This is a genomic window from Streptomyces sp. NPDC087901, assembly GCF_044742205.1.
In the GTDB taxonomy this organism is placed as follows: Bacteria; Actinomycetota; Actinomycetes; order Streptomycetales; family Streptomycetaceae; genus Streptomyces.
Genome location: NZ_JBIUUC010000001.1, coordinates 631,032 through 685,961, shown reverse-complemented (window position 1 = coordinate 685,961; position 54,930 = coordinate 631,032). Strand labels below are relative to the sequence as shown.

At 68.6% G+C, this 54,930-nt stretch carries 60 protein-coding genes and 1 tRNA gene (2 of these 61 running past the window's edge); 37 read left to right on the top strand and 24 right to left on the bottom strand.

Annotated features, from left to right (window positions below; all coding sequences use genetic code 11):
• Both ACIOEW_RS03025 and ACIOEW_RS03020 read right to left on the bottom strand, forming a co-directional pair.
• Window positions 1-898: the 5' portion of an RNA-directed DNA polymerase gene (locus ACIOEW_RS03025; protein ID WP_401960802.1), read on the bottom strand. 581 nt of this gene lie to the left of the window's left edge; only the first 898 of its 1,479 coding nucleotides appear in the window; the start codon lies at window positions 896-898; the stop codon falls past the left edge of the window.
• Between the two features lie 865 nt (window positions 899-1,763).
• The gene (locus ACIOEW_RS03020; RefSeq protein WP_401960799.1) at window positions 1,764-2,519 is read right to left on the bottom strand and encodes a GntR family transcriptional regulator; all 756 of its coding nucleotides are present in this window, start codon (window positions 2,517-2,519) and stop codon (window positions 1,764-1,766) included.
• 78 nt (window positions 2,520-2,597) lie between these two features.
• On the opposite strand from ACIOEW_RS03020, the gene ACIOEW_RS03015 reads away from it, so the two are divergent.
• The 4 genes from ACIOEW_RS03015 to ACIOEW_RS03000 all read left to right on the top strand — a co-directional run bounded on the left by ACIOEW_RS03015 (window position 2,598) and on the right by ACIOEW_RS03000 (window position 4,663).
• A complete protein-coding gene (locus ACIOEW_RS03015; protein ID WP_401960798.1) occupies window positions 2,598-2,876 on the top strand; it encodes a hypothetical protein in 279 nt (92 codons plus the stop codon).
• 523 nt (window positions 2,877-3,399) lie between these two features.
• Window positions 3,400-3,624, top strand: a complete 225-nt coding sequence (locus tag ACIOEW_RS03010) for a hypothetical protein (protein ID WP_401960795.1) — start codon at window positions 3,400-3,402, stop codon at window positions 3,622-3,624.
• Window positions 3,621-4,364: a GntR family transcriptional regulator gene (locus ACIOEW_RS03005; protein WP_401960793.1), complete on the top strand. Its 744-nt coding sequence runs from the start codon at window positions 3,621-3,623 to the stop codon at window positions 4,362-4,364. The genes ACIOEW_RS03010 and ACIOEW_RS03005 overlap by 4 nt, the downstream gene beginning before the upstream one ends.
• Entirely contained in the window at window positions 4,361-4,663 is a 303-nt protein-coding gene (locus ACIOEW_RS03000; RefSeq protein ID WP_401960791.1) for a hypothetical protein, read from the top strand. The genes ACIOEW_RS03005 and ACIOEW_RS03000 overlap by 4 nt, the downstream gene beginning before the upstream one ends.
• Window positions 4,664-4,837: 174 nt before the next feature.
• On the opposite strand, the gene ACIOEW_RS02995 is transcribed toward ACIOEW_RS03000, so the two are convergent.
• A complete protein-coding gene (locus tag ACIOEW_RS02995) occupies window positions 4,838-5,602 on the bottom strand; it encodes a hypothetical protein (RefSeq protein WP_401960790.1) in 765 nt (254 codons plus the stop codon).
• A gap of 214 nt (window positions 5,603-5,816) precedes the next feature.
• Here ACIOEW_RS02995 and ACIOEW_RS02990 point away from each other — a divergent pair, with 214 nt between their 5' ends.
• The 3 genes from ACIOEW_RS02990 (at window position 5,817) to ACIOEW_RS02980 (ending at window position 8,228) form a co-directional block, all read left to right on the top strand.
• Window positions 5,817-6,038 carry a hypothetical protein gene (locus ACIOEW_RS02990; RefSeq protein ID WP_401960789.1) on the top strand — a complete coding sequence of 74 codons (222 nt, stop codon included), beginning with the start codon at window positions 5,817-5,819 and terminating at the stop codon, window positions 6,036-6,038.
• A 560-nt stretch (window positions 6,039-6,598) separates the two neighbouring features.
• A complete protein-coding gene (locus ACIOEW_RS02985) occupies window positions 6,599-7,405 on the top strand; it encodes a nucleotidyltransferase domain-containing protein (protein WP_401960787.1) in 807 nt (268 codons plus the stop codon).
• Window positions 7,377-8,228 carry a hypothetical protein gene (locus ACIOEW_RS02980; RefSeq protein ID WP_401960785.1) on the top strand — a complete coding sequence of 284 codons (852 nt, stop codon included), beginning with the start codon at window positions 7,377-7,379 and terminating at the stop codon, window positions 8,226-8,228. Before ACIOEW_RS02985 ends, ACIOEW_RS02980 begins: the two co-directional genes overlap by 29 nt.
• A 196-nt stretch (window positions 8,229-8,424) precedes the next feature.
• Here the strand turns inward: ACIOEW_RS02980 and ACIOEW_RS02975 are convergent, their stop codons facing one another.
• The 3 genes from ACIOEW_RS02975 to ACIOEW_RS02965 all read right to left on the bottom strand — a co-directional run bounded on the left by ACIOEW_RS02975 (window position 8,425) and on the right by ACIOEW_RS02965 (window position 10,289).
• Window positions 8,425-9,228 carry a hypothetical protein gene (locus tag ACIOEW_RS02975; RefSeq protein ID WP_401960782.1) on the bottom strand — a complete coding sequence of 268 codons (804 nt, stop codon included), beginning with the start codon at window positions 9,226-9,228 and terminating at the stop codon, window positions 8,425-8,427.
• 360 nt (window positions 9,229-9,588) lie between these two features.
• Window positions 9,589-9,798: an e9imm peptide gene (locus tag ACIOEW_RS02970; protein ID WP_401960779.1), complete on the bottom strand. Its 210-nt coding sequence runs from the start codon at window positions 9,796-9,798 to the stop codon at window positions 9,589-9,591.
• 23 nt (window positions 9,799-9,821) lie between these two features.
• Window positions 9,822-10,289 (bottom strand): NUDIX hydrolase, encoded by a 468-nt coding sequence (locus ACIOEW_RS02965; protein ID WP_401960777.1) that lies wholly within the window; start codon window positions 10,287-10,289, stop codon window positions 9,822-9,824.
• An 18-nt stretch (window positions 10,290-10,307) separates the two neighbouring features.
• Between ACIOEW_RS02965 and ACIOEW_RS02960 the strand changes: the two genes are divergently transcribed.
• From ACIOEW_RS02960 to ACIOEW_RS02905, 12 genes are all read left to right on the top strand, one after another.
• Window positions 10,308-11,087, top strand: a complete 780-nt coding sequence (locus tag ACIOEW_RS02960; RefSeq protein ID WP_401960775.1) for a GntR family transcriptional regulator — start codon at window positions 10,308-10,310, stop codon at window positions 11,085-11,087.
• Between the two features lie 139 nt (window positions 11,088-11,226).
• A complete protein-coding gene (locus tag ACIOEW_RS02955) occupies window positions 11,227-11,580 on the top strand; it encodes a hypothetical protein (protein ID WP_401960772.1) in 354 nt (117 codons plus the stop codon).
• 2 nt (window positions 11,581-11,582) lie between these two features.
• Window positions 11,583-12,938, top strand: coding sequence for an FtsK/SpoIIIE domain-containing protein (locus ACIOEW_RS02950; protein WP_401960769.1), 1,356 nt, complete (start codon window positions 11,583-11,585; stop codon window positions 12,936-12,938).
• An 84-nt stretch (window positions 12,939-13,022) separates the two neighbouring features.
• The gene (locus tag ACIOEW_RS02945; protein WP_401960766.1) at window positions 13,023-13,226 is read left to right on the top strand and encodes a hypothetical protein; all 204 of its coding nucleotides are present in this window, start codon (window positions 13,023-13,025) and stop codon (window positions 13,224-13,226) included.
• Window positions 13,226-13,888, top strand: a complete 663-nt coding sequence (locus ACIOEW_RS02940) for a DUF2637 domain-containing protein (RefSeq protein ID WP_401960764.1) — start codon at window positions 13,226-13,228, stop codon at window positions 13,886-13,888. Before ACIOEW_RS02945 ends, ACIOEW_RS02940 begins: the two co-directional genes overlap by 1 nt.
• A gap of 21 nt (window positions 13,889-13,909) precedes the next feature.
• Entirely contained in the window at window positions 13,910-14,101 is a 192-nt protein-coding gene (locus ACIOEW_RS02935) for a mobile element transfer protein (protein WP_401960762.1), read from the top strand.
• A 12-nt stretch (window positions 14,102-14,113) separates the two neighbouring features.
• Window positions 14,114-14,269 (top strand): hypothetical protein, encoded by a 156-nt coding sequence (locus ACIOEW_RS02930; RefSeq protein ID WP_123526237.1) that lies wholly within the window; start codon window positions 14,114-14,116, stop codon window positions 14,267-14,269.
• 23 nt (window positions 14,270-14,292) lie between these two features.
• Complete coding sequence (locus ACIOEW_RS02925) at window positions 14,293-14,613, top strand: SpdD-like protein (RefSeq protein WP_401960759.1); 321 nt, start codon at window positions 14,293-14,295, stop codon at window positions 14,611-14,613.
• A gap of 89 nt (window positions 14,614-14,702) precedes the next feature.
• Window positions 14,703-14,897, top strand: coding sequence for a hypothetical protein (locus ACIOEW_RS02920; RefSeq protein WP_365203479.1), 195 nt, complete (start codon window positions 14,703-14,705; stop codon window positions 14,895-14,897).
• Window positions 14,894-16,276 (top strand): replication initiator protein RepSA, encoded by a 1,383-nt coding sequence (repSA, locus tag ACIOEW_RS02915; RefSeq protein WP_401960757.1) that lies wholly within the window; start codon window positions 14,894-14,896, stop codon window positions 16,274-16,276. Before ACIOEW_RS02920 ends, repSA begins: the two co-directional genes overlap by 4 nt.
• Window positions 16,273-16,485 (top strand): excisionase family DNA-binding protein, encoded by a 213-nt coding sequence (locus ACIOEW_RS02910; protein ID WP_359081468.1) that lies wholly within the window; start codon window positions 16,273-16,275, stop codon window positions 16,483-16,485. Before repSA ends, ACIOEW_RS02910 begins: the two co-directional genes overlap by 4 nt.
• Entirely contained in the window at window positions 16,485-17,621 is a 1,137-nt protein-coding gene (locus ACIOEW_RS02905) for a tyrosine-type recombinase/integrase (protein WP_401960754.1), read from the top strand. The genes ACIOEW_RS02910 and ACIOEW_RS02905 overlap by 1 nt, the downstream gene beginning before the upstream one ends.
• A gap of 100 nt (window positions 17,622-17,721) precedes the next feature.
• Here the strand turns inward: ACIOEW_RS02905 and ACIOEW_RS02900 are convergent.
• A tRNA-Val gene (locus ACIOEW_RS02900) sits at window positions 17,722-17,796 on the bottom strand.
• A gap of 194 nt (window positions 17,797-17,990) precedes the next feature.
• Between ACIOEW_RS02900 and ACIOEW_RS02895 the strand changes: the two genes are divergently transcribed.
• The 4 genes from ACIOEW_RS02895 (at window position 17,991) to ACIOEW_RS02880 (ending at window position 21,398) form a co-directional block, all read left to right on the top strand.
• Window positions 17,991-18,779: a DUF4097 family beta strand repeat-containing protein gene (locus ACIOEW_RS02895; RefSeq protein WP_362541159.1), complete on the top strand. Its 789-nt coding sequence runs from the start codon at window positions 17,991-17,993 to the stop codon at window positions 18,777-18,779.
• A 71-nt stretch (window positions 18,780-18,850) separates the two neighbouring features.
• The gene (locus ACIOEW_RS02890; protein ID WP_401960752.1) at window positions 18,851-20,260 is read left to right on the top strand and encodes a hypothetical protein; all 1,410 of its coding nucleotides are present in this window, start codon (window positions 18,851-18,853) and stop codon (window positions 20,258-20,260) included.
• Window positions 20,261-20,502: 242 nt separating this feature from the next.
• Window positions 20,503-21,093: a DUF4383 domain-containing protein gene (locus ACIOEW_RS02885; RefSeq protein WP_401960750.1), complete on the top strand. Its 591-nt coding sequence runs from the start codon at window positions 20,503-20,505 to the stop codon at window positions 21,091-21,093.
• 86 nt (window positions 21,094-21,179) lie between these two features.
• Entirely contained in the window at window positions 21,180-21,398 is a 219-nt protein-coding gene (locus tag ACIOEW_RS02880) for a zinc ribbon domain-containing protein (RefSeq protein WP_401960748.1), read from the top strand.
• 25 nt (window positions 21,399-21,423) lie between these two features.
• On the opposite strand, the gene ACIOEW_RS02875 is transcribed toward ACIOEW_RS02880, so the two are convergent.
• The 4 genes from ACIOEW_RS02875 to ACIOEW_RS02860 all read right to left on the bottom strand — a co-directional run bounded on the left by ACIOEW_RS02875 (window position 21,424) and on the right by ACIOEW_RS02860 (window position 26,937).
• Window positions 21,424-22,083 (bottom strand): O-methyltransferase, encoded by a 660-nt coding sequence (locus ACIOEW_RS02875; protein ID WP_401960746.1) that lies wholly within the window; start codon window positions 22,081-22,083, stop codon window positions 21,424-21,426.
• Between the two features lie 247 nt (window positions 22,084-22,330).
• Complete coding sequence (locus ACIOEW_RS02870; RefSeq protein ID WP_401960744.1) at window positions 22,331-23,164, bottom strand: HAD family hydrolase; 834 nt, start codon at window positions 23,162-23,164, stop codon at window positions 22,331-22,333.
• Window positions 23,161-25,725, bottom strand: coding sequence for a phosphoribosyltransferase (locus ACIOEW_RS02865; RefSeq protein WP_401960741.1), 2,565 nt, complete (start codon window positions 25,723-25,725; stop codon window positions 23,161-23,163). The genes ACIOEW_RS02870 and ACIOEW_RS02865 overlap by 4 nt, the downstream gene beginning before the upstream one ends.
• Window positions 25,726-25,773: 48 nt before the next feature.
• On the bottom strand, window positions 25,774-26,937 hold the full coding sequence (locus ACIOEW_RS02860; RefSeq protein WP_362541143.1) for an HpcH/HpaI aldolase/citrate lyase family protein: 1,164 nt from the start codon (window positions 26,935-26,937) through the stop codon (window positions 25,774-25,776).
• 220 nt (window positions 26,938-27,157) lie between these two features.
• On the opposite strand from ACIOEW_RS02860, the gene ACIOEW_RS02855 reads away from it, so the two are divergent.
• Complete coding sequence (locus ACIOEW_RS02855) at window positions 27,158-27,991, top strand: TerD family protein (protein WP_401960738.1); 834 nt, start codon at window positions 27,158-27,160, stop codon at window positions 27,989-27,991.
• 114 nt (window positions 27,992-28,105) lie between these two features.
• On the opposite strand, the gene ACIOEW_RS02850 is transcribed toward ACIOEW_RS02855, so the two are convergent.
• From ACIOEW_RS02850 to ACIOEW_RS02825, 6 genes are all read right to left on the bottom strand, one after another.
• The gene (locus tag ACIOEW_RS02850) at window positions 28,106-28,840 is read right to left on the bottom strand and encodes a Tellurium resistance (RefSeq protein WP_362541138.1); all 735 of its coding nucleotides are present in this window, start codon (window positions 28,838-28,840) and stop codon (window positions 28,106-28,108) included.
• Between the two features lie 153 nt (window positions 28,841-28,993).
• Entirely contained in the window at window positions 28,994-30,127 is a 1,134-nt protein-coding gene (locus tag ACIOEW_RS02845; protein ID WP_362541136.1) for a DUF475 domain-containing protein, read from the bottom strand.
• A gap of 70 nt (window positions 30,128-30,197) precedes the next feature.
• Complete coding sequence (locus tag ACIOEW_RS02840) at window positions 30,198-30,773, bottom strand: TerD family protein (RefSeq protein ID WP_362541134.1); 576 nt, start codon at window positions 30,771-30,773, stop codon at window positions 30,198-30,200.
• 135 nt (window positions 30,774-30,908) lie between these two features.
• Complete coding sequence (locus ACIOEW_RS02835; RefSeq protein ID WP_219572022.1) at window positions 30,909-31,484, bottom strand: TerD family protein; 576 nt, start codon at window positions 31,482-31,484, stop codon at window positions 30,909-30,911.
• Window positions 31,485-31,634: 150 nt separating this feature from the next.
• Entirely contained in the window at window positions 31,635-32,093 is a 459-nt protein-coding gene (locus tag ACIOEW_RS02830; protein ID WP_350998881.1) for a peroxiredoxin, read from the bottom strand.
• A 183-nt stretch (window positions 32,094-32,276) separates the two neighbouring features.
• A complete protein-coding gene (locus ACIOEW_RS02825) occupies window positions 32,277-32,714 on the bottom strand; it encodes a DUF3052 domain-containing protein (protein WP_148017457.1) in 438 nt (145 codons plus the stop codon).
• Window positions 32,715-33,290: 576 nt separating this feature from the next.
• On the opposite strand from ACIOEW_RS02825, the gene aceE reads away from it, so the two are divergent.
• Window positions 33,291-36,032: a pyruvate dehydrogenase (acetyl-transferring), homodimeric type gene (gene aceE / locus ACIOEW_RS02820; RefSeq protein WP_401960735.1), complete on the top strand. Its 2,742-nt coding sequence runs from the start codon at window positions 33,291-33,293 to the stop codon at window positions 36,030-36,032.
• Window positions 36,033-36,168: 136 nt separating this feature from the next.
• On the opposite strand, the gene ACIOEW_RS02815 is transcribed toward aceE, so the two are convergent.
• Both ACIOEW_RS02815 and ACIOEW_RS02810 read right to left on the bottom strand, forming a co-directional pair.
• Entirely contained in the window at window positions 36,169-36,531 is a 363-nt protein-coding gene (locus ACIOEW_RS02815; protein WP_401960733.1) for a peptidase inhibitor family I36 protein, read from the bottom strand.
• A gap of 177 nt (window positions 36,532-36,708) precedes the next feature.
• Window positions 36,709-38,319, bottom strand: coding sequence for an MFS transporter (locus ACIOEW_RS02810; RefSeq protein ID WP_362541125.1), 1,611 nt, complete (start codon window positions 38,317-38,319; stop codon window positions 36,709-36,711).
• A gap of 117 nt (window positions 38,320-38,436) precedes the next feature.
• On the opposite strand from ACIOEW_RS02810, the gene ACIOEW_RS02805 reads away from it, so the two are divergent.
• From ACIOEW_RS02805 to ACIOEW_RS02795, 3 genes are all read left to right on the top strand, one after another.
• Window positions 38,437-39,117, top strand: coding sequence for a TetR family transcriptional regulator (locus ACIOEW_RS02805; protein ID WP_401960731.1), 681 nt, complete (start codon window positions 38,437-38,439; stop codon window positions 39,115-39,117).
• 216 nt (window positions 39,118-39,333) lie between these two features.
• A complete protein-coding gene (locus ACIOEW_RS02800) occupies window positions 39,334-40,545 on the top strand; it encodes an alpha/beta hydrolase (RefSeq protein ID WP_401960729.1) in 1,212 nt (403 codons plus the stop codon).
• A gap of 116 nt (window positions 40,546-40,661) precedes the next feature.
• Window positions 40,662-41,627 (top strand): DUF4429 domain-containing protein, encoded by a 966-nt coding sequence (locus ACIOEW_RS02795; RefSeq protein WP_401960727.1) that lies wholly within the window; start codon window positions 40,662-40,664, stop codon window positions 41,625-41,627.
• Window positions 41,628-41,642: 15 nt separating this feature from the next.
• On the opposite strand, the gene ACIOEW_RS02790 is transcribed toward ACIOEW_RS02795, so the two are convergent.
• Together ACIOEW_RS02790 and ACIOEW_RS02785 are read right to left on the bottom strand one after the other, a co-directional pair.
• The gene (locus ACIOEW_RS02790) at window positions 41,643-42,524 is read right to left on the bottom strand and encodes an IS5 family transposase (protein ID WP_401960724.1); all 882 of its coding nucleotides are present in this window, start codon (window positions 42,522-42,524) and stop codon (window positions 41,643-41,645) included.
• Window positions 42,525-42,576: 52 nt separating this feature from the next.
• Entirely contained in the window at window positions 42,577-43,068 is a 492-nt protein-coding gene (locus tag ACIOEW_RS02785) for an RICIN domain-containing protein (protein ID WP_401960721.1), read from the bottom strand.
• 341 nt (window positions 43,069-43,409) lie between these two features.
• Here ACIOEW_RS02785 and ACIOEW_RS02780 point away from each other — a divergent pair, with 341 nt between their 5' ends.
• From ACIOEW_RS02780 to ACIOEW_RS02760, 5 genes are all read left to right on the top strand, one after another.
• Window positions 43,410-44,801 carry a sensor histidine kinase gene (locus ACIOEW_RS02780; RefSeq protein WP_401960719.1) on the top strand — a complete coding sequence of 464 codons (1,392 nt, stop codon included), beginning with the start codon at window positions 43,410-43,412 and terminating at the stop codon, window positions 44,799-44,801.
• A complete protein-coding gene (locus ACIOEW_RS02775; protein WP_401960717.1) occupies window positions 44,798-45,481 on the top strand; it encodes a response regulator in 684 nt (227 codons plus the stop codon). Before ACIOEW_RS02780 ends, ACIOEW_RS02775 begins: the two co-directional genes overlap by 4 nt.
• A gap of 167 nt (window positions 45,482-45,648) precedes the next feature.
• The gene (locus ACIOEW_RS02770) at window positions 45,649-46,722 is read left to right on the top strand and encodes an alpha/beta hydrolase (protein ID WP_401960715.1); all 1,074 of its coding nucleotides are present in this window, start codon (window positions 45,649-45,651) and stop codon (window positions 46,720-46,722) included.
• Window positions 46,719-47,927: an acyltransferase gene (locus ACIOEW_RS02765; protein ID WP_401960713.1), complete on the top strand. Its 1,209-nt coding sequence runs from the start codon at window positions 46,719-46,721 to the stop codon at window positions 47,925-47,927. Before ACIOEW_RS02770 ends, ACIOEW_RS02765 begins: the two co-directional genes overlap by 4 nt.
• A 219-nt stretch (window positions 47,928-48,146) precedes the next feature.
• Window positions 48,147-49,355 (top strand): hypothetical protein, encoded by a 1,209-nt coding sequence (locus ACIOEW_RS02760; protein WP_401960711.1) that lies wholly within the window; start codon window positions 48,147-48,149, stop codon window positions 49,353-49,355.
• Window positions 49,356-49,403: 48 nt separating this feature from the next.
• Here ACIOEW_RS02760 and ACIOEW_RS02755 read toward each other — a convergent pair whose 3' ends face one another.
• Together ACIOEW_RS02755 and ACIOEW_RS02750 are read right to left on the bottom strand one after the other, a co-directional pair.
• Window positions 49,404-50,420 (bottom strand): aldo/keto reductase, encoded by a 1,017-nt coding sequence (locus ACIOEW_RS02755; protein ID WP_401960709.1) that lies wholly within the window; start codon window positions 50,418-50,420, stop codon window positions 49,404-49,406.
• A complete protein-coding gene (locus tag ACIOEW_RS02750; protein ID WP_401960707.1) occupies window positions 50,420-50,899 on the bottom strand; it encodes a MerR family transcriptional regulator in 480 nt (159 codons plus the stop codon). The genes ACIOEW_RS02755 and ACIOEW_RS02750 overlap by 1 nt, the downstream gene beginning before the upstream one ends.
• Window positions 50,900-51,004: 105 nt before the next feature.
• Here ACIOEW_RS02750 and ACIOEW_RS02745 point away from each other — a divergent pair, with 105 nt between their 5' ends.
• The 3 genes from ACIOEW_RS02745 (at window position 51,005) to ACIOEW_RS02735 (ending at window position 53,735) form a co-directional block, all read left to right on the top strand.
• Window positions 51,005-51,544: a helix-turn-helix domain-containing protein gene (locus ACIOEW_RS02745; RefSeq protein ID WP_401960704.1), complete on the top strand. Its 540-nt coding sequence runs from the start codon at window positions 51,005-51,007 to the stop codon at window positions 51,542-51,544.
• Between the two features lie 17 nt (window positions 51,545-51,561).
• Window positions 51,562-52,836, top strand: coding sequence for an MFS transporter (locus ACIOEW_RS02740; RefSeq protein ID WP_401961518.1), 1,275 nt, complete (start codon window positions 51,562-51,564; stop codon window positions 52,834-52,836).
• Window positions 52,837-52,919: 83 nt separating this feature from the next.
• Window positions 52,920-53,735: a serine hydrolase domain-containing protein gene (locus tag ACIOEW_RS02735; RefSeq protein ID WP_401960701.1), complete on the top strand. Its 816-nt coding sequence runs from the start codon at window positions 52,920-52,922 to the stop codon at window positions 53,733-53,735.
• Here ACIOEW_RS02735 and ACIOEW_RS02730 read toward each other — a convergent pair.
• Window positions 53,701-54,165 carry an ATP-binding protein gene (locus tag ACIOEW_RS02730; RefSeq protein WP_401960698.1) on the bottom strand — a complete coding sequence of 155 codons (465 nt, stop codon included), beginning with the start codon at window positions 54,163-54,165 and terminating at the stop codon, window positions 53,701-53,703. The two genes, ACIOEW_RS02735 and ACIOEW_RS02730, sit on opposite strands and share 35 nt — an antisense overlap.
• Before the next feature lie 83 nt (window positions 54,166-54,248).
• Between ACIOEW_RS02730 and ACIOEW_RS02725 the strand changes: the two genes are divergently transcribed.
• Window positions 54,249-54,930 carry the 5' portion of a helix-turn-helix domain-containing protein gene (locus tag ACIOEW_RS02725; protein WP_401960696.1) on the top strand. It continues 239 nt past the right edge of the window, so 682 of the gene's 921 nt are visible here — the first part of the coding sequence; the start codon lies at window positions 54,249-54,251; the stop codon falls past the right edge of the window.

Sequence of the window (54,930 nt, the reverse complement as noted above, 5' to 3'; positions counted from 1 at the left end):
AGAATTCGCGCATGTCTCGGGCGGCCTCAGGGTCACCGGCACGAACAGCTTGATCAATTGACGCTTTCTCTGCGCTCAAGAACTCACGAAAGGACTCGAAGAAATCATGGATGCCTGTTTTGTGGGCTGACATAGACAGCCGCTTAGAGCGAAGTATCCTATTGATTTCAATAATCGCATCCCTAAGCGCATTCCAGTCCTCATCGAAGATCATCACATCGTCCGAATACCGGAAGAAAGGAAACCCATGGCGCTGCAGAAATTCATCCACGGGTGCTAGGTACGCGTTGGCCAATATTCCCGACGCATCCGACCCCTGCGGCAAACCCCAGGCATGGTTAATTCTTTGAAATCTCTCAAGGAAATCGGAAATTCGATCGACAGCCGCTTCATTGCTGGATATCATGCCGAGATCGTCAGATAGGATCCCGATATCAATGTGCTCATAGAAAGACGAGACATCCAATGATGCCATTTTATAGCGCCAATTAGACATCAATTTTGCTTGAGCTCGTCGTCTCATCTCAGTCCAGGAGGTACGCCAAAACATTGGACGCCCGGAGGCATGGTGCCACCTATAGCCATAGGAAGAATTATGTCTGAAGTTATCCAGATCGGGGGCGATTTCGAAGACCATGGCATCATAAACAAGTCTATCCGCCGCCGAGAAGCGGGCCAGCGGGCGCACACTTATCTCGTTTTTCGGGTAGTCCACGATTTCAATATGCCTCGGACCAATATTGCCGTCCCGAATGGACTGCTCGCGCTCTTCCCGGTACCCCTTGTTCCACTGACTAGCAATATCGTCATAAGCGGCAATATCTGGAATTTCCGAGAACTCTTGCCCAGAAGTCATCCCGTGCAGAGCGTTAGAAAGCCGATAAGATAGGTCGTCCACGCAAATCCCCCCACTCCCAACCCACATGATAAGGCACGGGTGCGTTCATGCGGAGCCCCGCGCAAACATTTAGCGCCGAGGAATGAGAGGCCTCCAAACTCGCACGTCCATGGGTTAAGAGCTTGAACACTGCGTTTGGGGCCCCTGACGGGCCCCGTGCGGCGTCGAGAGTCGGCTCGCCGCGGCCCCGGGCAGCCTGTCGCCTGAGTGGCGGCTGAAGCTTCCGACTCGTCCCTCTGTGGTTACGCAGGGCGTGCTTCCGTGCGTCGCGCGTACGCCTCCCCCTACATGAGAACTGCGTGGAAGCCTCCTGGGACTGAAGTTTTTGGCTCGGCAGGGGGTATGGAGTGGCATCTCAGTCCAGGTGCGGCGCACGCACCAAAGCTGGTACGACTTGCCGGAACCTCGCAGTAGTCGGCACCTCTCGTTGCGCGAAGCACCAAGGGCCCTGGTCGGCCTACGGAGTCGCACAGCGCAAGGAGAAGGAAGCCAAGGCGAAGAAGCGCAAGATCCGTAAGAAGCGATAGACACTGCCACGGGACTTCTGGTAAGCCGCCGGGACAGTCTCATCCTTAGTCTCGTTCATAGCCGTACGCAGTCGTTCATCTTCCGGGCACGTTCCAAGGGCTGCGGAGGTCTAAAGCCCAGGTCAGGGGGACTTGGCATGCCGGCGCGGTTCTGAAAACCCTCGTGGCATCGATGTCACCGTGGGCTCAAATCCGACACCCACCGCAGATGAACGGCCCCTGACCAGTACGTATGGTCAGGGGCCGTCGCCCTGCCTGTTCCCTGCTTGAGCACCGCTGTTCCCCGGGCACGGAAGGGGGACGGCCGTGCACTGCTTTGGACTGCCGGGGTAGGCCCGCTATCGGCTGATCGGGATCTCGTAGACGATCTCGCAGTGCGCTGCGGGTACCACGATGTCCGCCGTCTCCACTGGGCGGCCCTGATCGCTGTAGTACGTCCGCCGGATGTGCGTTACGAGTGCGGCTTTCTGGATGCCGAGTAGTGATGCCTCCCCGGCGGTCGCTTGCCGTGGCTCCGGCTGCTCCACGACATGGCTGACGATGACTCCGATCGCGGCCATGCGGTTCACGACACCTGCCCCGGCGTGCGGCCCTCCCTCGGGGAGGACGACGAGTGTGCCGGCGGTGAGGTCGTAGGGTTCCCAACTCGTCGACAACTGCACGGGCCTGCCGTCTGCCAGGAATTCGTACGTCGTCCGCACGCACAGCTCGCCTTCGACGATCCCGAGCCGCCCGGCGATCTCCGCCGGGGCCGGCACCTTCGCGTCGGTCCGGCTCTCCCAATCGCCCTGCCTGCCGAGGGCCTTCATGTCCCCGCGGAATGGAGACCCGCCCGGTTGCTCGCGCGCTGATGACCTGACGACCCGTACCCGTTGCCGCGGCTCGGCGACGTACGTGCCCGATCCGGCCCGGCCCTCCAGCACTCCCTGGGAGATCAGCAACTCCTGTGCCCGGCGCACCACGTTCTCGCCCACGCCGCACTCCTGGCCGATCTGGGCGCGGGAAGGAAGGCGGTCCCCGGGTCCCCAGACGTGCTCCGCGATGCGCTGCCGGAGTTCGTCGGCGATGCGGAGATACGGCGGTTGCTCAGACATATGGAAAATCTAGTCCACTAGCTCTAATCTAGTTAACTAGCTTCACTGAAAGTGATCGTCGGTGACGGAGGCTGCCCTGTGTCCGCTTCGGGAGTGAGTGCGGCGGCCATCGCCGCCCGGCTGTCCACCGCCGGGCTCCCCACGCGCGTGGAGGAGCACAACCGGTTCACGACGGTCGAGGCAGAAGTGCCGGAAACCTTCTCCGCCGAGTCATGGCGAGAGGTCCTGGACGTAGTGGCCGATGCCGATCGATTCGGACTCCTGGCCACCAGCTTGAACGGCCGCACCTTATGGGCGGTCGTACGCAAAACGGTCCCCACGACGGGCGATGTCGGGGGACCGGGCTATCAGCGATAGGAGCTGAACAGCATGCTCAACCGTATCCGCCGCGCCGGCTCGCTCACCAGAGAGCGGTACTTCCCCAAGGGCCGGCATCACCGCCCCTTACCGCCCTCCCGGCCGCTGGCCACTCGCACCTCCGCCGCGTCGGCTGACGCATTGACCGTCGTCCTGGGCCAGGCTTCGGCTGGCGCGGTCCACCGTTGCCCCCTGAGAGGTGAGGACGTTGCGCTTGTCCGTCCGTACCTGGTGGCGTGGGAAGCGCGTGCACGGACGCGAGCGGTGGTCATCGCGCCTCGTCTGCCGGCCGATGCCTGGTCGGCCCTCGCGGGGGTTCACTGATGCCCCCTCGTCGACAGCCACGCGGTGCGGACACCACTTCCGTCCCCTACCGCTCGATCGCGTGCCGGATCGGCACGCACTCCTCTTGCGTTGAATCCTCCCCGCTCTTGGCGCCGGTCGACGTCCCGGTGACCTACGAGGCGTGCGACTGCCCGTGCCACACGACGCCCGATCGATCCGCGCCCGTGGAGGTGACGCTGTGAGGCCTCAAGTCCCCGTCGGTGCGCTGGTTTCCCACATCGAGGTCACCGCGGCCACCGTGCAGCGCGGCGACATCATCCAACTCGGCGGCCAGGCATGCCAGGTGAGAGACCTCTTCCAACTCCCCCAAGGGGCCAAACAGCTGGTCTTCGAATCGGGCGAGATGCTGGCCATACACACACGTACCCGGCTCGTCGCCGTGCGACTGCGGAGAAGGCGGTGATCGGCTCAGTGCCTCCTCGTCACCACGACATCGCCGACGATCTCCGCCACCAGATCACGACGGGCCGCATCAAGCCGGGCGAGCGCCTACCGTCCGAAGCCGGCCTGGCCAGCCAGTACAAAGTCAGCACGGCGACTCTGCGACGCGCCCTGGCCGTGCTCCAGGGCGAAGGGCTCGTCGAGAAGGTCCACGGCAAGGGCAACTTCGTGCGTCGCCCACGTCGCAAGATCATGTACGTCGGCGGCTGGGGCACCCTGGACCCCTGGACCGCTGCTGAGCCAACGGTGCGCGTCACGGTTCGCAGCACCACTGTTCCGGCTTCCGTGCACCTGACGACGCTGTTGAAGGTGCCAACGGGCAGCCCCCTCGCGGAGTACACCTGCCTCAGCCTCGAACAGGGGCCGCCGCACGGCCTGGCCCGCATCTACATCCCGCGCGACCTGGCCCCGGCCGGAGTGCTCGACGACGACTCCGCGTGGCGGGGGGCGGTCACGAGATTCGCCGTCCTTGGCCCGTCGCCGGCCACCGTCCGAGAGACGGTCTGCGCCCGCTTTCCCACACCGGAGGAATCCTCGGCCCTCCGGATCGGATCCACCACGGCCGTCCTCGCGATCACCCGCATCGCCACTGACCCGACCGGCCGCGTCATCGAAGCCGCGCTCCTGGCCTTCCCCGGAGACCGCGTCGACGCCGTCTTCACCACCCACCACGTGCTCGACGAGAGGCAGACGCAAGGATGACGGCACCGAACGAAATGCGACTGCTCCCGTGGACGGGCCCAGAGGACAAGCCCTGCTACCTGAGCACAGACGACCCCGGCGGCTATATCTCCCGCCTGGCGGACAACGTCGAAGCAATCCAACTCGGCGCGGCGGCCGAGCTGCTGAAAGAGGCCTTGGAAACCCTCGACGACCGGGACACGAACCAGAACGACCTGCGCCGCCTGGGTCACGACCTGACGGGCGCCCTGAGGGACTTGCTTCGCGTTGCCTCCAGCCGTGGCCATCTCCTGGCGGCGAACGATCCTCGCCGAATCTGAGGTGGCGGCGGCGGCACAACCGTGCCCGCCAAAGCCAGCCTTTCTACTACGCGGGGAGGAGGACCTGAGCAGAGATCCGGGCTTCTCCTCCCCGTTGCGCGATGCCGACCCGGCTGCCCCTCAGCGCACCGGTGTAGCGGGCAAATCACTACCTGAACAGCAGCCACACCGAAGTCAGAAGGGGGGATCCATGTCGTAACCGCCCTCCGGCTCGACTGCCCACGGCGAAGGTTGGTGCTCTGCTCCGCAAAACACGTACCGCTCCTGCTGGCCTTCCAGCCCGGTGGTGTCCTCACCCCAGCTGGCAAGGGCGTCGATGACCCTCTCCCGGTACTGCCATAGCGCACTCGTAGCCAGAACCTGCCGCAACAGGGGGACCAAGACAGCTCGCTGGTGGCGCAGGTAGGGGTCGTCCAGCAACGGGATGCAGGCAGAGGCGGCAGCCTCACGCACGTGGACGTCTGAGTCGTCAAGGAACGCAGAGACAGCGCGGTGAAGCTGCGGTCGAATCCGGCATACCTCAACGAAAGGTGCGTATTCCTCTGGCGGAAACCCGAAACGTCGGCTGGTCGCCGCAGTCGCGTCGTCTGCTGCATCGGCTACGGAATCAAGCCACCCCAGCAACTCCGCGCGCATTGGACCGGGGAAGCTATGCGGTCTCTTGTCGACAGCCCAGAGGGTACGTGAATCGCCTAGGATCCCCACCACGTACAGGGCGGCCGGAGCAGTGGCGGTGTACAGCGTGTTCTGGTGGTGCACCACATGATGCAGCCGGTCCAACGCCCGGGACCTGAGAGGCTGATCAGGGTCCAGCAGACCAGCCAGTATCTCTGGGACGTCAATAGCCGACCCATAAGCATGCTCCAAGGCTCCCCAGGGCGTCCTGGCCAACACCTCGGCGGGATCATTCGGTTCGGAAGACTCTTGGTCGAGGGACACATCGCGAGTATGACATTGCCCGTGACACGCAGATGCTGAGCTTGGGAATCACTGATCGCTTGAGAGCGATTGAGGCGCTGACCTGGGGAAACGGCCCCATCTGGAGTGAGCTGAGTAGTGTCTGAGTGGCTCGTGGTGACCGCTGCTGACCGGTCATTCTGGTGCCAATCTGGTGCGCTACGGCTCGCCCTCGACGGGCCTGGGAGGGGCAGTCGTGGACGTGGTGGAACTGATGGAGTGGTTGGCCAAGCGAGGATGCTCGGTGGTCTTCAAGGCTGATGGTGAGCGCGGGCAGGGGCACCGTTGGATGGTGATCGTCTCCGGCGGCGCTCTGGGGGCGGAGGGGTTCTTCAGGACTGACCTGTCGTCCGCCGAGGCGTGCGGTGAGGCCACACTCGAGTATTTGGCGAGCCGGCAGATCTCCCCCTTCACCTGAGCTTGGGAAGCAACGCTTCTCCAGCTTGTTGCGCCGCCTTGACCAGCAATGGCGGGCATGGAGGGGGCCCTCCAAGGCGGGACCCTTTCGACGCCCGCTATTTACCGGGGTTGACCACCCTTCCGGGCACGGATCGGGCATGGCGTTGAGTACTGACCTGTTCGTCCCGAAGCAACTTGGGCAGACGTGGCGCCTTGAGGGGCTTGCCGTTCACCTGCGCTGATGGTCCGCAGACTCCACGCTCGTCCGCTGTTGTTCGTCTGCGTTGTCACGCAGTTAGGCACTCACCCGATGCACGGATCAGCGCGCGTTAGCTCAGCTCCCCGGGTGCATGCACCACCCTTCTAGTGTGGTAGATCAACTGGCGGGGCCCAGCCCAGACTGGGGTGGGGGTGCTTACCTGTGGGTGCTGACTGCCAGCGCTGGCCGGCTACGGACGGCCGCAAGCCCATGGCGGGTGTTCCTCCGAGCAACCACCAAACGTAGCACTCCTAGGGCAAAATGACGTGAGACCAACCTTGCCATCCCCTTCAGCCTGAGGATCCGAGCGCATCGAATACATGAACTCCACTTTGGAGAAAACCTTCGAGATTTTCGTAAGACGCATCAGCTTGAGTCAACAGCAGATTGATGAGGCAGTAGAGCGCGCAGAGGAAATTTGCCAGTTCCTTTCCCAGGCGACCACGGTGCAAGAATGCAAAATGACTGGCTCTATGGCCCGCTCGACGGCGATTCAAAAGTTCTCCGATATAGACGTCGTGGCAGTGCTGAGCCCTCAACCGCCTGCAGAAACCACTCCCCATTCCATCACGGCGAGACTTCTGGACACCCTTAAACTCAGATACCGCGAAGCGCGAATCTCGGATAATACAGTTCGTATCCGCTTCGCCCAAGGCCCAGACGTTGACGTAATCCCGGCCATTCCCGATGTCGGCAACCCCAAGAGCGGAAGCTTTAAAATTCCGTCAGCCGATCGAGGTCGATGGAATTCATACGATCCAGGGGAGCGCAATCAAAAGATTAACCGAAAAGGTGCACTGCTTGGGGGGGAGTTCATTCACCTCATCCAGATAATCAAATGGTGGAGTAAGTGCAACGGGCAGCCCATCGCTTCTTACGAGATCGAAAATATTGCGAGTTCCGCCTTTCGTTTTCGAATGCCGTCGATCACGCGCGCGATAGTTGATTTCTTCGAACTTGCGGAATCTTCATCAGAAATGCGTTCAAAGGATCACGTCGCTTCACTTTCCGTTGCACGAGCCATCGCTAACAAGGCCCTTCAGTGCGAAAAGCAAGGGGACGTGCGAGGGGCTCTCAATCACTGGGGGAGCTTGCTAGGTGACCAGTTCTCAAGCGTCATCTCATGAAATCATCGCACTGGCCAATGCGCAGCTTGAGAAAGCGGCAAAGGGTTACAGGGCGAGTAGGTGGCTCCAGGTGGCAACCTTTTCCCTGGGTGTCACATCGGTCTTCATTGCGAGTCCGCTGACTTATATTCCCGCTCTCATCGCGCTGGGCGTCCAGATTTCATCCTGGATCGCCCGCAATAGAGCCACGAAATGCCACTCGGCTGGCGAGGAGGGAAGGATTCGTGGCCTTCTGCTTGACGCCCTCGGAACAGTCGGCGAAAAAGTCGATCTCAGTAACTGGTTTGGTCGCGTCACTCCACCCGAAGGAGAAACGCTCCCCTCTCCTGTTCCGGCAGACTATTTCGCTAGCGAGGCTTCTCTTGGCATGAAGCGACTTTGCGAGCATCTCCAGGAAAATGCCTTTTGGGGAAAGCATTTGTATAAGTCGGCGGCAGACTACTATGGACGCGCGCTGTGGATATTTTCAATTGTCGCTGTTGGGGCCATTCTCGTAGCCATCCCAATAACCTCTGGCGACAGCGATATTATTCTTGCACGCTTGATCGTGGTTGCTTTGGCCTCTGGGGCCGCCTTCACGCAACTGGCTGAAGTTATGGCTTGGCGATCAGCCGAGTCGAAAAGTGAGACACTTGATCGACGTCTCGACTCACTCACAACTTTTACAGATGAAGAACTCTCCTCCACCCGCATTGGTACGGTCTTCTCAGCCTACGGCGACTACTGCATCGCCACTTCAGGGGCGCCGCCGGTACCAACCTGGATTTATGCAGGCCAGAAGGAGCGCGTAAATGGCCTGTGGGCAAGGAGGGGAAACGGCTAGAGGCCGCTTCCGTGGCAATGGTCGAGTCTGAGGGTGTCGGCTGTGACGAAGGGCAGCGTCCATGCCAAGGATTTGAGACCTGCCCTTATCCTTATCAGGTCGATCATGCTGAGCGGAGGGACTCGATAGTCCTGCTGCGCCCCACGTAGGCCCGGCCTTGACGAATCGGCAATGCCGCAAGAGGCCGCTCTGAGCTTCAGGCTGACTCCTGTGCTCTCCCTATTACGACGCTCATGACCAGATGCGTGTACTCCCAAAGTGCTGCCAAAAGTTCTGTGACCCCGAAGGTACGGCCACCAGCCAACACCACCTGAACCTGGGCTGTGAAGCTGTAGTGCCCCCGGACGGATTTGATCCGCCCCTTGGTGCGATGCCGGAGCAGGACAGCATTGTCCTCGAACGGTGCAACCACGATCTCCGTATCGGGTGGCACGCTCGCGGCTGCCCCCTCCTCGGTCTCGAACTCGATGGCTGGAGCATGGTGGATGGACTGAGGTGCCAAGCCGGGCTTCACCTGCAGGTGATGCTTAGTGGTGTTATCGAGGTCGCGCAAGATGCTTAGCAAGTCCTCCTCAAGGCTTCCACCCTGTGCGGGACGCTGAAGTGGCTGAAGCTGCTCCAGCGCGTCGCGGCACCACTCAGGCAAGCAGGACAGGGCCTTCTGGCGGCTCTTCCAGTCCTTTGGAGCATCACAGATGGGGAACATCAGGGCGCGAAGCCGTACGGGGTCTTCGACGCCAGACTGTCGGGCGATGGCGACGACCAGGTTGTCGAGCGTGGACCGAAGGTGATTGATCGCTTCGCCGAAGCGGAAGCCCCATTCCGCGAGTGGCGGAGGCTGGGCCACCCGGAGCCGGAGTTCCCAGCTAAGACGGTCTGGTGCGATCACAGCTTGGGCGTCGCACGATCTGCTGTCGCCCCAAGCCTGCACATTGGCCGACAGGTCAGCACCTAGCTGATGCGCCCTCGCCAGTCGACCCAGTTGGTCGGTGAAGTCCATTTGGCACCCTAACTCCGTTTACCTGACGCCACGTTACTGTTTGCTCACAGCTTCATGCCATCGGTTATGCAGATGGGACTAGAAGTTCAGCCGACTCCCTCAACCCACCACTCACCCCGGCCACGAATCCGCCGGCGCCCGCGAACGGCGCCCCTCCCATCCCGGAGTCTGAGCGCCCCCGCCGGAGGCATGTCCTGAAGCCGCGGATGATTTCTCGCTTCCGCCCGCAGCACGTAGCGCGCCGCCGGGCGCGGCCAGCCGGGGCGGAGACAGGAGGCAGGCCGCGCCGCTGAGGCGGCGCGCGCCCGCGCCGTGCGCGGGCCTTGATGAAGTAGAGAAACTCTTACCGCGCTGCGTGAGTCAGAGTGCGATCGGCTTGTAGGCCAACGCTCGATCGACGATGTTGTCGGCGCTCAGGTCGGGATCGAAGTCCCAGTAGATGTACTCGCTGATGTGGGGGCATGCGAGTCCGCGGTACAGGGCGTCCAGGATCTCGTCGCCTTCGGCTTCGCTGGCAATGTCGCCGTCCAAGAGACGCTGGACGAGGGGTAGAGCTTCGTCACGGCTCATCCTCTCGTGAGGGCCTGCAGCCGTCACTGTGCCTGGTTCAGCCGACGGCCGTCGTGACTCCGCACGTGGGGGCCGGCCCCGTCCAGGGCATCGAGTAGGCGGATTGAGTAGACCTCGGACATGCGCTCGGTGATCTGCTCCGGGGTGAGCCAGTCGACCGCGGTTGATTCGGTTGAAGTGCGCTCGGTGCCACCGGAGGGCTTGCACCGGAAGACCATGGCGACGATGCCCCTGGTCGTGTTCTTGTAGACGCCTGTGAGCTCGTCGACCTCGACGCGGATGCCGGTCTCTTCCCAGACCTCGCGGCTGACGCCTTGCTCCGGGGACTCGTCCAGTTCCAGCACTCCGCCCGGCAGCTCCCATGTCCCGTTGTCCGCTCGGCGGATCGCCAGGAGTCGGCCGTCCTCGCGCACGACAGCCCCCGCCACGGACACACTGTGTTTCGGCGTTGACGGAGCTTCCTGGGCGCTGTTACTCATGTACAGGAGCATAGGAGAGTGAGTAGGTCGATGGGAACAGCAGTAGGAGGTGACAGGGCCGTACCTCGGTACGTTCAGATCGCCGAGGAGATCGTTCAGCAGATCCGGGCCGGTGTCCTCAAGCCTGGCGACATGGTGCCGAGTGAGTCCGAGCTGGTGGACCGCTACGGCGTCTCCGGCGGGACGATCCGTAAGGCCATGGTGGAGGTCCGTGCGAGCGGCCTGGTGGAGACCCGGCACGGCAAGGGGTCTTTGGTGAAGGCTCGGCCCCCGGTGCGTCATCGGTCTTCCGATCGGTTCCGGCGCTCGCATCGCAAGGGTGGCAAGGCCGCCTACCTGGCGGAGTCGGAGCAGGCCGGCGCGACCGCCAAGGTGAGCGTGTTGTTCATCGGCCCCGCCGATGCACCCGCTGACATCGCGGAACGTCTCGGTGTGGACCCCGGAGCCAAGGTGCTGGCCCGCCGCCGCCTCTACTTCCGCAACGGCACTCCGGTCGAGACTGCAACGTCGTACCTACCGTGGGGCGTTGTGAAGGACATCCCGGAGCTGTTCTCCGAGAACCCCGGGCCCGGTGGGATCTACGCCCGGCTTGAGGACGACGGCCATGTCTTCGCGGAGTTCGTCGAGACCCTCCAGGCGCGGCCGGCCTCGAAGGCGGAGTCCTCCGAACTCGCGCTGAGCCCCGGCGCCCCGGTCATTCACCTCATCCGCGATGCCGTGACCAAGGAGGGTCGTGTGGTCGAGGTCTGCGACACCCTCATGGCCGCTGACCAGTTCGTCTTCAGCTACAGGATCCCCGCCGCCGACTGACGCACACTCAACTCACCTCAGCCCGCTGCGATTTCCTCTTCGTAGCGGGTTGACTCATATACAGGAGTGATGCACTCTTCTTCATGCCACTCATATACATGAGTGATGGAGTTCGGCACCTACAGAGGAGTAATCTGCTGTGCGTCAGATTCCCGTCGACACCACGAACGCGACCGTGATGGTCGCCAAGGCCCCCCAGCCCAAGGTCAAAGACCGCCGTACCGGTGAGATCGCCCTCGACAAAGACGGCGTGACGCTGATGACGGTGGAGGTCATGTTCTCCACGCCCGACGAGGTGGAGATCCTCAAGCTCACCGTCCCCCAGCCCGGCGTCTCCGAGGACCTGGCCATGGGCACCCCGGTCGCGCTGACCGGCCTGGTCGCATCGGCGTGGGAGAACGAGTTCAACGGACAGAAGAAGCACGGAATCGCGTTCCGCGCGGTCGCTGTCACCTCGCTCGCCGCCGCTGCGTCGCAGTCGAAGGCGACCTGATCATGACCGGCTTCACGGTCGCCCTAGTGCTGGTTGTCGCTACCGCAGTGATCCTGCGGTGGCGGCGCCCCGCCTGGTACTGGCTGGCCTTCGGCGCCGTCTTAGCCGCTCTGCGGGTCTTGGCCCGCTACGTCTCCGTGATGGACGCGTGCGGACTGACCGTCCCGCCCTCCCGCTGGCGTCTGACCCTCGCCCGGATCGCGAACCGGCCCGTGCCGGAGTCCCGCGCCCCGCGCATCCTGCGCGTCCACCCCACCCGAACCGGCCTGGTGCTACGCCTCAAGCTCCGCCCCGGACAAGATGCGTTCGACGTCTCCGCCGCCTCGGATCGGCTGCGCCACTCCTTCGGCATGTACGGCGTGACCTCATGCGAACTGCGCTCCGGCGTCGTCGAAGTGCGGATGACCGGATACGACGTGCTCAAGCGGGTGCAGATGCCCGCCAAGATCGATCCCGCACCTATGCGGGTACCGGTCGCCCTGCGCGAGGACGGGGCAGTCCGCTACCGCGACTACCGCAGCGTTCCGCACGGGCTCACCCTCGGCGCCACCGAGTCGGGGAAGTCTGTCTACCAGCGCAACCTGGTGGCCGGCCTCGCGCCCATGGACGTCGCACTGGTAGGAATCGACTGCAAGCAGGGGGTCGAACTCTTCCCGCTAGCACGCCGGTTCTCCGCCCTCGCCGATAACCCCGACACCGCCCTGGAGCTCCTCGAAGCTCTCGTCACGCACATGGGGGACGTCTACCAACTGATCCGGGCTGAACAGCGGACCACGGTGAACGTGCCGGACGCGGCAATAGCCGCTGACATCTGGGACCTGCCCGAACACCTACGGCCGGTGCCGGTCGTGGTCCTGGTGGACGAGGTCGCCGAACTCGCCCTGTTCGCGTCCAAGGACGAAGAGAAGCGCCGCGACCGGATCATCACCGCCCTCGTCCGCCTCGCCCAACTCGGCCGCGCTGCCGGGATCTACCTGGAGATCTGCGGACAGCGCTTCGGCTCCGAACTCGGCAAGGGCATCACCATGCTCCGCGCCCAGCTCACCGGCCGCACCGCCCACCGCGTGAATGACGAGTCCTCCGCCAACATGGCCTTCGGCGACATCGCTCCGGACGCCGTCCTGGCCGCTATCCAGATCCCCACCGAGACTCCCGGCATCGCCGTCACCGGAGATTCCTCCGGCGGCTGGGCTCGCATCCGCGCCCCGCACACCTCGCTGCGCCAGGCCGTGAACATCTGCAACCGGTACGCCGACCGCACACCGGCCCTGCCCGTCCTCGCGGCCTTCCGCCCCATGGTCGGTTCCCTGGACCCGGCCTCCGAGCCGCTCGCCAAGGCCACCCCCGCCACGGCCTGAGTCCTCCCGCATCCCCGGTCGGCGCGACCGCATCGCGCCAAGTCCCTACCCGCTCCATGCCTGAAGGAAGGGAGACCGACTCCCATGTGTGAGCACATCGAGGACTTCCACCGCACCGTCCTGATGCTCGGCGCTCTGGCCCTGTACGCCGAAATGCCGGGCGCCGACAACGACTTCATTGACACCATCGGCCCGTCCCTGGCCGTGTCGCTTCCGGAGCCCCCGCCGGGGATGTTCCCGCCCGGCTACGACCCCATCGGCGGCACCGACCACCCCGGGGGCGTCTGATGGCCCGCCCCGCGTTCCGCGTGGACGCCGTCCTGGTCCAGGCCGTCATCGCCGGTGCCCTGTCCTTCGCCCACCTGCACGACCTCGCCAACGCCGCTGGGCAGGACGGCTGGAAGGCCTGGGCCTACCCCATCTCGGTGGACCTGCTCCTGGTCGCGTCGTGGCGACGCCTGCGCAGCGAGGGTCCGTCCCGGCTGGCCTGGTGCTGGTTCCTGATCGCGCTGTTCGCCTCGCTGGGTGCCAATGTCGCGACCGCCGGATTCCTCGACCTCACCCACCCGCCGGCCTGGCTGCGGTTCGGCATCGCGGGATGGCCCGCGCTCGCCTTCCTCGGCGGCACCCTCCTCGCCCACTCGCACACCACCGAGGAGCCGAAGCCCGTTCCGCCGGCACCCGCAGTCCCGCATCCCGCGACAGAAGTCGAGCGGAGATCCGCCCCCGATCCGGCGCCCGAGCCCGAGCCGATCGCCGCCGCTGACGAGAACACCCCGGCACTCGCCCCCGCCGGTCCGCCGGTCCCGGCCGCGCTGGTCGACCACGCCCGCAAGCTCGCCGACGACCACCAGGCCCGCACCGGCGCCCCGATCGACACCGAGACCCTGCGCGCTCGGCTCGGTGTCCCACCACAGCTCGCCGAGACCATCGCCGCCCAACTCGCCTGACCAGACGGGAGAACCACCGCCATGCCCGCTCGTGACCGCTTCCACTCCGTGATGCGGATCGGCCCCGTACAGATCGGCACCCACCGCGACCACCGCGACCAGACCAAACACGCCGCCGTCTGCACCAACGACCGCTGCGGCTGGTCCGCCGACTACTCCAGCCAGACCGCCGCCCAGCTCGCCGCCCGCACCCACCGCTGCACCGCCCGATAGGAGAACGGCCCCGTGGACGTCCCCCTCTGGTTCGCCCTGATCATCGTCGGCTGGCTCGGCATCAAGCTCATCCGCCCGCCCCTGTGGCTCGTCGCCGTCCTCCTGCTCGGCGGCTACCTCCTCGCCGACAGCCTCCTTGCCCCCGCCATCGACACCGCCGTCAAGTAACCACCCGCGAAGGGAGATCCACCATGTTCAAGCCGAAGGTTCCGACCATGCCCCAGCCCACCGGCCTCATCACTCGACCGACCGTCGTCGAGCCGACCGCCGTGGTCCAGCACACCCCGCCGAGCCCTGCCCCACTGAGTGTCCCGACCGCTGCGACCAGGCCCACCGTCCAGCTCACGCCCGGCGCCGTCGTCGCACTCGTGGGAGGCGGGACGGCCGTCGTCCTGGTCGTCGGCGCGGTCCTGGTCTCGATGCTCCTCGCGGTCGCCGTCACCGGCGCATCCGTCGCCATCTGCGCCCTGGTCATCCGCTCGCTCATCACTTCCGCAGACCAGCACCGCTGACCGGCCCCCGGACGGCGCACAAGCCGCCAAGCATCGCCGCCGCCCGGACAGTCCGGCCCCTTCCAACCGCAGCCGAAAGGACCGCCATCATGGCCCAGCACAGCCCTGCCCCGCCGCGTCTCTGCCCGGACTGCAACGGCTTCCCCGTCGTCGCCATCGACACCGGGACGCTCCTCGACAACGGCACCCGCGCCACCCTCCTGGTCGCTTGCCGCCTCTGCCGCGGCACCGGATCGCCCCGCACCGCGACTCCCGCCCCGGTCGTCCAGCGGGAGCACGCGTGACGGACACGATCCTCGCTAGCCTGGACCCGGCCACCCTCGGCGATCTGCTGCGGGTGGCTGGGTCCACCGGCTTCGACCGCTGGCAGGACCAGATCCGCCGCACCGGCGGCTGCTCCAACCCCATCCACCTCTCCGGCTGGACGCTCACCAAGGACAGGACCACCGGCCAGACCCTGCACCGCTACTCCACCAGCACCGAGCCCGGAGGACGGCTTCGCGTCGCCTGCGGCAACCGCCGCGCCTCACGCTGCGCGGCCTGCGCCTGGACCTACTCCGCCGACACCTACCACCTGATCCGCGCCGGACTCGCGGGCGACCAGGACAAGGACGTCCCCACAACCGTCCGCGACCACCCCCGAGTCTTCGCCACGATCACCGCCCCGTCCTTCGGCCCGGTCCACAACCGCCCCGACTCCGGCCACTGCCGCTGCGGCACCACCCACAGGCCGGATGACCATGCCCTCGGCACCCCGCTCAACCCCGACACGTACGACTACGCGGGCGCGGTCCTCTTCAACAACCACGCCGGGGACCTCTGGCAACGCTTCGCCAACCGCCTCCGCCGCGAGATCGCCGCCCGCGCCGGCCTCACCCAACGCGAACTCAAAGAAGCGGCACGGGTCTCGTACGGCAAGGTCGCCGAGTTCCAGAAGCGCGGCGCCGTCCACTTCCACGCCGTCATGCGCCTCGACGGCCCGGACGGACCCGACAGCCCGCCACCCTCCTGGGCCTCCGTGCAACTGCTCAGCGACTCCATCCGCGCCGCCGCCGCGCACGCCTACACGACCATCACCATCCCAGCCGCCGCCGGCCAACCCGCCCGCCCACTGCGCTGGGGCACCCAGCTCGACATCCGCCCCATCCGCGCCTTCGACGTCGGGACCGACATCACCGAACAGGCTGTCGCCTCCTACGTCGCCAAGTACGCGACCAAGGCCGCCGAGACAACCGGCACCGTCGACCGCCGCATCGGCAACCGCGAGGCCCTGGCCCTCCTCGACGTACCCGACCACCCGCGCCGCCTCATCGAAGCCTGCTTCGATCTCGATCCGCTCTACCCGGACCGGCGACTGCGGGCCTGGGCACACATGCTCGGCTTCCGCGGCCACTTCTCCACCAAGTCCCGCCGCTACTCCACCACCCTCGGCGCACTCCGCCAGATCCGCGCCGACTACCGCGCCTCCCAGCAGCGCGAAGAACTCGGCCTGCCCGACCCGGCCCAAGACCCGACCGTCCTCGTCCTCACAGACTGGCAGTACGCCGGACAGGGGCACAGCCCCGGCGAATCCCTCCTCGCCGCCTCGATCGCCAGAGACCTGCAACACAACCGAGAAACCGCACGCGAAGCCCTCGCCCTGGAAGGAAGCGTGAACGCATGACTGACCGACTGCTCACGGTGGAGGAGGCGGCTCAACTCCTCGGTACGACCGCGCGTTTCCCTCGGCGCCTGATCGCCGAACGGCGGATCGTGTTCGTGAAGGTGGGGCGGCATGTCCGCATCCCTGAAGGCGCCTTGACTGACTTCGTCGCGGCCAACACTGTCCAGCCGATCGTCACCAGTCGACAGCGCTTCGGGGCGGTGGCCTGATGGCGAACCAGAAGGGGAAACGCCGCCGGTTCGGTTCGGTCCGCAAGCTGCCGTCCGGCCGCTTTCAGGCCCGGTATCCCGGCCCGGATGGTCTGCTGCGTTCGGCTCCGGAGACCTTCCCCACTCAGACCGACGCTGATCGGTGGCTCGTCCGCAAGGAAGCGGAGATCCTCGACGGCCGGTGGAAGAACCCGGACGACAAGGTCCTCTTCGGGGTCTACGCCGACGCCTGGTTCAAGGAGCGCGACTACGCGGCAACCACCCGCGAACGCAACGGCAGCGCGCTACGTCTCCACGTCCTGCCTACCTTCGCGAACGTGGTCCTGAGCGAGATCACCACACCGCAGATCCGCCGCTGGCGTGCCGGCCTCCTGGAGTCCGGTGTTGGTGAACCGACGGTCGCCAAGGCGTACCAGATCCTCCGCGCCATCATGAACACCGCAGTCGACGACGACTTGATCCAGCGGAACCCCTGCCGTATCAAGGGCGCCGGGGCGGCGAAGACAGCCGAACGGCCGTTCCTCGATGTCACGGAGGTCTTCCAGCTCGCCGACGCCGTGCCGGCGCGCTTCCGGGTGTTCATCCTCCTGGCGGCCTTCACCGGTCTCCGCTTCGGGGAGCTCGCCGCGCTCCAGCGCCATGACATCGACCTCGACCGGCGAACCGTCGCCGTACGGCGTGCCCTGGCCGAGACCCGCTCGGACGGCATCCTGGTCAAGGCACCCAAGAGCGCGGCAGGTGTGCGTACCGTCGCCTTCCCTGCCTCGCTGACGGAGAGCCTGGCTGCTCACCTCGATGTCTACGCCGAGCCAGGTCGCACCGGGCTGGTCTTCACGGGAGCAAGGGGCGGGCAGCTTCGCCGGAACAACTTCCGCCGCCTGTGGCTGCGAGCCCTGGCGACGACAGGTCTGGGAGACGTCCACTTCCACGATCTGCGCCACACCGGGAACACCCTCGCCGCGACCGGCGGTGCGACCACACGGGAACTGATGCAGCGGATGGGCCACTCGTCGGTGCGTGCCGCGCTGATCTACCAGCACCTGGTGAACGGCCGCGACCATGCGATCGCCGCTCACGTCGACGAGCAGATCAGAAGGGCCCGGCCGGCAGAGCCCGACGACGCATCTGGCACGTGAATGGCACGACGCCACTCCCCCGCCGGATTCGCGGACGAACGAACAAGGCCCAGGCTCTCGGCTTACCGCCGGTGACCTGGGCCTTTGTCGTGCTACCTACTGGTGGGCGCGGACGGTTTCGAACCGCCGACATCTGCTTTGTAAGAGCAGCGCTCTACCCCTGAGCTACGCACCCGTGGATGAAGCAACAGGTTACATGCCTCACGGCACCCCTCGACAATCGGTTACCCGGGCCGGGTCGGCCGGCCGCGCAGGCCGTACGGGGGCTACCCCCACCCCCGAGACGGTAGCCGTCCGGATCGTCCCGGCGGTGGGCGCTGCATACGGTGGAGGCACATCGGCAGCGCCAGCCAGGGGGACTCCATCGCCATGACCATCCGTACCCGTACTCGCACCCGTGCCCGCACCAACGCCCTCGTGGCCGCCGGGGGAACCTTTCTCCTCGTGGGCGCGCTCAGTGGGTGTGGCAGCACCGACGTGGAGGACGCCCCCGCCGAGCACAAGTCGTTCGCGTACAGCGGGAAGGCGCTGACCATCGATGCGGAGAACTCCACCGTGGAGGTCGTGCCCGCCGATGTGGAGCGGATCGAGGTGACCCGCAGGGTCGACGGGTGGGTCGTCTTCGGGAGCGGGCCGGACCCCGTGTGGAAGCTGGAGGGCGACACGCTGACGCTTCGCGTGAAGTGTGAGGCGATGATCAGCGACTGCGGGGCGCAGCACCAGGTGAAGGTGCCTCGTGGGCTCGCGCTGACCGTGGATGCCGACAACGGGAAGGTCACCGCGTCCGGGTTCGGTACTCCGCTCAAGCTCTTCTCCGACAACGGCGGGGTCGTCGTGCGGGATGTCACCGGGCCGCTTGAGCTGAAGAGCGACAACGGCGCCGTGCGGGGCGAGCGGATCTCGGCGGCTTCCGTGGTGGCCCGCTCGGACAATGGTTCGGTGAAGCTCGACTTCAGCCGTGTTCCGGATCTGGTGGACAGCGTCAGTGACAACGGGAGCATCACCATCGATCTGCCCGCGGGCAAGGACCGGTACGCAGTGTCCGCGTCGGCCGACAACGGGCACGTCTCCGTGGCCGTGCCCCGCAGTGACGACAGCCCGCATGCGGTGAAGGCGCACAGCGACAACGGCGAAGTCACTGTGCGAAGCGCGAACTAACCGGCCCGTGTGTTCGTCCTTACCTGGTGGGAGAATGTACCGGGCAGGGCGAAACAGCACGGGAGAGGGATGTGACGGCGACACACGCGAAGCCGCAGGCGAGAGCGGGTGGGAGTTCCGCCGTCAGTGATGTCCCTGTCAGCCGGTACGGACGCGGCCGCGGCGTGCGGGATGTCCTGCTCCTGATGCTGCTGCCCGTGCCGCTGCTTGCCGCGGCGCTGCCTGCCGCCGTCGCCGGGGGCGGTACACGGCGTTGGTTCGGCGGGCGCGGGGAGGGGCAGCGGGCCGAGGCTCAGGCCGCGAAGGATGCCGCCGCCGAGGCCTTCTACGAGCTCGACACCGCGCAGCGCGATCTGCAGATCTCCATCGAGACCATCACGGCCGTGGACAGTTCGCCGGCCGCCCGGAAGGCCGTCGACGACTTCGCCGCTCTCGGGCGACGCATCGACGAGGCCAGCCACGCCTACATCACGGCCGTCGACGCGCACGATCTCGACCGGGATGATCTTGAGCCTTCGGTCGCCTCCCGTGCCCGGACCGAGCTGTCCGCCGCCAAGGACGAGCTCGTACGCGTCAAGGGCGAGCTCGACCGGTTCGCCGCCGGGCTCGGTCCGCTGCTGGGGACCGCCGAGACTCAGCTCGCCCGGCTCGCCCCCGCCGTGGAGCGGGCGCGGCAGGCGCTCCTGGCCGCGAGCAACGCTCTCGACGCGGTGCGCGCGTCCGGACTGCGGGCGGACGATCTCGCCGCGCGGCTGGCCGCACTCGCCCCCGAGCTGACCAAGCTCAACCAGGGCGCAGGCCGGCACGGCGTGCCCGAGACCCTCCAGCGCGCCGATCAGGTGCTGCGCGATGCCGAAGCCGTACGCGCCGAGGCGGTGCAGCTGCCCGAGCGGGCAGCCGAGATCGACAAGCGGCTGGTGACGCTGCGTACGCGGGCACAGGCGTTGACGACCCGGTCCGCCTCCGTCGAGCCCGTGCTCAGCGAGCTCCGGCGGCGGTTCTCGGCGGCCTGCTGGCAGGATCTCCAGCCGGTTCCCGAGCAGGCGGCCGTCAATGTGCGCCAGGCAGAGGAGAAGCTCAAGGAGGCCGCGAAGGCGCGCGACGAGCAGCGCTGGGCGGATGCCACGTCGCGGCTGAGTACGGTACGGGCCCTGCTCAACGCCACGGACGAGGCAGTGTCCGCAGCCGGTGACCGGCTGCAGCGGCTGGACGCCGTCGCCAAGGATCCGCAGCAGGAGATCCAGCGCACCCGGTTCGCCATCCGCGACGCCCAGCGCCTCGCCATGGCCGGGCGCCACACACCCGAGCCGCGCCACGCCCAGCCGCTCGACGACGCGGTGGCCCGGCTCGACCAGGCCGTCACCGCCCTCGAGGGACGCCACCCCGACTACTGGCACTTCCTGACCGTGACGGAGGGCGTACGGCAGACCGCCGCACGCGTCGTCTCCGACATCCGTGAGGAGCGCGGAGCCGGCGCCTGACGTGCGCGGGGCCGACACCTGGCGGGCGAGGGGCCGACACCTGACGGCGAAGCGCAGGCGCCTGACGTGCGAGGACGGGGGCCCTTGACGTGCGAGGGCGCGGGCGCGGCGCGCAACCGCCCCCGCTCGCCCCGACTCCGCGCCCGGCCCGCGCGCGCCCGCCCCGCACCCATGCTCGCGGCCGCCCTGACGTGCGGTGGCCCCGGCCCCGCGGGATCCTGGTAGTACGCGAAGGAGGCCCCATGGCCACCCATGTACTGCGCCCCGCACGGCGGCCGCCGGCCGCCCATCGCAAGGCCACCCTGCTCGATGAGCACCTGCCCGTGGACCACCGGCTCAGCCGCGTCTACCAGATCGGCGCCGGGCTGATGGGCCTGGTGCTGCTCGCCTTCGGCATCCTCGGACTGATCGACAAGGTCGGCTTCTTCGACACCGGCGGCGACACCGTCGCGGGTCTGAGCACCAACGGCGCGCTCAGCGTCCTGTCGATCTGCGTCGGGCTGCTGCTCTTCATCGGGATGGTCATCGGCGGCAACTTCGCCTCAACGCTCAACATGGTGCTGGGCATCGCCTTCGTCCTCAGTGGCTTCGTCAATCTCGCCCTGCTGGACACCGGGCTCAACTTCCTCGCCTTCGAGATACAGAACGTGCTCTTCAGCTTCGTGGTCGGTCTGTTGCTGATGATGTTCGGGATGTACGGACGTGTCAGCGGCGGGCTCCCCCATGACAATCCCTACTGGCGAGCCCGCCATCCCGAGGAAGCCGAGCGTGAGGAGCGGCTCGCGCGACGGCGGGCGGTCGGGGAAATGCCCGTCGTCCGGCCCGGCCGATAGCGGAGTGCGAGGATCCCGCCGCCCGGCCCGGCCGATGGCCGAGTTCGGGGATGCCCGTTGCCCGTCCCGGCCGATAGCCTGGGGACATGCCTCGTTACGAGTACCGCTGCCGCTCCTGCGGAGACACCTTCGAGCTCAGCCGTCCGATGGCCGAGTCCTCGGCCCCCGCCTCCTGCCCCGCCGGGCACGAGGACACCGTGAAACTTCTCTCGGCCGTCGCCGTGGGCGGCTCGGCCGGTTCCGGTCCCGCGCCCTCGGCCGGTGGTGGCGGCGGCGGTTGCTGCGGTGGGGGCTGCTGCGGCTGAGCCCCGCGAAAGCCGGCGGCCGGGGCTACCGCTTGCGTGACAGCGTCAGTCCGTCCGACACCGTGAGCAGCACGCTGTCCATCCTCGGGTCGGCGGACACGTGGTTGTTGAACTCCTGGATGGCCGCCGCCGCCCCGGTCGCCCGCGGGTCCGTCACGCCGCCGTGGAAGAGCACGTTGTCCGTGGTGATGAGGCCGCCCTGGCGCATCCGGGGCACCAGCTCCTCCCAGTACGCGATGTAGTTCTCCTTGTCCGCGTCCAGGTAGGCGAAGTCGATGTGCGGTTCCGCGGGCATGGCCCGCAGGGTGTCGAGGGCCGGGGCGATCCGCAGTTCGATCCGGTCGGCGACGCCTGCCTTCGCCCAGGCCTCACGGCCGTAGGCGGTCCACTCCTCCGAGACGTCGCACGCGATCAGCCGGCCTCCGGCGGGCAGGGCCTGGGCCATCGCGAGGGCGGAGAACCCGGTGAAGGTCCCGACCTCCACGATGTGCCGTGCCCCCGTCAGCCGGACGAGGAAGGCGAGCAGCGGGCCCTGTTCCTCGGCCGACTGCATGCCCGCGTAATCGGGAAGCTTGGCGTACGTGGTCTCCACGAGTTCGCGCTGCACCGCGTCCAGCGGCGGATTGTGGGCGAGCATGTACGCGTACAGCTCGTCCGTGATCTTGGTTTCGTTGCCCTTGGTCATCGCGCCACTCCCCGCTCTGCCGAGTGCTCCGCCGACGGGCGGAACGCGGTGACTGTAGCCGCGGGCGGGGCCGGTTCGAGCGAATTCGGCGGCGCGTCGAGCGCCTGTCAGCGGCATGCGCCGACGGGCCTCGACTCAGCGGTACGCACCGACCGGCCCTCGACTCGGCCCTGCGCCCCCGCAGGCCCTCGGCTCAGCGGCACCCGCCGGCCCTCGACTCAGCGCTACGCCCCCGCAGGCCCTCCGCTCAGGCCGCCCGGCGCAAGCCCGACGCCTCCAGGAAGCGTCGCAGGATCTCCTCGCCCGCGGCCACACCGCTCTCGGCGGTCGCCGTCACGTGCGGGGCGCTCCAGCCGGCGTCGGCCAGTTCGCCGTGGCCGGGGCGCCAGCCCCGGTCAGCGGCGAGCAGCAGGTCGGCGTCGAGGAGGGAGTCACCGGCGGCCAGGGTGAGCGTGGCGCCGGTGCAGCGGGCGACCTCGCGCATCGCCGCGCTCTTGGTGAGCGGACGCGGTACGACGTAGATCTTGCGGCCCTGCAGTGAGACGGTCCAGCCGCGCGGCTCCGCCCATGCGGCGAGTTCCTTCGTCCAGTCGGCCGGCAGCAGGGACCGCTCGACGACGAGGTAGGCGAAGAGGTCCTCGGCGACCCTTTCCTTGAGCAGCCAGGCGGGGTCGGCCGCGGAGACGAGGTGGGCGCGGACCTCGGCGAGCGAGGCGCATTCCTCGGCCAGCCGGCCGGCCACGGTCCGCTGCCAGCCCTGGTCGGACTCGCCGTTGACCAGGATGTGTCCGCCGTTGGCGCAGATCGCGAACTCTGCCGCGGGGCCCGGGAGATGGATGCGGTGGTACTGCTCGCGGGTACGGGTGGTGGTCGGCACGAAGACCGTGGCCGGGGAGCGGGTCAGCTCGGCGAGCAGCGCGGCCGCCGTCTCCGTGACGTACGACAGGGGCTTCCTGTCGTACACCTCGACGCAGAGCAGACGGGGGGCCTCGGCGTCCGGCATCGGGAGCTGGAGGGCCGCGGCGGAGTAGATGAGGGTGCGGTCGAGGTCGCTGGCGACCAGCGTCACGGGCGAGGTCACTTGGACTCCACCGCCCGGCCGTCCGCGCCGGTCGCCCCGCGCGTGTACTTGGGGTGGATCAATCCGACGCAGGTGTACGGGAGTTCGTCGACCTCTTCGACCGGCACGCCACGCTGCTGCGCCAGCAGCCTGATGTGTTCCAGGTCGGCGCCGGCGCCGCGCTTGGCGAGGATCTTCCACGGGACGCGGCGCAGCAGGACGCGGGTCGTCTCGCCGACACCCGGCTTGACGAGGTTCACGTCGTGGATGCCGTACTCCTCGCTGATGCGTTCCACCGCGGCCCAGCCCTCCCAGGTCGGGGCCCGGTCGGCGGTGAGCAGCTCCTTGACCTCGGCGTCCACGGCGTCGGTGACCTCGCCGAACCGGTCGGTGACGGTGTCGAGGAAGTGGCCGGAGACATCGGACCCGGCGAGCTCCCGGTAGAACTTCGCGCCGTGGAAGTCATCGGGTCCGACGAGGTCGGAGCGCAGGACCGTACGGGAGATCAGCCCGGACACGGTGGAGTTGAGGCAGGCGGAGGGGATCAGGAAGTCCTCGCGGGTGCCGTACGTGCGGACGCAGCCGCCCGGGTCGGCCAGGACCGCGATCTCCGGGTTGAAGCCCTCGGTCCCGTCGGACTCCTCGAACTCCGCGATCGCCGCGGCCAGTTCGCGGGTGATGGCGCCCTTGCCGGTCCAGCCGTCGACGAAGACGACGTCGGCCGGGTTGTGGTGGGCGGCAAGCCAGCGCAGGGCGTTGGCGTCGATGCCGCGGCCGCGCACGATCGAGACGGCGTAGTGCGCCAGGTCGATGCCGTGCCGGAGGCGGGCCCAGCGGCGCATCAGTACGCCGACGGGGGTGCCGGCCCGGGCCAGCGAGACGAGCACGGGGCGGGGGCCGCGCTCGGCGAGGACCGTCTCGGTGACCGTGCCGACAGCGCGGGCGATGCGGGCGGCCGACAGGTCCAGAGCCGCCTTGAACAGGTCCTGGTACTGCTCGGAGGGCTGGTACTCGACGGGCAGCGACTCGGCGTAGTGCGCGCCGCCGCTCTGTATCGCCTCCTCGCGCTCCTCGGTGGGCGCCTCCAGTTCGGTGTCCGAGAGGTCCTGGAGCAGCCAGCCGACCTCGTCCGGTGCGTAGGAGGAGAAGGCGGGGCCGCGGAGGGGCTCGGGCAGCATGGCGGACTCTTCCTGCCGTTGGGGGGCGTACGACGGGGCCGGCTCGTCGGCGGATGCCCCGGGCGGTACGTACGAGGGGACGACCGCCAGCAGGACATGGGCGGCATGCGGGGTGAGCTGCTGCATCAGGCCGTGCGGGCCGTGCAGCGCGTGGGTGTCGGCGGTGGAGTCGACGACGAGGACCACGGCGTCGAAGCCGCCGCCCGCGACGTTGTACGCGTAGCGCTCGCCCGGGCCGTCGGCCGGGTCGTCGTGGGCCGGGAAGACCAGCCGGGTGCGTATCGCATAGCCCGGGTCGTCCACGGCGAGGACCGGGGAGCGGGTCGTGGTCGAGTAGCGGACCTCGGCTCCCGTGCGCTCCTCCAGGGCGGTGCCCAGGCGCAGGGGCGCGTACATCAGCTCCTCGAAGCCGAGGACCAGGACGCGGCGGGGGTGCTCGCCCAGCGCCTGCGCGATGCGGTCCGCCATGGCGGGGAGGGCGGTTTCCAGGAGTGCGCGGTGTGCGGGGGTGAAGCCGTGCCGGCCGCCGTCGGGCACTCCGGCGGGCCACTGGAGGTCGATCCGGGTGTGGGCACGGGGAAGGGTGCGCAGCGGCTCGGGCTTTCCCCCGGGCCGCCCCACGCGGGGCTGCGCCGCCTCCTGAGCCGCCTCCTGCTCGGCGACCAGGGCCTGCCCCTTCTCCAGAACACCTTCCGGAAGGCGGACCGTGCCCGTGTTCCTTGCCACCAGGTCGACGCGGGCGCCGATCTCCTCGGCGAACTCGGCGAGCCGCCCCTGGTCGGCCGGCGAGCGCATGTCGACCAGGGCCACGATGACGTACCGCTTGCGCGGGTACCGCTCGTGCAGGGCGCGGATGGTGTTGAGAACGGTGTTGCCGGTGGAGAACTCGTCGTCGACGAGGACGAGGGTCGCGCCCGCCTCACCGCCCCGTTCGGCTGCCAGCAGGTCCGGGTCCTCCGGAAGCAGCAGGTGCGAGGTGGCGTGCGAGTGCGACTCCTCGAAGCCGCCCGCCCGCGCCACGCCCTCGACGGGGCGTCGCGTCGAGTGGAGGTAGGGCGCCGATCCGAGCCCGTCGGCGACGGCGTGGCCGAGGCCGGTGGCCGTCTCCGCGTAACCGAGCACGACCGCGCGGCGCGCCCCGTCCTCGCCGAGCAGCTCGCGCACCCGGCGGCCGAGCTCGACCCCGGCGCCGTACACCACCGAGGGGCGCTGCGGTACATGCTTGCCGAGCACGTTGGACACGAGCAGATGTGCCCGTTTGGGGTTGCGCCGCAGGGCGAGGCCCAGCAGCTCGCGGAGCTCCCCGTCGCCCACCAGCTCGACGCCCAGCCGCTCCGCGACCCAGCTACCCGACCACACCACGTTCGCTGTCTCTTTCCGTTGGCCTGTCACACGCCCGCCCATGCGGACCCGTCCCTCAAGCATCACGCGCCTGCGCGCGCGGGCACACCGCTATTCCGCGACGCTCGCCGCCAGCAGGTCCACGAAGCCGACGTCCTCCTTCGCCACGCCGAAGACCTCGGCCCGCCGCAGCGTGCGTTCGGCCCAGGCGCGGTGGGGCTTCACTTCGTTCATCTTGTTCGTGTACGACGAGCGCAGCACCCCGCCACCGTCGCGCTCCGGCCGCAGGATGTCCTGCGCGTCACTGAACTCCTCGTGACTGACCACGGACAGCGCATGCACGGGTGCGACGTGCGACGGGTGGATGCAGGTCTTGCCGAGCAGGCCGTTGGCCCGGTCGAGCTCGATCTCCCGCAGCAGTCCGTCCAGGTCGTGCTCGATCAGGGCCGTACGAAGCTCCTCCGCGCTGCCCTCCAGGAAGGGGCTGCGGCGCAGCTGTGGCTTGAACATGCGCTCCTGAAGCCTGAAGTACTCCCAGACGGGGCCGGTGATGGTGAAGCCCGTCCCGTCCGCCCGGCCCAGCACGTTGACCACGTCGGCGATGACGTCGGCGACGATCCGGACGTCGTAGGCCGTCATGTCGGGCGCCCGGCGCAGTCCGTATGCCGAGCAGAAGTCGGTGACGCCGAGGCGCAGGGCAAGCACCCGGTCACGGTAGGTGTCGACGGTGCGGGCGATCTTCTGGAGGACCTCATGGCGGGTCTCCAGGTGCAGCAGCTCGGGGGATTCGAGCACGGGCATGGCGAAGAGCCGTCGGCCGCACGCGGACTCGGCCTTGGTGAGCGCTTCCATGAACGAGATGCCACGCTCTTGCGTGAACTTGGGAAGTACGAAACCGGACAACAATCGGACGGATTCGCCGAGCCGGCGCACGAGGTCGGTGATCTGGTGCGGTTCGCGGACGCGGATGAACAGCAGTGGCGGTTCGCCGCCGCGCGCCGCGAGGTCGGCGAATTGCCTGACCAGGTTCTCCTCGGCGGCCGGCACCTCGGAGTCATCGATCGAATCCTCCAGGCACAGCACCATGGAGACGACTCCGCGACGGGCCTGCTTGAGGACGTCGTCGGCGAGCCTGGGCCGGGTGGCCGGGCTGTAGAGCGTGGCGCCCAGGGCGGCCGCGAGGACCGGAGCCGGCGACCCGGCGTCGAAGGCGCACGGTTCCCGGAAGAACAGATCGCCCCTCACGGCAGGCGCGATATGCCCGAAATGACGCATGTGATTCCCCCCGTACTACCTGGCCGGTCGGACAACGTGTGGCCGGTAATAGTACGTACGGGTGGGTGTCGGCAGTTCCCTGCCCACATGAATTCCGGGTAACTCGTCCATTTAGCGATGGTTCCCAAGGGTGCGGAGGCGATCGTTCCGACATTCTCGCGAGACACGGCTGCGACCCCCGCGTTGTCTGCACGGCCGGCCAGCAGGCAGGATGACGGGCATGACGCACGCGATGGTGAAAGGCTCGAACGTCCCACTCGATGCCATGGCTGTACGGGCCGTGCTGCGCTGGACCCCGGGCGCCGGGGTACCCGATGTGGACGCCTCGGCCCTGCTGCTCGGCTCCGGCGGCCGCGTGCGCTCCGACGAGGACTTCGTCTTCTACAACCAGCCCCGCCACCCCTCCGGCCTGGTACGACGGCTGCCGAAGCGAAGCCTGCCCGAGGGCCTGACGGACACCATCGAGGCCGACCTGAACGCGCTCGACCCCTCGGTCGACCAGGTCGTCATCGCCGCGTCCTCCGACGGGGCCCCCTTCGAGCACGTGCACGATCTCCGCGTCCTGCTCTACGACGCCGCGGCGGCGGGCGGGGAGCCGCTCGCCGTCTTCGACGTGCGGCCGGATACGGGCGAGGAAACCGCGATCATCTGCGGCGAGCTGTACCGGCGCGGCGATGGCTGGAAATTCCGGGCCGTGGGACAGGGATATCCGACCGGTCTCATCGGTCTCGCGACCGCCTTCGGCATCTCGGTGGACGAGACGGAGGCCGCTGCCGAGCCCGGCCCGACGCCGCCGCCCGCCCCCGCGTTCCCGCCCGCACCGGCAGTCGGCCCCGACGCGCAGACCACGGTCCAGCACCAGCAGCCCGCCTACGGCTATCCGCAGCCCACTGCGGCCCCCGCCGCACCTGCCCCGCAGCCCGCCTACGGCTACCCTCAGCCGGCCGCCGCACAGCCCGCCTACGGCTACCCGCAGCCTGCGGCGGCGGCAGCGCACGCGCCCGACCCGAATTTCGCCCTGCCACCGCAGGGGCCGCAGTTCATACGGCCCTGATCCGGACGTGATCCGCCCCGCGAACCCGCCTGATCCGGACAAGAGGCCCTGGAGCCTTTCGTGCGGATCCGAACGAGAGGCCCTGGAGCCTTCGCGTGATCCGGACAAGGCGACTCACGCACGCGTCTTGTAGCCGCGCCCCCACTGCATGCCGTATCCGTACAGCCGGTCCAGTTCCGACTGGAAGCCGTACACGAACTTCACCTCGCGCCGCACGATCAGCTCGCCCTTGACGTTCTCCAGCGTGAACACGGCACACGAGCGTGCCTGCGGGGCCCGCTCCTCCAACTCGATCTCGATGCGCGGCCCGTTGCCCGGGTAGAGCGTCACCTTCGCGTGCGTACGCTCGAAGGCCGGGGTCTGGTCGTAGATGTAGACGAAGAACAGCATCCGCTTGATCTGTTCGCGCTGGTCGAGGTTGACGTACACGGTCTCCCCGGACGCCGACCCGAAACGGTCGTCCCCGCTGAGCTTGATGTACGGCGGCGCGTTCAGATCACCGAGCAGATTGCCGAGCGGCTGCACCACGCCCTTGGTACCGTCCGTCAGCTCGTACATGCAGCCCAGGTCCAGGTCGACGTTGGCCACGCCCTGGGTGTGCGCCTGGACCACATCCGGCTGGAAGAGCTTCAGCGGCCGCAGCAGCCGGCCGTTCTGCCGGGACCGGCCCTCGATGTCGGACGTGCGCATCTGCCAGGAGAGATTGACCCGGAGATTGCCGGTCAGCGCGCCCTGCTTGGTCAGCGAGACCGTGGCGTGCCGCCGGGAGAGCACGATGGAGTTGGTTGCCGCACTGCCCGACTCGAACTGTGATTCCCGCCCCGGCCACAGGCTGTTCCAGAACGCCATCCCCAACCCCCACACATGTCGGCCTCACCTGTCGCACGCGGCACGTGCGACGCACGCACCGCTGCGGGGCGGCTCCGGGCCGGTTCCGGGTGTTCCCCGGAACCGTTGCCGTACGAGCCGCCCCGCAGAGAGCGTTCCTCATTCGCTACCGGGTCACACCCCGGCGGAGACTTCCGTGCTGCCTTCGCCTCCATCGGCCGCGATCGCCTTGTTGCGCCGGACCGAGGACCAGAAGGACCAGCCGATCAGGATGACGCCGACGGAACCGGTGATGAGCTCGTGGATCTCGTACTGAATCGTGACGAGCAGGATGACCGCAAGGGCGCCGATCGCGTAGTGCGCGCCGTGCTCCAGGTAGACGTAGTCGTCCAGGGTGCCCTGGCGGACCAGGTAGACCGTGAGCGAACGGACGTACATGGCGCCGATACCGAGGCCCAGGGCCATCAGCACGATCTCGTTGGTGATCGCGAAGGCGCCGATGACGCCGTCGAACGAGAAGGACGCGTCGAGCACTTCCAGGTAGAGGAACATGAAGAACGCGGCCTTGCCGGAGAGAGCGACCGCGGAGATCTTCTTGCCGGTCCGCTTGGCCTCTTCCTCCTGCTCGTGTTCGCGTTCCTCCTCCTCTTCGAGCTTGTTCTCGAAGTACCCGGAGAGACCGCCGACGATGAGGTACGTGATCAGACCGGCGACACCGGCGAGCAGGACCGTCTCGGCCTTGTCCGCGTGTCCGCCGCCGTGCTGATGAGCCGAGCCGGCGAACGTCAGTGCCGAGATCAGCAGGACGATCAACGCGATGCAGACCGACAGCATGTCGACCTTGCCGAGCTTGGCGAGCGGGCGCTCGATCCAGCGGAGCCACTGGATGTCACGATCCTCGAAGATGAAGTCGAGGAAGATCATGAGCAGGAACATGCCGCCGAAAGCCGCGATCGCCGGGTGGGCGTCGGTGACCAGTTCCTTGTAGCGGTCCGGATCGTTGAAGGAAAGATCGACAGCCTCGATCGGTCCCAGGTTGGCGGTGACGGCCACGATCACGACGGGGAACACCAGCCGCATACCGAAGACCGCGATGAGCACACCGATCGTGAGGAAGATCTTCTGCCAGAAGGCACTCATCTTCTTCAGGATTCCGGCGTTGATCACCGCGTTGTCGAAGGACAGCGAGATCTCCAGGATGGAAAGGATCGCCACCACTCCGAAGGCTTCCCACCCCCCGTAGAACCACGCTGCGACCAGGCCGATCGCGGTAATCGCGAGCGACCAGCCGAAGGTTTTCAGAAGCACTGGCTACCCCATCATGTGTGTAACGGGTCTCCCCCGACGTGCACGGGGCTCCCCCGCGCCGTGCGCGGCTTTACGAAACGTTGACCCCGAAGTCTAGAGCGATGCCTCGCAGTCCCGACGCGTACCCCTGTCCCACTGCACGGAACTTCCACTCGCCGTTGTACCGGTAGAGCTCACCGAAGATCATCGCGGTCTCCGTGGAGGCGTCCTCGCTGAGGTCGTAACGCGCGAGTTCCTGGCCGTCGGCCTGGTTGACCACTCGGATGAACGCGTTGCTGACCTGGCCGAACGTCTGTCCGCGATTGTCGGCCTCGTGAATGGAGACCGGAAAGACGATCTTGTCGCAGTGGCCCGGTACCTCGTTGAGGTTCACGATGACCGACTCGTCGTCCCCTTCGCCCTCACCCGTGAGATTGTCACCGGTGTGCTCGACGGAGCCGTCGGGGCTCGTGAGGTTGTTGTAGAACACGAACCATTCGTCGCCGAGCACCCGGCCCGACTGGCACAGCAGTGCGCTGGCGTCGAGGTCGAAATCCGCCCCCGTCGTGGATCGTGCGTCCCAGCCGAGCCCGATGAGCACCTGGGTGAGATTGGGTGCGGCCTTGGAGAGGGAGACATTGCCTCCCTTGGCGAGCGTGACGCCCATGGTGTGTCCTCCCCGAGTCGATGAACCGGTGACGAACCGGTGAATCAGTCTGCCGAGCGCGTCCGGCGCCGCACAGGGTGCGGCGCCGGACGGGACGTGCTGGTGCGGTCCGGGACGCGCGCCCCGGACTGCCGGCTAGACGTTGACGCCGAAGTCCTGCGCGATGCCGCGCAGACCCGAGGCGTAGCCCTGACCGATGGCACGGAACTTCCACTCCGCACCGTTGCGGTACAGCTCGCCGAAGACCATGGCGGTCTCCGTCGAGGCGTCCTCGCTGAGGTCGTAGCGCGCGAGCTCGGTGTTGTCGGCCTGGTTGACCACGCGGATGTACGCGTTGCGGACCTGGCCGAAGCTCTGCTGGCGGGACTCCGCCTCGTAGATCGAGACCGGGAAGACGATCTTGTCGACGTCTGCCGGGACACCGGCCAGGTTCACCTTGATGACCTCGTCGTCGCCCTCGCCCTCACCGGTGAGGTTGTCACCGGTGTGCTCGACGGAACCGTCGGGGCTCTTGAGGTTGTTGAAGAAGACGAAGTTGCCGTCGTTGCCGACCTTGCCCTCGGCGTTCGTCAGCAGCGCGCTGGCGTCGAGGTCGAAGTCTCCGCCGGTGGTGGTACGAGCGTCCCAGCCCAGACCCACGATGACCGCGGTCAGGTTGGGCGCGGCCTTGGTCAGCGAGACGTTGCCGCCCTTGCTGAGGCTGACTCCCACGAGTCCTCCCATTGGTTTCTTTGGGGGCCGGCCGGTGCCGGCGCCTCCACGTCGTGTTGGCATCCGATCAACGACTGGATCCTAGTGACCGGTTCCCGGCCAAAACAGGCTTTTGGCCGGGGGTCGCCGAGAGATCCACCGGATCTCGGGTCAGAGCGCGCCGAGCGCCTTGACGTACTCGTTGAGGTCGCGTGCGTCGGGCAGGCCGTTGACGACCGTCCAGCGCACCACGCCCTCCTTGTCGATGATGAAGGTCCCGCGCACCGCGCAGCCCTTGTCCTCATCGAAGACGCCGTACGCACGCGAGGTCTCGCCGTGCGGCCAGAAGTCCGAGACGAGCGGGTACTCCAGGCCTTCCTGCTCGGCGAAGACGCGCAGGGTGTGGATGGAGTCGTTGGAGACGGCGATCAGCTGCGTGTCGTCGTTCTCGAACGTGGGCAGCTCGTCGCGCAGCGCGCAGAGCTCACCCGTGCAGACGCCGGTGAAGGCGAACGGGTAGAACAGCAGCACCACGTTCTTCTCGCCGCGGAAGTCGGAGAGCTTCACGGTCCGGCCGTGGTTGTCCTTCAGCTCGAAATCCGGGGCCTGGGTGCCGACCTCGATCGCCATGAAACGCGTCCCTTCGCTACGTCGCCGGGCTGGGCTGTCCGGGTGACTCCCACCCTACGCAGAGGCGCGGAGCGGCCGTGCAGCACCCGTGGAAGGTTCCTGCGGACGTGCGGGGTAGCGGGGGAATGTACGAAGGCCCCGGACGGCGCGATGCCGTCGGGGGCCTTCAGGGGCGAGTGCGGTTCAGCGCTTGGCCTTGGCCGCCTTCGGCGTGACCAGACGGCTGCCCGTCCAGTCCTTGCCCGCACTGATGCTCTTGGTCTGGGCGAGACCGGCTGTCTGGGCAGCCTCGTTGATGTCGCTCGGCTCGACGTATCCGTCACGGCCGGTCTTCGGCGTCATCAGCCAGACCGTACCGCCGTCCTCGAGCAGACCAATGGCATCCACCAGCGCGTCCGTAAGGTCGCCGTCCTCGTCGCGGAACCAGAGCAGGACGACGTCTGCGACGTCGTCGTACTCCTCATCGACGAGATCCTGGCCGGTAGTGGCCTCAATGCCCTCACGGAGCTCCAGCTCGACGTCGTCGTCGTAGCCGATCTCCTGGACCACCTGTCCGGGCTCGAACCCCAGGCGTGCTGCCGGGTTGGTCCGCTCCTCCGCGTGGTCCGCGGTCGCGCTCACGGGTTGCCTCCTGATCATGTTTCGGAAAATGCTTCAGCCACGCGCGTGCGCGGGGCGTTGGCCGTAGTCCACACGGGAGCGGCGGATCGCGCAAGTACCCAGCGTACGAGACCGCCTAAACGGTGACGTTCCCTGCCACGTCACCGCACTGTCGGCGGACCCTCTGCGGGAGCCGGCGCTGCCGTCCACACCCTTTACGTCCTTGAACAGCTTATGCGGTTTCGGTCCGGCAATCGGAGTCGAACAGCGTTTGGGAACGCTTGGCCGCCTTGGGCGTATGGTTGCGGTTTGGCCCGACCCATCCCGCCCGGCCCATCCTGCCCGATGCCTCGTGCCCCGTGCCTCATGGCCCGATGCCTCGCGCCGGGGACCTCCTGCCCGGCCGGATACCCGCTTCGGCGTGTCCCGTGCGCCCGTCCGGGACACGGAGTCGGGAAAGTCGGCGGTTACCTCTCGGTAGAGATGACGTTTGCGTCCTCGCGGTACACGATGGGATGGCGTACGCGCAGACACACCGGGGGGGACGACTCCCGTGCCCAGGCCCCGTAGAGCAGCACCGAACAGCGAAGGAACAGCGTGGCTTCCGGATCCGATCGCAACCCGATCATCATTGGCGGCCTTCCGAGTCAGGTCCCGGATTTCGATCCCGAAGAGACCCAGGAATGGCTCGACTCCCTCGACGCCGCCGTCGACGAGCGAGGCCGTGAGCGGGCCCGCTACCTCATGCTCCGGCTCATCGAGCGCGCGCGCGAGAAGCGTGTCGCCGTGCCGGAGATGCGCAGCACGGACTACGTGAACACGATCGCCACCAAGGACGAGCCGTTCTTCCCCGGCGACGAGGAGATCGAACGCAAGGTCCTCAACGCGACCCGCTGGAACGCGGCCGTGATGGTCTCGCGTGCGCAGCGTCCGGGGATCGGTGTGGGCGGCCACATCGCCACGTTCGCCTCCTCCGCCTCGCTGTACGACGTGGGCTTCAACCACTTCTTCCGCGGCAAGGACGACGGGCTGGGCGGCGACCAGATCTTCTTCCAGGGGCATGCCTCCCCCGGGATCTACGCCCGCGCCTTCCTGCTGGACCGGCTGAGTGAGACGCAGCTCGACGCCTTCCGCCAGGAGAAGTCGAAGGCTCCGAACGGCCTGTCCAGCTACCCGCACCCGCGGCTGATGCCGGACTTCTGGGAGTTCCCGACCGTGTCGATGGGCCTCGGCCCGCTCGGTGCGATCTACCAGGCGCGGATGAACCGCTACATGGAGGCGCGCGGCATCGCCGACACCTCCGCCTCGCACGTCTGGGCGTATCTCGGCGACGGCGAGATGGACGAGCCGGAGTCGCTCGGCCAGCTCTCCATCGCCGCCCGTGAGGGCCTGGACAACCTGACCTTCGTCGTCAACTGCAACCTGCAGCGCCTCGACGGCCCGGTGCGCGGCAACGGCAAGGTCATCCAGGAGCTGGAGTCGCAGTTCCGGGGCGCCGGCTGGAACGTCATCAAGCTGGTCTGGGACCGTTCCTGGGACCCGCTGCTGGCGCAGGACCGCACGGGCATCCTGGTCAACAAGCTGAACACCACGCCGGACGGCCAGTTCCAGACGTACGCCACCGAGACGGGTGCGTACATCCGTGATCACTTCTTCGGTGACGACCCGCGGCTGCGGGACATGGTCAAGGGCATGACCGACCAGCAGATCCTGCACCTCGGGCGCGGCGGTCACGACCACAAGAAGGTCTACGCGGCGTACGCGGCGGCCAAGGCCCACAAGGGCCAGCCGACGGTGATCCTGGCGCAGACGGTCAAGGGCTGGACGCTGGGGCCGAACTTCGAGGGCCGCAACGCGACCCACCAGATGAAGAAGCTCACCGCCGAGGACCTCAAGCGTTTCCGGGACCGGCTGCACATCCCGATCGCGGACGCGCAGCTGGAGGACGGCAACCCGCCGTACTACCACCCGGGCCGCGACTCGGAAGAGATCCAGTACATGCACGACCGCCGCAAGGGTCTGGGCGGCTACGTCCCGACGCGTGTGGTGCGGGCGAAGCCGCTGGTCCTGCCCGAGGACAAGACGTACGCGACCGCGAAGAAGGGTTCGGGTCAGCAGTCGATCGCCACCACCATGGCGTTCGTCCGCATCCTGAAGGACCTCATGCGGGACAAGGAGATCGGCAAGCGTTTCGTGCTGATCGCGCCCGACGAGTACCGCACCTTCGGTATGGACGCGTTCTTCCCGAGCGCGAAGATCTACAACCCGCTCGGGCAGCAGTACGAGTCGGTGGACCGCGATCTGCTCCTCGCGTACAAGGAGTCGCCGACGGGGCAGATGCTGCACGACGGCATCTCCGAGGCGGGCTGCACGGCCTCGCTGATCGCCGCGGGTTCGGCGTACGCCACGCACGGCGAGCCGCTGATCCCGGTGTACGTCTTCTACTCGATGTTCGGTTTCCAGCGCACGGGTGACCAGTTCTGGCAGATGGCGGACCAGCTCGCGCGCGGCTTCGTGCTCGGTGCGACCGCCGGCCGTACGACGCTGACGGGCGAGGGCCTCCAGCACGCGGACGGCCACTCGCAGCTGCTGGCCTCGACCAACCCCGCCTGTGTCGCGTACGACCCGGCGTTCGGGTTCGAGATCGCGCACATCGTCCAGGACGGGTTGCGCAGGATGTACGGCGGGACCCCCGACGAGAACGAGGACGTCTTCTACTACCTCACCGTCTACAACGAGCCGATCCGCCACCCGGCCGAGCCCGCCGATGTGGACGTCGAGGGCATCCTGAAGGGCGTCTACCGCTACAGCAGCGGCGAGAAGGGCGAGATCCCGGCCCAGATCATGGCGTCCGGTGTGGCGGTCCCGTGGGCGGTCGAGGCGCAGCGCATCCTCGCCGACGAGTGGAACGTGAAGGCGGACGTCTGGTCGACGACCTCCTGGAACGAGCTGCGGCGCGAGGCCGTGGACGTGGAGCGGTACAACCTGCTGCACCCGGAGGAGGAGCAGCGCGTCCCGTATGTGACGCGCAAGCTGTCCGGTGCGCAGGGGCCGTTCGTGGCCGTCTCGGACTGGATGCGGTCCGTGCCGGACCAGATCTCGCGCTGGGTGCCCGGTGCGTACCAGTCGCTGGGTGCGGACGGCTTCGGCTTCGCGGACACGCGCGGGGCGGCCCGGCGGTTCTTCCACATCGACGCGCAGTCGATCGTCCTCGCGGTGCTCACGGAGCTCGCGAAGGAGGGCCGGATCGACCGTTCGGCGCTGAAGACGGCGGTCGACCGTTACGAGCTGCTCGACGTGGCCTCGGCCGATCCCGGTGCCGCGGGCGGCGACGCGTAGGGACGGAACGCACGACGCGGGGCGGCGGGACCCCAAGGGGTCCGGCCGCCCCGCGGTGCTGTGTGCGGGCCGGTTCTCCCGGGCCGCGGGCCGGTCGGCCCGGGCCGCGTGCCCGTCTTCACGGGCTGCCTGTGGGTCAGTTCTCCCAGATCTTGAAGGCACGCACCTGGTACGGGGTGCGCGGGACCCAGGTGCCGCCGCCCGGGTAGGTCTCGAACTCGCCGGTCTCGTCGCACTCCGCCGACTGGTAGGTGGTGACGGGGCGGCCCGTGCGGTTGACCAGGGCCTGAACGGTGGCACCCGCCTTCAGCGGTACACAGCTCTCGATGTCGATGGTGGAGAGCTCGTGGACCTGCCGGGCGCCGGTGAAGTCGGGTTTCGCCCAGAGACAGAGCTGGCCGCTTCCGCAGTCCCCGGGCCGGCCGGGTGCGGCCTGGGCCGGGGCCTGTGGGAGGAGCGCGATGGCGGCCAGGGCGGCCGCGACAACGGTCGTACGCATGTGAATCAACCCCCGTGCAGATGTGGATCTTCCGCATCCACCCTGAGCCGCGCGGCAGCGGCTCGGGAAGAGGCCCGGGGGCGGGACCACCCTGATAGGCGACAGCCCCGCCGGAACGTTCCGGCGGGGCTGTTGTACGCGCTGTGTTGACGCCATGAGGCGCCGGGGCGGGTCAGGTCAGATGTGACCGGCGCCCGCGCCCGCCTCGGCGTTCTCTCCGCGCTTGGTCAGGGTGGCGACCAGTGCGGCGATCACCGCGACGATGCCGGCGACCATGAACGCCGTGCTCATGCCCGACACGAACGTGTCATGGGCGACGCCCACGATCTTGCCCGCGACGTCCGGCGGGGTCCCCTCGGCGACCGGCGGCATGCCGACCTTGATGGCCGAGGACGCCTGGTCCAGCTGCTCGGGCGACAGGGGCGGAAGCTGCGCTTCCTTCCAGTTGCCGGGAAGCTCGGAGTCGACCCCGGCGGCCATGATCGCGCCCAGCACCGCCGTACCGAGGCTGCCGCCGACCTGCATGGCGGCCTGCTGCAGACCACCGGCGACACCGGAGAGCTCCATCGGGGCGTTGCCCACGATGACCTCGGTGGCGCCGACCATGACCGGTGCGAGGCCGAGGCCGAGCAGGGCGAACCAGATCGACATGGTGACGGTGCCGGTACCGACGGTCAGCTGGGACATGCCGAACATCGCGATCGCGGTGCACACCATGCCGCCGACGAGCGGGACCCGTGGACCGAACTTGGTGATCATGACGCCCGCGAGCGGCGAGGCGACGATCATCATCCCGGTCAGCGGCAGGAGGTGCAGACCGCTGTCGACCGGGCTAAGACCGTGCACGTTCTGGAGATAGAAGGTGACGAAGAACAGGCCGCCCATGAAGCCGAAGGCCATCAGCACCATCAGCACCGTGCCCGCGGACAGCGGTACGGAACGGAACATGGCCAGGGGGATCAGCGGTTCCCTGACGCGCTGCTGGACGAGGGTGAACGCGACGAACAGGACGACGGCGGCCACCAGGAAGCCGACCGTCTTGGCGTCGCCCCAGCCCCACTCCGCGCCCTTGATGAGCGCCCAGATCAGGCAGAACATCGCCGTCGACAGCAGCACGATGCCGGCGATGTCGAAGGAGCGCGGCGCGTTCTCGGCGCGGTGGTCCTTGAGGATCAGCACGCCCATGACGAGGGCGATCACGCCGACCGGCACGTTGATGAAGAAGACGGACTGCCAGCTGACGTGCTCGACGAGCACGCCGCCCAGGATCGGGCCGCCCGCGGTCGAGGCGCCGATCACCATGCCCCAGATGCCGATCGCCATGTTCAGCTTCTCGGCCGGGAAGGTGGCGCGCAGCAGGCCGAGCGCGGCCGGCATCAGCAGAGCACCGAAGAGGCCCTGCAGCACGCGGAACGTGATCACCAGGACGACGCTGCCGGAGAAGCCGATGGCTGCCGATGCCGCGGCGAAGCCGACGACACCGATCAGGAAGGTCTGGCGGTGGCCGAACCGGTCACCGAGCTTGCCCGCGGTGATCAGGGAGACCGCGAGGGCCAGCATGTAACCGTTGGTTATCCACTGGACATCGGCGAGCGAGGCGCCGAGGTCCTGCTGGATCGCGGGGTTGGCGATCGCGACGATCGTGCCGTCGAGCGCGACCATCATCACGCCGATGGCCACGGAGAAGAGCGTCAGCCAGGGGTGGCCGCGCAGCCCCTTGGCAGGTGCGGAGCCGGCAGGGCCCTGAGGCTCCCGCGACGCCTTCTCTAGGGTGGGCTGACTAGTCATACGCGGGAGATTAGTGTCAGTCGCTGACAGTTGACAAACCAATTCACAAGTCGGTAACTGTCACGTAGCTCACAGGTAGGCTGAGCTGGACAAAGCAGGGAAAAGGGGACCAGTTCAGTGACCGACGGGCAGCGAGCCGCAGGCCTTCCGGCCGGGCTGCGCGAACGCAAGAAGCAACGCACCCGGGACGCCCTGCTCCGTGCCGCCCTCGACCTCTTCACCACCCAGGGGTACGAGGAGACCACCGTCGACGAGATCGCCGACGCCGTCGAGGTCTCCCAGCGCACCTTCTTCCGCTACTTCGCGGGCAAGGAATCGGTCGTCTTCGCCGTCCAGGACATGGTGGAGTCGCGCTTCATCCTCGAACTGCGTCAACGTCCCGCCGCCGAAACCCCTTTCGAGGCCATGCGTCGCGCGGTCCTGTGCGCCTGGAACAGTATCGGAGAGGCCATCGAGGCCCTCATCCCGGTCGAACTCCACATGCGGACGTACCAGATGATCGAATCGACCCCCTCCCTGCTCGCCGCCCACATGCGGCGCAGCGTCGCCCTGGAGGAGCAGATCGCCGGGCTCATCGCCGAGCGCGAGGGCCTGGACATGACACGGGATCCGCGGCCGCGCGTCGCCGTCGCCGCGTTCTCCGGAGTGATGCGGGTGACCGGGCAGCTGTGGGGGCGGGGCTGCGACGGGAGCATGGACTCGCTGCGGACGCTGACCGAGACCTACCTGGACCAGCTGGGCCCGGCCCTCGCCGGGGACTGGCGTGCGCACCCGGCCGAGACGGCGCCCTTCAACTGAGGTGGTGTGCCGTACGCCTCAGGCGCGGCACATGACCGACCTCACAACAGGCGGGCCACGGCGCCCCGATGCGGCACTCCGGTGGCACCGGGCGCGTCGGAGCGTGCCGCAAGGCCGAACACAGCGTGAGCGAAACGGCGTTCTCTTCCCCGTAGCCGGGTGATGTGCGTCACCCGCTTAACGACGTCTTACGCGCGTCTCCTAATGTGGGCCGAAGTGACTTCCTTCGACTCCTCCCCCACGCTCACCGCCTGGCGCGCTCTTCTCGCCATCGCGGTCGTGTTCGTGATGCTGGCGACCACAGGCTGGACCGCCGTGCGTCATCAGCACTCCGACGCGCCACGCACCGTCGCACTCGCTTCCTGGGCCAAGGGTTCGATAGCGGGACACGCGCTCCCGTCGGCGGATGCGCCTCCGTACAAGCTGGCGCACTTCTTCGCCGCGCTGACGGACGCGCAGAGCGCCGGGCTGGCCCGCAAGTACCCCCTCGTGGTGGGGAATCTGAACGGCGCCCCGGTCACCCTGCGCTACCAGGCGAACCGGATCGCGTTGGAACAGGCGCGCACGACCGAGCGGGCCCGGGTGCACGACCCCAGGCTCTCCCTCGACGGCCGCGCCGAGGCGCAGCACCGGGCGGACCGCTTCCGGTCGATGCTCGCCGACGGCCGGCACTTCCTCGCGTTCGACCCGTCGGGCCGTGGCCACGCCGCCGAGGTGTTCGGCGACCTCGACCGGGCCGCTCGGGTCTCGGTGATCGTCCCGGGCGTCGATACGAACCTGCTCACGCTGGAACGCACCGGAAGCAAGACGAACGCCGCGCCCGTCGGCATGGCCAAGTCCCTGTACGCGGCCGAGCACTCCGCGCATCCCGGCGTGCGGACCGCGGTGATCGCCTGGGCCGACTACACCGCACCGGCCGGCATCGGCATGGACGCGGCGCTGGGCAATCTCGCCGAGCGCGGGGCGGTCCGGCTCGAGGCACTTGTCGGGGCGCTCCCGGGGACCGCGCCCGTCTCGTTGTTCTGCCACAGCTACGGCTCCGTCCTGTGCGGCGTCGCCGCGGACCAACTGCCCGCCCGGGTGACGGACATCGCGGTCGCGGGAAGCCCCGGCATGCGGGCCGACAACGCCGGCCAGCTGCACACCCGGGCCAATGTGTGGGCGATGCGGGACCGGGACGACTGGATCGAGGACGTGCCGAACCTGGAGGTCGGGGGCCTCGGCCACGGGGCCGACCCGGTCGATCCGGACTTCGGTGCGCGGATCGCGTCAGCGGGCGACGCGGTCGGCCACAGCGGCTATTTCGAGCCGGGAACCGAGAGCCTCGGCAACTTCGCCGCGATCGGTGCCGGCGCCTACGCCTCCGTGACCTGTGCCCAGGCCGGCAACGGCTGCCACAACCAGATTTCCGGCCATGAGACGTTCTGACGCGCACAACCGACCGCGTGAACGGGTCTGACGCGCGTAGAGATCCGCGACCGGCCACGAATTGTGAGGACCTCCGAAGGGGGACGAGCGGGCAAGTGCCGCATACGATGAGGCACATGGGTGATGTGCTGGCCGGAATTCAGGCCACCTGGGAGTTCGACACCGACTCCGTGCTCATCCGCTTCGAACGGGGTATCCGTACACCGAGGCTCCTCCAGAGCCTTCGTGAGCGCCGCGTGCCGCATGCGGCGCTGTCGTCGGTGACGCTGACTCCGGGCAAGCGGGGCACGGTGGTGCTGCGCGCGGTCCCGAGACCCGGTGCCGATCCGCTGCTGGAGGCGGCGGCCGGGCAGCTGAAGGACGGCTGCGATCCGTACCGCCTGGTGCTCCCCGCCGAACGCGAGACCCTCGCCGAGTACTACGCGGACGAGCTGCGCGCACGGCTGGGACCCGAGGCGGGCGAACCCGCCGACCGGTTCCTGGTCGCTGCGCCGGAGGCCCCGATGCACTTCAAGGCTTACGACGGCAGAGCCAGCTTCGACGGGGACCGGATCTCCTTCCGCTGGTTCTGGACGGGTGCCTCGTCGGAGAAGTGGAAAGCGGGCGACCAGACGTTCCCGGTCACGGAGCTGAGCGGGGTCGAGTGGCGTTCACCCGAGGCCTTCGAGGGCTATCTGCGGCTGGTGCCGCGCGGACTGGAGTCCGTGGGCCCGGCCACCGGTACGGGCGCCGGACCGGCGGCCACCGGCCCGGGCGCGGGCCTGCTGACGAGCACCGCCCCCAGTGCACAGCCGATGGCGGCGCATCCGACCCGCGTGGATCAGGACCCGGCCGCGGTGATCTTCGGCCTCGGCTACGGCCCGGTGCACGAGTCGCTGCCCTTCGCCGCGGCCGTACTGGAATCCGTCCGCAGGAAGCAGACCACGCCCGTCGCGACCCCGGCCGCCATGGTGGGCGCGGGACGACGGGACCCGGCGGACATCGCGGAGCGGATCCGCCATCTCGGGGAGCTGCACCAGGCCGGTCTGGTGACGGACGACGAGTTCAGCGCGAAGAAGGCCCAGCTGCTCGCCGAGCTCTAGGCGCTGTCCGGCGGATCATGGTCGGAGCCATAGGCGGACCGTTGCTGCGGTGACCGTGCCGTGGAAGACATAGGCCCGTTTCTCGTATCGGGTTGCGACTGCTCGGAAGTTCTTGAGGCGGTTGACGGTCCGCTCAACTTCGTTGCGACGCCGATAGTGCTCCTGGTCGAACCCCGAGGGCCTGCCGCCCGCGCTGCCCTTCCGCCGGCGGTTGGCCCGCTGGTTCTTCGGCTCCGGGATCGTGTGCTTGATCTGGCGTCTTCGTAGGTAGCGTCGGTTGCGGCGAGAACTGTATGCCTTGTCACCGCTGACGCGACCGGGCCGGGTCCGGGGCCGCCCGCCGAGCAGGCGGGGAACCCGGATCCGGCCCAGGACCTCGGTCATCTGCGGTGCGTCGCCCCATTGGCCCGGCGTGACCAGAGAGGCCAAGGGGCGACAGCCACCCTCACCAGCAAGGTGGATCTTGCAGGTCAATCCGCCCCCGGACCGTCCGAGTCCCTCATCGGGACGGTGGTGCCGGGGCGTCGTCCCTTTTCTCGGAACCCGCGGCCGGGCCTTGCGGGCACCAGCTGCGTGCTGGTGGGCCCGGCAGGACGTCGAGTCAACCCCGGCCATCGACCAGTCGACGCGGCCGGCCAGATCGGTGTCGGCCTGGACCGCCTGCAAGATCCGGTCCCAGGCCCCGTCCGCCGACCAACGGCGATGCCGTTCACAGACGGTCTTCCAGGACCCGTAACGCTCCGGCAGATCACGCCACGGAACCCCGGTCCGGACCCGGAACAGCATCCCGTTCACCACCATGCGGTGATCACTCCACCGGCCACCCCGACCGCCCGCCGGCGGCAGATGAGCCCTCAGAAGCGACCACTCGCGACTCGTCAGATCCCCCCGACCCATACGCGGGCCAACGAGTGACCGATCAAGGGGTCACATGATGAGTCGTTCGCTTCTAGCCGAGCCGGAAGTGCTGGTTGCTGCCCTCGACGCAGTCCCACTGGACGAGCGCGGCGTTGTTCTGGGTGCTCACGCCGGCCACGGACAGGCACTTGCCGCTATGACGGGCTTCGATGGAGAAGTAGCCGTTGTCCTTCTGGACGAGCCGCCACTCCTGGTTCCTGCCGTTCACGCAGTCCCACTGGACCGCCTTGGCGTTGTCCTGGACACTCGCGCCTTCGATCGACAGACACTTGCCGCTGTTCACGGCGCTGATGTTGTAGTAGCCGGCGCTGGTGGCCACGAGCTTCCACTGCTGGTTCGGGGCATCCACGCAGTCCCACTGGACCGCGTCGGCGTTGTTCTGGGTGCTCGCGCCGGCGACCGACACACACTTCTGGCTGTGGCGAGCCACCAGCTCCGCGGTGAACGTCGCTGCGGAGGCGGCAGGGGCCTGCATGGTGACGAGCAGACCGGCAGCCACGACGGGGGCAACTGCCGCGGACAAGCGGGAAACCTTCATAACGCTCCAAAGATGGAAACGACTTGACGGTCAAGGGATAGCGGAACTACTGATTCCGGAGCCAGCAAATGCCAAGGCGAACCCCCAGATGGACTATGCCGTGAGAGCGATCAGCCACTCGTGGCTGGAAAGAGCCTTCCTCTGGGCTGACCGCCACGACGTACGGGCAGACTCCGCCATCACCAAGATCCGCCGGACAGGCCCCAGCGGTCTGCGGCGCCCCCTTTCGTACCGGCGGGTGATACCCCGGTACGAGAGGCGCGGCGGCAGACCGGAACCCCGGTATGACGCGGGCAGGCGGCTTCGCTGCCTACCCTGATCAGGCCATGCCCCCTTCCTCCCCGCCCCCGCCGCCATCGCCGCCGCCCGCTCCCCCGCACCCACCGGCGGACGGTCTGCTGAGCGCCGCCCTCCGCAGTCTGCGCGAGATCGCCCATGCGCTGTCCCATCCGTCCCATCCCCCGAGACCGCTCCTGGCCGACGCGCCGAAGCAGTGGCAGCGGCTGCTGCCGTACGCCGCCGTCCTGGCTCTCGTCGCCGTCTTCGTCCCGGTCACGATCACCGTCCTGAACGACCAGTACGGCCTGAGCGGTGGCATCGCGGGAGCGCTCGGCGTCGCACAGGCCGCGCCGCTCCTGATGCTCGCGCACCGCCCGCTGCAGGCCTGGTGGATCATCTTCCCGGCCCAGATCCTGACTGCGGTCGTGCTGCTCGGGCAGGACGGCGGGCAGGACAACGCCTGGCCGTGGACACCGCCCGGTCTCGTCGGCTACCTCTTCCTGCTCCTGGCGCTGGGCCTGCGCGAGCGTCGGCGGACCCTGGTCGGCGTCTGGCTGGCGACCGGCGCCGCGGGGCTCGTCCTGTATCTGGTCTCCACCCACCGCAGCACCGACAACTCGCTCCTGCTCTTCATCCTCGGCGCCGTCGTGCTGGTGATCGGCGCGGCGGTGCGGGAACGGGGCGACGCGCGGCGCCTGCTCGCCGAGCAGGAGACCATCAGCGAGGCCGAGCGGGCGCAGCGGACGCTGCTGGAGGAGCGGACCAGGATCGCCCGCGAGCTCCACGACGTGGTCGCGCACCACATGTCGGTGATCACGGTCCAGGCCGACTCCGCCCCGTACCGGCTGCAGGGGCTGTCGGACGAGACGCGCGAGGAGTTCGGCTCGATCGCCGCGAGTGCGCGGGAGTCCCTCGGGGAGATGCGGCGGCTCCTGACGGTGCTGCGCAGCGAGGGTACGGAGGGCGAGCGGGCGCCTCAGCCGGGGCTGGACCGGGTGCAGCAGCTGGTCGAGGCGACGGTACGGGCCGGGCTGCCGGCCGAGCTGTCGCTGCCCGCCGGGCTGAAGGGCATCCCGCAGACGGTGGACCTGTCCGCGTACCGGATCGTGCAGGAGGCCCTGGCCAATGTGGTCCGGCACGCGCCGGGTGCCCGGACCAGGGTGTCGGTCAGCTCCGACGGCGCTCATCTGACGGTGCTGGTCGTCAACGACGCGCCGGAGCGCACGGGTTCGTCGCTGGCTCCGCACACTCCCGTGGAGACGACGGGGACGGGACAGGGGCTGGTCGGCATGCGCGAACGCGTACGGTTGACCGGCGGAACGCTCGACACCGGGCCGCTGCCGGACGGCGGCTTCCGGGTGGCCGCGCGGCTCCCCCTGCCACCTGCCTCAGCCCCTTCCTTCTCCTCTGTCCCGCCCCCGAATCCGGAGGACCCGTGACCATCCGTGTGATCATCGTCGACGACCAGGCCATGGTGCGGGCGGGATTCGCGGCGCTGCTGGCGGCGCAGGCCGACATCGACGTGGTCGGTGAGGCGCCGGACGGCCGGCAGGGCGTCGACGTCAGCCGCCGCACTCATCCGGACGTGGTCCTGATGGATGTGCGGATGCCCGAGATGGACGGCCTGGCGGCGGCGCGCGAGCTGCTGAACCCGCCCGTGGGCGTGGTGCACGTGCCGAAGGTGCTGATGCTCACCACCTTCGACGTGGACGACTACGTGTACGAGGCGCTGCGCGCCGGCGCGTCCGGCTTCCTGCTGAAGGACGCCCCGCCGGCGGACCTGATCTCGGCGGTCCGGGTGGTGGCGGCCGGCGACGCGCTGCTGGCGCCGTCCGTGACGCGGCGCCTGATCGCGGACTTCGCCCGGCAGCGGCCGTCCGGCGCCGCCCGCAGCGGGGCCGCGCTGCGGCTGAACGGGCTGACCCCGCGCGAGACCGAGGTACTGGAGCTGATCGCGCGGGGGCTGTCGAACCAGGAGATCGCGGGGCGGCTGGTGCTGGCGGAGCAGACGGTGAAGACCCATATCGGGCGGGTGCTGGCCAAGCTGGACCTGCGCGACCGCGCCCAGGCGGTGATCTTCGCGTACGAGGCGGGGCTGGTGGTGCCGGGCGCGGGGTGAGGGCCCCAGCCCAGCGGTGGGGACAGCCCCCCGTACACCCCCTACCCCGGTATCACCTCGCACTTGGCCCCCCGGTGTGACGCCCCCGCACCCGTCGTCTTCCTACCTTCCTCTCCGACGCGCCGAACGGCGTGCGGGAGCCGGTTCAGCCGGAGAGGGAGGGTCGGATGCGCCGCTATGCGAGGACCTTGGTCGCGGTCGCCCTGGCGACCACCATCGTGACAGGGACCGCCGGCTGGGCGTCGGGGAATGCCCAGCAGGCGCTGACGGGGCCGCCGCCCGGCACCGCTGCCTGGCGGTCGGATCACGTACTGGGGCGGGAGCTGCCCGATCCGGCGCGGGACACTCCTGCGGAAGTGGCGCTGTTCTTCCGGGGGTTGAGCGAGAAGGACCGCCAGTCCCTGATCACCCGGCATCCACTCGTCGTGGGGAACCTCGACGGCGTACCCGTCGAACTGCGCTACCGGGCCAACACCCTTGCGCTGAAGGCCGATCACGACCCCCGGTACGCAAGCCTCGCCGCGGACCCGCAGCGCCGGATCCTCGCGTTCGACCCGCGCGGCCGGGGCCAGGTCGCCGAGGTGTTCGGGGACTTGACCACCGCGGACCGGGTGTCCGTCGTGGTGCCGGGTTCGGACATCGACGCCGGCACCTTCGACCGTACGAACGATGTGTACGGAACGCCGGCCGGCATGGCCAAGTCGCTGTACGCGGAGACCGGTCCGGGCAGTGCGGTGATCGCCTGGGCCGGGTACACCACCCCCGTCGGCGTCGGAGTGGACGCCGCGACCGGATCGCTCGCCGAGGCCGGCGCCGACCGGCTGACCCGGTTCACGGACGGCCTCGCGGCCGCCGGTGTGCCCGCCCCCACCGTGTTCTGCCACAGCTACGGCTCCGTCGTCTGCGGCCTCGCCGCGTCCCGGCTGCACGCCACCGACCTGGTCGTCCTCGGCTCGCCCGGGATGCGCGCCGACAACGTCGACGACCTGCACACCGATGCCCGGGTGTGGGCCGCCAAGGACCCCGACGACTGGATCGACGACGTACCGAACGTCGAGTTCGCCGGGCTGGGCCACGGAGCCGACCCGACCTCCGCGCAGTTCGGCGCCCTCCGGGTGCCGGCCCATGACGCCCATGGGCACACCGGCTACTTCGCCCCGGGCACCGAGTCCCTCCACGCCTTCGCCGCGATCGCGGACGGCACGTACGGGGCGACGGCAGCGGAAGGGGCCACGCGATGAGCCTGCGCGCCCTCGCCTCCCGTATCGACTCCCGCACCCCCGCCCGTCGCGACCGCGCCCTCGACGGTCTGCGCGCCCTGGCGCTGCTCGCCGTACCCACCGGGCACTGGCTGCTCGGCGGGTTCCGGCTCGACGACGGCGGCGCCCTGCACAACGCCAGCCCGCTCTCGGCCTTCGGCGGGCTCGCCCCGTTCAGCTGGGTGCTCCAGATGCTGGGCGTCTTCTTCCTCGTCGGCGGGTACGCCTCGGTGCTCTCCTACCGCCGGAGGAAGTCCACGACAGGAGCCTGGCTGCGTGGCCGGATGGCCCGCCTGGGCAGGCCGGTGCTCGGGGTGACGGCCGTCTGGGCGGCGCTGATCCCCGTGCTGCACGCGCTCGGTGTGCCGGGCGACACGCTGCGGACCGGGTCGACGCTGGTGATCCAGCCGCTCTGGTTCGTCGGTGTGTACGCGGTGGTCACCGCGCTGACGCCGTTCTGCATCCGGATGGCGAAGAGGCTCGGCGGCTGGGCCGCGGCCCCGCTGCTCGGCGCTGTCGCCGTCGTCGACCTGCTGCGCTACGGGCCGCTCGGTGACGCGATGCCCTCCTGGCTGAGCATGCTGAACATCGTTCCTGGCTGGCTCTTCGCGTACCAGCTCGGCGTCTCCTGGGGCGAGGGACGGATCGGGAAGCGGGGCGCCCGGTTCCTGCTCGTCGGCGGAGGCGTCCTGTTCGCCGCCCTGCTGCTGCTCTTCCACTACCCGGCGTCGATGGTCGGGGTGCCGGGCGAGGCCCGTACCAATTCGCATCCGCCGTCGCTGCTGGTCCTGGCGCTGGCCGCCGCGCAGAGCGGTGCCGCGATCCTGTTGCGGAGCCGGATCGGCCGACTGCTGCGCAGGCCGCTGGTGTGGGCGCCGGTCGTCGTGATCAACCTGTCGGCGATGACGATCCTGTGCTGGCACCAGACGGCGATGCTGGCGGCAGCGGTACCGGCGTCGTTCGCCGGCGCGGTGCCCGGGCTGACGACCGGTCCGGACACGCTCGGCTGGGTCCTGGCCCGGCTGGCCTGGATGCCGGTTTTCGCGGGGCTGCTGGTGCTGATCGCGCGGTACGCCCGGCGGTTCGAGGCGCCGTGGAAGGCGGGGACGCGGGCCGCGCATGCCCGCCGCGCGATGGCGGGGGTGCTCGCGGCCGGGTTCGCGGTCTTCGCACTGGGGCTGGCGTGAGGACAGGCGCGAGGACTGCGTGAGGACTGGCGCGAGAACAGGCACGAGAACAGGCACGAGAACAGGCACGCCGGGGCCTTGCCTGAGTGCGGACACTCCAAACATCTGCCATGCGTACTCCATCAGATGTGGTGAACCCCGCAGCTCAGGAGGGGTGTTCGCCCAAATCGCCCACAATGATGGCGTCGTCCCACCCCCCTTCCTCCGAGGAGTACGCGCATGCCCGAGACGACCGAGCCCGACGTCGGTTCGTTCACCCTCAGCGGTCACCCGGCCGGCGAGCCCGCCGGGCCCGTCGATGTGCCCGAGCACGACGAATGGCCTCTGCCGAACGGCTTCGCCTGGGTCTTCCCCGGAGAAGGCAACCACGGCAGCCTCGTCCGGCCCGTGATCATGGCAGACGGCTTCAACCTCGGCCGGAGCGAGCTCGACACGCTCTACCAGGGCCTGGAGGGCGGCGACTTCGCGCTCGTCAGCGAGCTGCGCCGACGCGGCAGGGACGTCATCCTCCTCGGCTTCGAGGAGCGCAGTGCGTCGATCCTGGACAACGCGGAGGCGGTCATGGCCGCCATCGCGCGGGCCGCCGCCGAACAGGTGGGCAACGCCCCTCTGACCGTCGGCGGTTTCAGCATGGGCGGCATCGTCACCCGCTACGCGCTCGCCAGGCTCGAGACGCAGGGGACGGACCACCGGACCGCGTTGTACTTCTCCTACGACAGTCCGCACCGCGGGGCGTCGATCCCGGTCGGGGTGCAGGCGTTCTCGCACTTCATCCCGTTCGCGAACGACTTCGCGAAGCAGATGGACAGTCCGGCCGCGCGCCAGATGCTGTGGCGGCACTACGACAAGGACACCAAAACGATCGGGGTCGCCCCCGAGCGCACGGAGTTCCTGGCCGCACTGGAGCAGGTCGGCGGCTGGCCCCGCAGGCCGAGGACGCTGGCGGTGGCCAACGGTCGTGGCGACGGCGTCGGCCTGCCGGAGGTGAATCCCGGCGACATCGCACTGGGGATCGACCGGATCTACCCGGGCACCACCTTCTACGCCCAGGCCCAGGGCAACGACGTGACGGCCGCCCAGCTGAACCGCAGGTTCCCCAAGGCCGAGCAGACCGTCACCACCAACGGCTTCCCGGAGGTGGACGGGGCCCCGGGCGGAACCCTGCACACGTACAAGATCCTCGCCGACACGATCAAGAAGCTCGGTGGCAAGACCGACCTCCGGTACGAGAACGTGTGCTTCGTGCCCTCGGTCAGCGCGGTCGCGATCCGTGACGTCGAGAAACAGGATGACCTGTACGCGAACATCGACAAACTCGACGTGATGGAGAGCGAGGTCGACGAATTCCTCTGCTCGTCCACGACGACCGGACACACCGCCATCACCGAGGACCTGTGCACCTGGCTCCTGGAGCGGCTGCCCGACTGATCCCGCTCACGCGCCCACCCGCCGCACCGGGCGGGTGGGCGCACCGCGCTACTCGCGGGCGGCGGACGTCGAGCTCATGTCCGGGTAGCGGTCCCCCGCCACCTGGCCGGCGATCGGCTCCAGCAGCGCCAGCTCCTCGGTTGACAGCGTGAGCCGGGTCGCGCCGACGTTCTCCAGCAGCCGGCTGCTCTTGCGGGTGCCGGGGATCGGCACCACGGCCAGCCCGTGCACCTGGGCCCGCTGCTGCACCCAGGCGAGCGCCACCTGGGCCGCGGTCGCCCCGTGCGCGGCGGCGATCTTGTGGACCGGCTCCAGCAGCGCGGCGTTCGTCCTCGCGTTGTCGCCGGTGAAGCGCGGCTGGAACTGCCGGAAGTCGTTCTTCGCCAGGTCCTTGCCCGCGTCCGCGAACGCCCCGGTCAGGAACCCCCGGCCGAGCGGCGAGTACGGCACGAAGGTCACGCCCAGCTCCACCGCGGCGGGCACCGCGCTGCGCTCGACGTCACGGCTGAAGAGCGACCACTCGGACTGGAGGGCGGCGATGGGGTGCACGGCGTGCGCCTCGCGCAGCTCCGCACCGGTCACCTCGCTCAGCCCGAGCTGCTTGACCTTGCCCTGCCGCACCAGCTCGGCCATCGCGCCGACGGACTCCGCCAGCGGTACGGACGGGTCGCGGCGGTGCATGTAGTAGAGGTCGATGACGTCGGTGTTCAGCCGGCGCAGGCTGCTCTCGACCGCCTGCCGGATGTACGCGGGGTCGTTGCGCACGCCCCGGTAGTGCGGGTCGTCCTCGCGCCGCTCGATGGCGAACTTCGTGGCGAGGGTGATCTCGTCCCGGTGCGCGCCGACGAAGGGCGCGATGAACGTCTCGTTGGCGCCGAGGCCGTACACGTCGGCGGTGTCGAACAGCGTGACGCCCGCGGAGAGGGCCGTCTCCAGGGTCTCGCGGGCCGCCGCCTCGTCGGTGTCGCCGTAGAACTCGCTCATGCCCATGCAGCCGAGCCCCTGGACGCCGATCTGCGGGCCACCGCTGCCGAGCTCCACGGTGGCGATCTTGTTGTCAGTCATCAGGCACTGGGCCTTTCCGGCACCCGCTGGGCGCCTGCGTAGGACTCGATCTTGTAGTCGAGGACGGCGAGGGTGTCCTGGAGCTCCACGATCCGCTTCCGCACGTCGCGGCGGGTCGCCTCCAGCAATTCCTTACGCTCCTGGGAGGTGTGCTCGCCCTCGCGCAGCAGTTCCGCGTAACGGACCATGTCGGCGACCGGCATCCCGGTCAGCCGCAGCTTGCCGACGAAGCCGAGCCAGTCCAGGTCGCGTCTGGTGAAGCGGCGCTGTCCTGTGTGCGACCGGTCGACGTACGACATCAGCCCGATCCGCTCGTACCAGCGCAGCGTGTGGGCGCTCAGCCCGGTGAAGGCGGCCACCTCACTGATGGTGAAGTGATCCTGGCCATCGGAACGCGGATGGGGCCGGGCGGACGCTGCGCAGGCATCCGTTCCCGCCGAACCGGTCTCCGTCTCCGTCTCCGTCTCCGTCACCGTCATGCCCTCCACGCTAGAACCCTGGAGTGCACTCTAAGCAAGCGCAATCGGAAGCGAGTTTCGACAACACCCTTGCCCAATGGTCAAGAAACGTTGACCATTGGGCACATGCCTTCCGATGATCTTCCCGAGACGTTTCACGTCACCACTGACGAGCAGCTGCGCGCCGTCTCCAATCTCACGCGCCACCGCATCATGGCCGTGCTCCGCTTCGAGCCGGCGACGATCACACAGATCGCCGGGCGGGTGGGCCTCGCGAAAGGGAGTTCCAGCTATCACGTGCGGCTGCTGGAACGGGCCGGCCTGGTGAAGGTGGTGCGGACGCGGAAGGTCCGGGGGGTCACCGAGCGGTACTACGCGATGGCCGCCCGGACGATCGAGCTCCCGGATACCGGGGCCGGGCAGCCCGACGCGCTGATGCGGCATGCGGTGGCGGACCTGGAGGCGGCACCGGCGGATGGCGAGCGTCACGTACGGATGGCGCATCTGCGGCTCACCGAGGAGCAGTTCGGGGAACTGGGAGCGCGGCTGCAGGCACTGGCGGACGAGTACCGGGAGCTGTCCGATCCGTCGCTGCCGGACGTGTCACTCGCCTTCGCGCTGTTCCGCCCGGCTCCGCGCGATCAGGCCGAGGGAGGCTCCGAGTGACGCCGGACGCCCAGAAGTTGCCGTCCGGTTTCGGACGGCTGTGGACCGCACAGACGGTGTCCTCGCTCGGTGACGGGGTGACGCATGCCGCGCTGCCGCTCCTCGCCCTGACGCTGACCCGAAATCCGATGGCCCTGGCCGTCGTCACGGCTGCCGGGACCCTGCCGTGGCTGCTCTTCGGGGTGCTCGGCGGTGCGCTGGTGGACCGCTGGGACCGCCGGCGCACGATGTGGGTCGCGGACGCGGCACGTGCGGTGCTGCTCGCGATACCGGCGGCGGCAGCCGCTCTCGACGCGCTGAGCATTCCCCTGCTCGCGGCCGTCGCCTTCCTGCTCGGCCTCGGCGGACTCTTCTTCGACACGGCCGCCACGGCCTATCTGCCGGATCTGCTCGGCCGCGCCCCCGCCCTCCTGGAGCGCGCCAACTCCCGTCTGCGCGGCACCCAGACCGCCGCGTCCGGCTTCGCGGGGCCACCCGCGGGCAGTGCGCTGCTCGCACTCGGGCGGGCGGTTCCGCTGCTCGCCGACGCGGTGTCGTTCGCGCTCTCCGCGCTGCTCGTAAGGTCACTGCCCGCCGTGCCCCGGCCCCTGCCGGAGGCCCGCGAGTCACTGCTTCGACAGGCGCGGGCCGGGGCGTCGTACGTCTTCCGGAATCAGTTGCTGCTCGGGCTCGCTCTCCGTCCGGCGGTCGGGAACGTCGCCTTCCTCGCCGTGGAGACCGTGCTCGCCCTCTTCGCGCACGACCGTCTGGGCATCCACACCTTCGGCTTCGGCCTGCTTCTCACGGCGGAGGCCGCGGGCGGCCTGCTCGGCGCGGGCATCGCCTCCTTCCTCGGCCGACGCCTCGGCACCGGCACCGCGCTGACCTGCACGGCCGCGGTCGAGGGGCTCGCCATCCTGGGGCTCGCCGCCGCCCCGAATCCGTACGTGGCCGGGCTCGCGCTCGCCGTCTGCGGGGCGGGCATGGGCGCCACGATGGTGCTCGGCCCCTCCCTCAGGCAGTCGATCGTCCCGGCCCACCTGATGGGCCGGGTCGCCTCCACCTCCCGTATGCTCGCCATGTGCGCCGCCCCGTTCGGCGCCTTCCTCGGCGGCTGGCTGGCCACCACGTACGACCTGCGCACCCCGCTCTACGCCGCCTCCGGGCTCCTCCTCACCATGACCGCCCTCACGGCGGCCATGACCTCCAACCGCCGGGTCGAGGCAGCGCTGCGTGGTGCCGCCCCGGACGCCGGTGCGGACCGGCCGGAACCCGCGGATGCCGCCCGGGAGGGCGCACCCCGCCTGTCGTGACGCTTTCCGCGACCGCTGCCGGAAAACCTGCGAGGGCGAAGCGCCTGAGGAACCTCAGGGGCCGACCAATTAGTCTCGTACCCATGCAGAGCCTGGCGATGATCGACAACTGGCCCGTCCCCACCGCGGCAGCCGCCGTCGTACGAGCGGACGGCACCGTCCTCGGCAGGCACGGCCCGACCGGGCACCGCTTCCCGCTCGCCTCCGTCACCAAGCCGCTCGCCGCCTACGCGGCGCTGGTGGCGTACGAGGAGGGCGCGGTCGAGCTCGACGAACCGGCCGGTCCCGAGGGGTCCACGGTCCGGCACCTGCTCGCCCACACCAGCGGTCTCGCGTTCGACGAGCACCGGGTCACGGCCCCGCCCGGCACCCGGCGCCTGTACTCCAACGCGGGCTTCGAGGTCCTCGGCGACCACATCGCGAAGGCCACCGACATCCCGTTCCCGGAATACCTGCGCCAGGCGGTGCTGGAGCCCCTGGGGATGACCGCGACCACGCTGGACGGTTCCCCCGCCCGCGACGGCGTCTCGACCGTCGACGACCTGGTGCGGTTCGCGGCGGAGGTCCAGGCGCCCCGGCTCCTGGACCCGCGCACGGTGCTGGAGGCGCAGAGCGTCGTCCACCCCGGGCTGAAGGGCGTCCTGCCGGGCTACGGCCACCAGAACCCCAACGACTGGGGTCTCGGCTTCGAGATCCGGGACCACAAGTCGCCGCACTGGACCGGAGCGAACTCCTCCCCCGCCACCTTCGGTCACTTCGGGCAGTCGGGCACGTTCCTGTGGATCGACCCGGTGGCAGGCACGGCCTGCGTGGCGCTCACCGACCGGGCCTTCGGGCCGTGGGCGGCCGAGGTCTGGACGCCGTTCACGGACGCGGTGCTGGCAGAGCTGAGCGCGTAACCGGCGCGGCGGCCAGGCACTCGAACCACACCGCCTTGCCGCCGCCGTCACGGCGCACCTCCACGCCCCACTTGTCCGTGACGGCATCCACCAGAACCAGCCCCCGCCCGCCCTCGTCGAACACATCCCCCTCCCCCACGACGGGCAGCTGCGGGCAGTCGTCCGCCACTTCCACGCGGACGCCCTCTCCGCCCGGGAGCCGGAAGATGAAGGTCTGGCAGCGGCGGCCTGGGACATGCCGGACGACGTTGGCGATCAGCTCGGTGAGCGCTAGCTCCGCCGCGTCGGCCACGGCTGTCAGGCCCCACCCCTTGAGGTAGAGCCGCAGGATGCGCCGCAGGTGCCGGGCCGAGTGCTCCCCCATGGCGAAGTCGGCGCGGTAGACGGGCTCTTCGGACGGCCCCGTCCGGGGGGCGATTACGTGATTCATGTCACCATCGTGCGAGCAGGTGACTACCCTCGGCTACGTACGGAAACGAACGCCGCGAGGCGTTGCACACCGGAGGTCCCGCCGTGGCCAACGTCCAGTCGCTCGACCCCAGCGCCTCCCCACTGGACTACTACGGCTGGGAATTACGCCGCCTGCGGGAGGCCGCCGGCCTGAACCAGGCCCAGTTGGGCGAGATCATCTTCTGCACGGGCTCGCTGGTCGGCCAGATCGAGACGACGCGGAAGCTGCCCACCCGCGACTTCTCCGAACGGGTGGACGCCGCCCTCGGGACAGACGGGACGTTCTCCCGGCTGATGGGCCTGGTCCTGCGCAGCCAGCTGCCGACCTGGTTCCAGCCCTTTGCCGACATGGAAGCGAAGGCTTCGTACATTTCCACCTACCAGGCACAGTTGGTCTACGGACTGTTGCAGACGGAGGAGTATGCGCGGGCGCTACTCATGGTCGACTACCCGAACAAGGTCGACGAGATGGCCGCCGCGAGGCTTGACCGGCAGCGGATCCTGAAGCGTGAGAATCCGCCCGCTCTGTGCGTCGTCCTGAGTGAGGCGGCATTGCTTCAGGAGGTCGGTGGGCGCAAGGTGATGCGAAGCCAACTGACGCACTTGTTGGGCTTCCTGCATGCCCCCTGGGTGCAGATCCAGGTGTTGCCATTCGCCGTCGGTCAGCACGCGGGGTTGATGGGCTCGTTCACTCTGCTGAGGTTCGACGATGACCCGGATCTCTTCTACGTGGACAGCTACGACC

Coding starts and splice junctions, on each gene's coding strand:
- ACIOEW_RS03020 (WP_401960799.1), bottom strand. CDS start 2,519: ATGTCTGAGCAACCGCCGTATCTCCGCATCGCCGACGAACTCCGGCAG.
- ACIOEW_RS03000 (WP_401960791.1), top strand. CDS start 4,361: ATGACGGCACCGAACGAAATGCGACTGCTCCCGTGGACGGGCCCAGAG.
- ACIOEW_RS02985 (WP_401960787.1), top strand. CDS start 6,599: ATGAACTCCACTTTGGAGAAAACCTTCGAGATTTTCGTAAGACGCATC.
- ACIOEW_RS02975 (WP_401960782.1), bottom strand. CDS start 9,228: ATGGACTTCACCGACCAACTGGGTCGACTGGCGAGGGCGCATCAGCTA.
- ACIOEW_RS02970 (WP_401960779.1), bottom strand. CDS start 9,798: ATGAGCCGTGACGAAGCTCTACCCCTCGTCCAGCGTCTCTTGGACGGC.
- ACIOEW_RS02965 (WP_401960777.1), bottom strand. CDS start 10,289: ATGCTCCTGTACATGAGTAACAGCGCCCAGGAAGCTCCGTCAACGCCG.
- ACIOEW_RS02960 (WP_401960775.1), top strand. CDS start 10,308: ATGGGAACAGCAGTAGGAGGTGACAGGGCCGTACCTCGGTACGTTCAG.
- ACIOEW_RS02950 (WP_401960769.1), top strand. CDS start 11,583: ATGACCGGCTTCACGGTCGCCCTAGTGCTGGTTGTCGCTACCGCAGTG.
- ACIOEW_RS02945 (WP_401960766.1), top strand. CDS start 13,023: ATGTGTGAGCACATCGAGGACTTCCACCGCACCGTCCTGATGCTCGGC.
- ACIOEW_RS02940 (WP_401960764.1), top strand. CDS start 13,226: ATGGCCCGCCCCGCGTTCCGCGTGGACGCCGTCCTGGTCCAGGCCGTC.
- ACIOEW_RS02935 (WP_401960762.1), top strand. CDS start 13,910: ATGCCCGCTCGTGACCGCTTCCACTCCGTGATGCGGATCGGCCCCGTA.
- ACIOEW_RS02925 (WP_401960759.1), top strand. CDS start 14,293: ATGTTCAAGCCGAAGGTTCCGACCATGCCCCAGCCCACCGGCCTCATC.
- ACIOEW_RS02920 (WP_365203479.1), top strand. CDS start 14,703: ATGGCCCAGCACAGCCCTGCCCCGCCGCGTCTCTGCCCGGACTGCAAC.
- ACIOEW_RS02910 (WP_359081468.1), top strand. CDS start 16,273: ATGACTGACCGACTGCTCACGGTGGAGGAGGCGGCTCAACTCCTCGGT.
- ACIOEW_RS02905 (WP_401960754.1), top strand. CDS start 16,485: ATGGCGAACCAGAAGGGGAAACGCCGCCGGTTCGGTTCGGTCCGCAAG.
- ACIOEW_RS02895 (WP_362541159.1), top strand. CDS start 17,991: ATGACCATCCGTACCCGTACTCGCACCCGTGCCCGCACCAACGCCCTC.
- ACIOEW_RS02885 (WP_401960750.1), top strand. CDS start 20,503: ATGGCCACCCATGTACTGCGCCCCGCACGGCGGCCGCCGGCCGCCCAT.
- ACIOEW_RS02880 (WP_401960748.1), top strand. CDS start 21,180: ATGCCTCGTTACGAGTACCGCTGCCGCTCCTGCGGAGACACCTTCGAG.
- ACIOEW_RS02875 (WP_401960746.1), bottom strand. CDS start 22,083: ATGACCAAGGGCAACGAAACCAAGATCACGGACGAGCTGTACGCGTAC.
- ACIOEW_RS02865 (WP_401960741.1), bottom strand. CDS start 25,725: ATGGGCGGGCGTGTGACAGGCCAACGGAAAGAGACAGCGAACGTGGTG.
- ACIOEW_RS02860 (WP_362541143.1), bottom strand. CDS start 26,937: ATGCGTCATTTCGGGCATATCGCGCCTGCCGTGAGGGGCGATCTGTTC.
- ACIOEW_RS02855 (WP_401960738.1), top strand. CDS start 27,158: ATGACGCACGCGATGGTGAAAGGCTCGAACGTCCCACTCGATGCCATG.
- ACIOEW_RS02850 (WP_362541138.1), bottom strand. CDS start 28,840: ATGGCGTTCTGGAACAGCCTGTGGCCGGGGCGGGAATCACAGTTCGAG.
- ACIOEW_RS02840 (WP_362541134.1), bottom strand. CDS start 30,773: ATGGGCGTCACGCTCGCCAAGGGAGGCAATGTCTCCCTCTCCAAGGCC.
- ACIOEW_RS02830 (WP_350998881.1), bottom strand. CDS start 32,093: ATGGCGATCGAGGTCGGCACCCAGGCCCCGGATTTCGAGCTGAAGGAC.
- ACIOEW_RS02815 (WP_401960733.1), bottom strand. CDS start 36,531: ATGCGTACGACCGTTGTCGCGGCCGCCCTGGCCGCCATCGCGCTCCTC.
- ACIOEW_RS02810 (WP_362541125.1), bottom strand. CDS start 38,319: ATGACTAGTCAGCCCACCCTAGAGAAGGCGTCGCGGGAGCCTCAGGGC.
- ACIOEW_RS02795 (WP_401960727.1), top strand. CDS start 40,662: ATGGGTGATGTGCTGGCCGGAATTCAGGCCACCTGGGAGTTCGACACC.
- ACIOEW_RS02790 (WP_401960724.1), bottom strand. CDS start 42,524: ATGGGTCGGGGGGATCTGACGAGTCGCGAGTGGTCGCTTCTGAGGGCT.
- ACIOEW_RS02780 (WP_401960719.1), top strand. CDS start 43,410: ATGCCCCCTTCCTCCCCGCCCCCGCCGCCATCGCCGCCGCCCGCTCCC.
- ACIOEW_RS02770 (WP_401960715.1), top strand. CDS start 45,649: ATGCGCCGCTATGCGAGGACCTTGGTCGCGGTCGCCCTGGCGACCACC.
- ACIOEW_RS02765 (WP_401960713.1), top strand. CDS start 46,719: ATGAGCCTGCGCGCCCTCGCCTCCCGTATCGACTCCCGCACCCCCGCC.
- ACIOEW_RS02760 (WP_401960711.1), top strand. CDS start 48,147: ATGCCCGAGACGACCGAGCCCGACGTCGGTTCGTTCACCCTCAGCGGT.
- ACIOEW_RS02755 (WP_401960709.1), bottom strand. CDS start 50,420: ATGACTGACAACAAGATCGCCACCGTGGAGCTCGGCAGCGGTGGCCCG.
- ACIOEW_RS02750 (WP_401960707.1), bottom strand. CDS start 50,899: ATGACGGTGACGGAGACGGAGACGGAGACGGAGACCGGTTCGGCGGGA.
- ACIOEW_RS02745 (WP_401960704.1), top strand. CDS start 51,005: ATGCCTTCCGATGATCTTCCCGAGACGTTTCACGTCACCACTGACGAG.
- ACIOEW_RS02735 (WP_401960701.1), top strand. CDS start 52,920: ATGCAGAGCCTGGCGATGATCGACAACTGGCCCGTCCCCACCGCGGCA.
- ACIOEW_RS02730 (WP_401960698.1), bottom strand. CDS start 54,165: ATGAATCACGTAATCGCCCCCCGGACGGGGCCGTCCGAAGAGCCCGTC.